Origin of the sequence: Echinicola pacifica DSM 19836 (genome assembly GCF_000373245.1) — a bacterium.
GTDB lineage: Bacteria > Bacteroidota > Bacteroidia > Cytophagales > Cyclobacteriaceae > Echinicola > Echinicola pacifica.
This window is the reverse complement of the sequence record NZ_KB890760.1, coordinates 57,672-115,342: the sequence shown is the minus strand read 5'-3', so window position 1 is coordinate 115,342 and position 57,671 is coordinate 57,672. Positions and strand designations below refer to the sequence as shown.

The following is a 57,671-nucleotide window of genomic DNA, read 5'->3' as shown; positions in this document are numbered from 1 at the left end:
ACTGATCTCTAAACTGCGTACCGCCCAAATAATGATATACCTTGGCACCATTACTCTCCAGGAGCAGTTTGGCAAACTTAAGGCCTACAGGATCGTCGTCCACCAGTAATACATTCAGCCCATCAAGGCTGTAATAATTATCCACTGGCTGATTTTCCAATACGGCCGGCGCGACTAGATCAACTGGTATTTTAATTTTAAAAGTGGTTCCATGTCCTAAGGTGCTAAGCAGTTCTATTTTTCCTTTCTGCAAGTCCAGCATCCTTTTTACAATTGCCAGACCTAGGCCAGTGCCCCCGTATTTCCGGTTGATGGAATCATCTCCCTGGTTAAACTCCTTAAAAATATTTTCCTTAAACTCCTCCGTCATACCAATCCCGGTATCCTCCACAGAGACATTAAGGTAGTTCTTTTGGTAATTAATATTCACTCGAACGAAGCCCTCTTCAGTAAATTTGAGCGCATTACTGACTAGGTTATTTAGAATTTGTCGTATTCTAAGCTCATCCCCAGACAGCCATTTATCTTTAGGAAGATCAATATCCCAGATGAAATTAAGTTGTTTTTCTTTCGCTTTCAGCTCAAAGGAATTTTTGATCGCCATAAACAACTTCTCTGGATCAAAGGGTTCTTTTTCTATGGTGATTTTACCTGCTTCCAGCTTGCTTAGATCGAGAATATCATTTACAATTCCCGAAAGGGTATCCGCTGCAAAACCCACCATATTGACATAGTCCGTCTGGTCTTTGGACATTGAGGTCTTGCGAATGGCATCATTATATCCTTGGATGGCATGAAGAGGATTACGAATCTCATGGCTCATATTTGCCAAGAAGTTCTGCTTGGCCCTGGCCAGTTTATCAGACTTCTCCTTTGCTTTCTCCAACTCGTAGCGGTAATTTTCATCCTTATTGATCTCGACCAGAATGGAGTAGATGAAGGCAGAAGAACCAATAATTCCAATAAAAATCAAGACTCCAAGGAGTACAGACACATCAAAAGCAAGGTCGTATAAGGAGTCGTTTTTCTGCTTCACTTCCGCCAAGGCATCATATTGAAGGCTGGAAATAACCGTCTGCGTATCCTCGATCAAAGCCCTGTTTTTGGCATTCAGTTCCTTTTCGAGTTCGGCAAGGCTGGACCTTAGGTGTTGCTCCTGGTAGTTGATATCAATCAAAAATTGCTTCACCGTGTATAGGATAGAATCCGAAGCGTTGATCGGAGTGGTACTAAGAGTGTCAGAGGATTGCTTTGGGCGAAATTGCTTAAACATATCCTTTAGGTTCTCCATCTCGGCGGAAGTCATCAAGCTACCGTTTCTATATTCTTCCCCTTGGCCACCCTTCCTATTGGCCCCATCCTCTTCACCACGATTGGTTCTTCGTATTTTATGATCAAACCGTATTCTCCCAAGGTTTTGGAGGCGGTTGATTTCTTCCTGCCGCTTTATTTTTGTCTCGAGGTTCTTCAGTGCTTCACGGCTAAAGTTCCTATTGAGCAAGTTTTGCTTCACCTCCCGCAGACCATTATAAACGACTACTAACTCATTGATATTATAATTGATCTGCTTGAGATGGTTTTGCTCCACTGTATCATTGGCGTATTGCTCGAGGTAATTCAACCTTTTTTCGATATGATCCAGGTAATTCTCTGTGACGGTGGTATCATTCCTAGTTTCAAAATTGCCCTTGACCTTATCCAATTGATAAACATCCGCTAGCAGGGCATTTAGCTGGTGCATCCGATCACTGGGCTCAGAAAGTGTCTCCACTGTATTGAGCAGTTTATTGATACTGAAATACGTAATTCCGCTGACGCTGAGCACCAAAAAAATGGCCAATAAAAAGCCAATAATTACCTTTTTCCGAGCCTTATGTGTATTTTCCTTCTTTTTCACAATGATCTGAATTTCCACAAACTTTTTTACAAAAACAATACCAGCCAAATTACACCCTCGATCAACACCCTCCTCCTAACCTAAACTGGCACCTTTAAGCCAAAACTACTAGCCTCGCAGCGGGTACAAAACCCTTCTTACCCGAGTTCAATAGTAGAGACCCTATTATATATCTAAAACGCCTCAGGCAATACATAATCTCCTGGGTCGCTAAATCATAGCTTTAACTCTACAACTAGGCAGAATATTGCCTCAAGGCAATAGAACTGATAAATGAAGAGGCTTATTCCAGGAATCACTTTGCGACAGCAAAATAAAACCTAAAATAAGCCCATTATAACTACAAGCCCGAGGCTACTAAAACGCCACAATTGGATTGGTTCCAGTCAGATTCTTAGCAAATCCTTTTACTGAATAATTCGGAATTAATCCTCTGTCAATACCTTATGGGTAATCATCTCAAAAACCACATAGAGGGCATACATGGTGACAGGAAGGGTCACAAAAATCCCAAGAATCAGAAGTGCGCCCAGGAGGTTTATGCCAATAAGAATAAGGATCAATACGAAGAACTTCCACCATCTCACGGTCACCAGTCGGCGGCTATACTCCATAGAGTCCCAAAAATCCAATCCTGCAAAGATATGCATCATCAGCCCCATCGAATACCCTACCATCAGGTACACTCCAGGAATCACCAATAATAGTAAGCCAAAGGCCACCAAAATCTGACTGATAAGCCATATTAGGATGACGGGAATATAGTATTGAAACCCTTTAAAGAAATCCTGATAATTTACATCTTCATCCTGTTTTATTTTGTTAGCAGCTATTAAAAAGCCCGCAAACAATGGCCCTGCTAGAAAAATACTAAATAATAAAGCATATTCTTTTAGGTACACCAAAAACAATAATTCTAATGATATAATAAACCCGGTATATCCTACCGAATAGAGGGGCTGTCTCTTAAACAAGTCCCAAGCAGTGAGCAAAACTTCCTTGACATTAAAATCATAGCTTTGCTCCATCAGCTTTGTCAGCCGTATTCTGTTCATATATGGTCTTAAAAAGAGGCAAACATTTCGCAATGCTTGCCTCAATGAGTACTAAGTGTTATAAATATTATGAATTGGTAATTGCTTCTAAAATATCGTGCTTGGTGATGATATGAATCTGATGAAGGTCATCACGGACCAACACCGCCTTTTCCTTATCCACCATGGAAGAGAGCACGTCTAGGGTGCTATCCAGGGCCACAAATTTCATGGAATCCTCCATCACCTCTTCTACTTTAGCATCCTTAAGCTCTGGATTAGAGATGATTTTGCTGAGTAATTTGGTATCGGTTATGCTTCCTACCACCTGTCCCTCTTCGACCACAGGAATCTGAGAGACGGATTTTTCATTCATCTGTTCAATGGCGGACTTGACGGATTGACCTTTTTGGGCCACCACCAGCTGGTAGCCGCCCTGACGAGCGCTTATAATGTCTCTGGCGGTGCCAAAGGAAGAGTCCTCCAGGAAGCCATGGTTCTTCATCCAGTCATCATTATATACCTTACCTAAATAGCGGGTACCATGATCCGGAAGTAAAATCACCATCACATCACCTTCTCGGAGATGCTGGCGAGCATATTCCAGAGCCCCATGCACTGCCGATCCGCAGGACCAACCGACAAACAAACCCTCCTCGCGGGAAAGTCTGCGGGTCATTACTGCCGAATCCTTATCGGTGACTTTGATGAATTCATCAATTACAGAAAAATCGACATTGGCAGGCAGGATATCCTCACCAATCCCCTCAGTGAGGTAAGGATAAACCTCATCCTCATCAAATTCGCCCGTCTCTTTATACTTTTTAAATACGGATCCATAGGTATCGATCCCTACCGATACCACCTCCGAATTTTGCTCTTTAAGGTATTTTGCGGTGCCACTCATGGTCCCGCCAGTCCCTACGCCAGCTGCAAAATGGGTGATTTTGCCCTCGGTATCCTTCCAGATCTCGGGACCTGTCGTTTCATAATGCGCCTTCCAGTTAGATTGATTATCATATTGGTTGGGATAAAACGAATTTGGAATATCTTCATTAAGCTTTCTGGCAACTGAATAATACGATCGGGGATCGTCCGGGCTCACATTGGTGGGACACACGATCACCTCTGCCCCCACGGCTTTGAGCACGTCAATTTTCTCCTTGGACTGCTTATCAGCCATGGTAAAAATGCATTTATAGCCCTTTGCGATGGCCGCTAGGGCGAGTCCCATCCCGGTATTACCGCTGGTACCTTCTATAATCGTCCCTCCAGGCTTCAGTAAGCCCTCCTTTTCAGCATCCTCTACCATCTTAATGGCCATCCTGTCTTTGACAGAATTTCCAGGATTGAAATATTCTACCTTGACCAAAATATCCCCCTTGATTCCCTTATTTAGCTTGTTTAGGCGGACAAGAGGAGTGTTTCCAATGGTTTCTATTATAGAGTTATAGATCATAATTTTTGGCTCAATTTTCGAAAAAGCAATTTACAATTATTTTTTACAAACAGTTGTTTAACTTAAAATGGTTCCCCACATGAATATGATAAGTGGTATCCAAACACCAAAAAGTCACCTCTTTCAATAGATAATTGGAGGTGACTTTTTAAATTTCAATAGCTATACTGGTGATTATTTGACTGCTGCAAGGAGGTATAAAACGGCCATTCTAACTGCCACCCCATTTTCCACTTGATTTAGTATAATGGAATGCTCACTATCAGCGACATCCGAATTCAGTTCCACGCCCCTATTGATCGGGCCGGGGTGCATGATCACGATCTCCTTATCGAGCTGATCCAGCAGTTTCTTATCCACGCCATAATACAGGCTATATTCTCTCAGTGAGGGGAAATACTTTATCTGTTGTCGCTCCAGCTGGATTCGTAGTACGTTGGCCACATCACACCATTGCAGGGCTTTTTTGACATCATATTCTACTTTCACCCCGAGGCTAGAGATATACTTGGGCAGTAAGGTAGCGGGACCGCATACCATCACTTCTGCGCCGAGCTTCTGCAGGCAAAAGATATTAGAAAGGGCCACGCGACTATGAAGGATATCACCAATAATGGCTACTTTCTTCCCTGCCACATCACCGAGTTTTTCGCGAATCGAGAAGGCATCCAATAAGGCTTGGGTAGGATGCTCGTGGGTGCCGTCTCCCGCATTTACGATATTGGCATTTATATTTTTTGCAAGGAAATTAGGTGCTCCAGGACTGCTATGCCGCATCACCACCATATCCACTTTCATGGACAGAATATTGTTTACGGTGTCCACCAGCGTTTCCCCTTTCTTGACAGAGCTATTGCTGGAGGAGAAATTGATGACATCTGCCGAAAGTCGTTTTTCTGCCAACTCAAATGATAAGCGTGTCCGAGTGGAGTTTTCGAAAAAGATATTGGCAATCGTGATGTCCCTTAGCGAAGGCACCTTCTTGATCGGCCGATTGATAACCTCTTTAAAGTTGTCCGCTGTTTCGAAAATTAGCTGAATATCCTGCTCAGTGAGCCCTTTGATACCCAATAAATGTTTGGTACTTAGCTGTTGCATCCTTAGCTTTTAACTTCTTTTTCTTCCGTGATCCAAATTGCGTTTTCGTCAAACCCCTTGGCAGCCCACTCCACACTTACATATTGGCTCTCTAAGGTATTGACCTGACGGCCAAAATAATCCGGTTTGATCGGGTAATCTCTTGTATATTTACGGTCAATCAAGACCATCAATTCCACTTTTTTGGGTCTTCCAAAAGCAATCATTGCATCCATGGCCGCCCTTACCGAGCGCCCTTTGAAGAGCACATCATCCACCAGTACCACCTTTTGATTCTCTATCAAAAAGTTGATCTTGGTTTCATTTGCTTTTAGCGGATTGTTCCTTCGTCTAAAATCATCCCTGTGAAAAGTGGCATCCAGGTATCCTGAAGGCACCTTCACCCCACTGATCTGCTCCAGTCTCTCCACCAACATATCCAGAACCATAATACCACGAGGCTGCAAGCCCAGCAATACCGTATTCTCGAAATTGTCATGATTCTCTATCAACTGATAACAAAACCGATCCAAAATTATGGAAATTTGCTTTTTATCTAGAACAAGTCGTTTTTGCATAATTGTAATTTGTGCACAAATATAGAAATAAATTGTTTGTGGGAAGTTCCGTCCGCAGGTTTATCTGCTTTCTTATCCGAAGACTGGCTGCTACTCTTTCTTTTCATCTTCTTCTTCCTCCTTAGGAATCAAAGAAGCATCCGCCCTTATTTTGGTTAGAAAGTAAACCTCGCGGATTTCCTCCCTATTATCCTTATTGATATAGCGAACTTTCTGCTTGCCAGAAAGCAAAAAATAATCTCTATACCACCAACTTAATGTCAAGCTTTCTTCCTGTGTTTCCTTAATTCGCTCCTCACCATTCGGCAGGTTAATGGGCACATCCATATTAATAAAATCAACTTCGCCCCCCTGCAAATGGCTCATCTTTAGGTGAGAGTCCTCCAGGTATAAATAATACAGATGATTCCCATCGAAACTAACCTCCCCAAATTTGCCCGGACTGCCTAATGTCACATCGTCCAGGCTGATGGAATTGTCCCAGATCATATTGCCCTCAGCGTCCAACATCAAAAACTGCGCTGCCATATACTTGTATTCATAGGAACTGCTCGCCCTTCCTCCAGGGAAATACCAGGGATACCCGCCCGGCATCACCCGATTACGCATGCTCATTGGAGCATATCGATAGAAATCATTGGCATATAGCAAATCTCTCGGCGAGTACCTCCCCGAGCTGGTCAGATAATAATCATTATATACCAAAAAATAATCCGGACCAGCCAGCACCTCTCGAGTCGTTAGCGTATTGGTTATTACCAGGTCCTTATCCTTTTCTATTGCCTTTTCAAGTGACTTTTCCTTCTTGGCTCTTTGCTTTTCCGGTAGGAAATTATAAAAATTATCAAAATCAGCCAAGGTATAAAAGCGATTGGAATACTCCCCAAACTCATTGATTCTAGTAAAATAAATCCCTCGATCGGGATCCCTCTTTCTCAAGCCATAAGGCCCTATCAGCACCTGATTATAATTGTCTGCAGGGCTGATCACTCCGTCTGTAATCTCCAGCTCAGGCCTATCTTCAGGAGCCACTTTCACCTCCCGGAGCATATTGCCATCGGTATCAAAGGTCATCACGGAGAGACTTCTTTCTTTAAACCTGTTCTTCTTGGTCACCAGCACCTCGAAAACCTCCAATTCTGGCTTTTTGCTGAGCTGCAAAATATTCACCTCATTAGCATATACACCCTGGACGGTAAATACCTCTTTCGTCTCTGTATCAAAAACCTGTATTGCTGGCCGGTAATCCATCATCCCCATCAATATAGCCTTCTTGTCCATGATCAGAAATTCCTGAAGCTCCATATCCAGGACGTTTTCGATCACCACCTCTCTCACCTCATGAGTCAGCAGATTGACCTCATAGATGATCCGATCATTGGCATAGGATTCACCCTTCTGAAAGAGTGTATATAAATAGCTATCCTCCAAATCAAATCCTGTCAGCTGAAAATAATCCTTGACCGGCACCTCATACATGGATTCCGCCTGAAGGTCCAGGTCCGTGACAAAGTATTGTAATTTCTGCTCCAAGCTAAAGCCCTTCCCCGCCTTGGTCCGGAAGGAAATAGTGCCATCCTGCTGAGGCAGGACAATGAAATCATGATCGTCCCATTCTGAAAGCACCTCCACCCGCTGCATAAACTCCACCTGAGCAAACGCTCCATGAGCTATCATCAACACAAAAAATCCAAAGCACAAAATTTTAATATTCAATAATTTCATATCAGCTGCTTGATTATATCTTAAGATAGCTCATAGGATTTTATTTTAAAACAATAATTGCGGACATTTGTCCATAAGACAATCCCAAACCGACATTCAGCTTTGGACAATAAAAAAATCACCAAAATACTCAAGCTCACTTCTCAGCTAATGGAGCTGCATGAAGTCAACGCTTTCAAAATTAGAAGCTATACTTCTGCCATCTACTCTATCGATCAATCGAGCGTCCCTCTTGAAAACCTAAGCAAGGAAGAATTGCAAAATATCGGAGGAATCGGCAAAAGCATTGCCGAAGTAATCTGCCAGCTAAACGAATCCGGCACTCATGCCTATCTGGAAGAGCTCCTCACCGAAACTCCCCAGGGACTATTAGAGGTCTTGCAGATAAAAGGGCTCGGCCCAAAAAAAATAAAAGTACTGTGGAAGGAGCTTAATATCACCTCCACACACGAGCTTCTCGAAGCCTGCCAGTCTGGCGAAGTGGCAAAACTTAAAGGTTTTGGTCAGAAAACACAGGAGAGCATCATCCAGGCCATGGAGTATATCGCTTCCAACCAAGGGAAGTGGCACTATGCGCAAGCAGAGCCAGCAGTGAACGCACTTATGGATGTCCTGAATGACCGCTTTGGGAAAGCCAATATTGCCCTTACCGGTGACTATGCGAGATCCCTAGAAATCATAGATTTGATAGAAGTGATCTTCAGCACCGACCAGCCTTCCACAGCTATACAGTCCCTTAAGAACATGGACCTGATCTCCTGGGATCAGAAAACCTCCAGTCCTTTCACCTGGCGGGGTACTCTATCCGACTTGGAGCTGAAACTGGTTATTTATACTTGTCCTCCGGACAAATTTATTTTAGAACAACTACTACGAACGGCCACACGAGCGCATTTGCTCAGCCCAATCGAAAACCATCAAAGCTTAGGTGAATTCTTCCTTTCCGAGAAGTTCGCTTCTCAGGAAGAAGCATACGCCAAGGCAGGCCTGCAATACATCGCCCCAGAATTACGAGAGGGTCAATTTGAGATTGAGCTGGCCAAAGAAAACAAACTTCCAACGCTAGTCGAGGAAGCGGATCTGAAAGGTATCCTTCACAATCACTCCACCTATAGTGATGGCAAGCATAGCCTCCGTGAGATGGCGGAGTTCTGCAAGGAGCAAGGCTACGAATACCTCGGCATATCCGATCACAGTCAAACCGCTACTTATGCTGGCGGGCTCGACATCGACAAGGTGAAGGCGCAGCAAGCTGAAATCAGACAATTGAATGAGGAGCTTGCTCCATTTAAGATTTTCAGCGGAATAGAAAGTGACATCCTAAATGATGGCAGCCTCGATTATCCTGAGGAGGTACTCGCAAGCTTTGACTTTATCGTTTCGTCCATTCATAGCAGCCTCAGCATGGACCAAAAGAAAGCGACAGCTAGACTTATCAAAGCCATCCAGAACCCCTATACAACTATTTTGGGTCATCCAACGGGACGGCTACTGCTTCGCAGGGAAGGGTATCCGATCAATCACCAAGCGGTGATCGATGCCTGTGCAGAAAATAATGTGGTCATAGAAATCAATGCCAACCCATGGAGACTCGATCTCGACTGGCGATGGGTGCATTACGCCTTGGAAAAAGGTGTCAAGCTATCCATCAACCCTGATGCTCATGAGAAAGATGGGTATTTCCATATGAAGTATGGGCTATTGGTAGGAAGAAAAGGAGGCCTAAATAAAGAAATGACCTTCAATGTCCTCAGTCGATCAGAAATTGAAGCTTATTTTACTAGCAGGAAAGAACAAATCAAAAAGTAAGGATTTTATGAGCTGGATGGACAAAAATCCTAATGACTTATTGCAAAAGGCCTTTTTCACGGGCCTCATCGGGATAGTACTTTGCCTAATACCCATTATTTCGCTACTGCTTCCGAGCATCCCAAGAGAAAAAGTATTCTTTCTCAAGGGCTTTGGAATCTTAGCACAGCTAACCGCTCTGAGCATGGTGGTGCTGGTATTGAGGGTGCGCAAACTCGACAAAACCATAAAAGATAAAGCAAAGCGCATGCTGATCGTACTGAGCGTAGCCCTTCTTTATTTCTTCCTTACCTAAAAATAAAGAGGCTGTATCTCCTAAATCCCCCTGCCACCAGTTGTTATTCTAAACCCATACCAACTTGTCCTCCACCTACCCAAGTCACCAAATAATATTGAGACATTGGTAATGGAGGAGCAGAAGAAATCCCTGGCGATACAGCCCCTTTTCTTAATAGTGACGAATTTTCATCGTTTCATCTTCCCTGATGGCTAGGCCATCAGACTTTCTTAACATTAATGGCATTAAGTCCATTTTTGCCTTCCTTTACTTCAAAGGAAACCTTGTCGTTTTGCATGACCTTATCGACCAGGCCTGTAGCATGCATAAATATATCATCCTGAGATTCATCATCGACGATAAAACCGAAGCCCTTTGCTTCATTGTAAAATTTGACTATTCCGGTAAGCATAATAATTATTGTTAGTGGTAAAATGAACCAACAAACTATAAAATATCACCTAAAAAACAAACTTATTCTTTGTATCTTTTGATTATGAAAAAATTAATACTTATTCGTCATGCAAAATCCTCTTGGGAAGACCCATTATTGGATGATCATGAGCGCCCGCTAAATGACCGAGGCCACAGGGACGCACCCCAAATGGCTCATCGATTGAAGGAAAGAGAGGTAATTGCCGACTTAATAATATCATCCACTGCCGTCCGCGCAAAGGCCACCGCATACATCACGGCCGAGAGACTTGATTTCCCCAAAGAAGAGATTCTAATTCGAAAGGATCTATATCATACCAGTGAAAATGAAATGCTAAAGGTGCTTACAAGGCTCCCGGACACACTTAATACTGTCCTGCTCATTGGCCATAATCCCGGGCTCAATGACCTTATCATTCGCTTAGGTGGGAAAATTAAAGACCTCCCTACCGCTGGGCAGTTTGCCTTTTCCTTTGACACCAGCAAGTGGTCGGAAATAGACGCCGAAAATTCCAAAGTATGGTTTGTCGATCACCCCAAAAAAGTAAATCACTAAAGGGAGAAATCCCTAATATCCTGCAAGACCCCATCAAACTGCTCAGGATGCTGAATGAGATGCATAATCTTCTCTGCGGCCTCAGCAGGAGAACTCAATTCCTGGTTCTCTTTGAAGCCTTTAAACTTCCGTAAACTACTGAAGTTTTCAGGTTTCGCTTGGCGGATATCCTCCTGCATGGGTGTGTCCACGATCCCTGGAGACACCGCGTAATAGGTAATCCCCAATTCCTTATGCTCACTTTCATATTGAGCGGTGAGTGTTAGTCGGTTGAGAGCGGCTTTTGTGCTGCTATATTCTGCCCATCCATCTACTGACTTGTCTGCTGCACCAGAGGAAATATTGACGACTAGCTTTTGGGTATCAGCAGCATCATATTTTCGTACAAACTCATTCATCAGTAGAGCGGGTGCGATCACATTGACTGTAAATATGCTTTGCAAACCGGCGGATGTTAAGCTTCCTATCGGTGCTATCTCACCGATCCATCCGGCATTATTTATCAGCACCACCTTATCCACCTTGGCCCTGGGGAAAATTTCCTCCATGGCCTTCTCTAAGGCCGGTAAATGCTCCAAATCAAGCTGAACATGTCTAAACGAAGGCCCTTCCTCTAGCGCTGAACGAGAAATCCCAATCACCTGCGTCTCAGGGGTTCGTATATACTTCTCCATCAGCGCCCTTCCCAGGCCTTTGCTGCATCCGGTAATGATGATAAGTTGCTTCATAAAATAGTTTGGATAGTCCTAAGTGGGATCCTATTGGTGTCACGCAAATTAGGAATCAATTGTAAATACTAAAAAGTTTTTCTTGAAGATTTGGCGGAGCGTTCCTTTAGCGCCGTCTTTTCTTAATGGGTGTTTTGCCAGGGGGAATAAAAAAGGAGGCTTAGCGCCTCCTTTTTTATTAAAGAATATATTGGGAAAGATCCCTGTTTTGGATCAGTGAACTTAGGCGTTCAAGGACCATCTCTTTCGTAATCATAATCTTGGCATTGGCCTGAATAGTATCAGGCACGTCAAAGAGGAAATCGTTGAGCAGATGACTCATTACAGTGTGGAGTCTTCTAGCCCCGATATTTTCGACCTCTTCATTGATCTTAAAGGCAATTCTGGCGATCTCCTCTATGGAGTCGTCTGTATATTCCAGGTACACCTCTTCAGCTTCAAAAAGGGCCTGATATTGTTTAGTGAGGGCATTTTTAGGTTCCCGAAGGATGCGCACAAAATCCTCCTGGGTCAGGCTATCCAGCTCGACTCTAATCGGAAAACGACCCTGCAATTCAGGAATAAGATCTGAAGGCTTGCTCACATGGAAGGCACCCGCTGCGATAAATAGCACGTGATCAGTATGGACCATGCCATACTTGGTGTTCACGGCACTTCCCTCCACGATAGGTAATAGATCCCGCTGCACCCCTTCACGGCTTACATCAGGACCGCTGCCATTCTTGCCGCTTTTGGCGATTTTGTCCACCTCATCTATAAAGATAATTCCATTATTCTCGGCCAGAAAAATCGCCTCTTCCTTCACCTCATCAAAATCCACCAACTTGGAAGTTTCTTCTTCCATGAGTATTTTTCGTGCTTCCTCGATGGTCACCTTTCTTTTTTTACTCTTCTTAGGCATCATTCCGCTGAGCATATCCTGCAATCCTGCGATGCTGGCATCATCCATCATTCCATTGCCGATCATTCCTACTCCCATAGAATTGGACTGCTTCACGTTGATTTCCACCTTGCGATCTTCCAGTTCGCCATTACGAAGCTTGTCACGGAATCGCTCCCGGGTCTTTTCATTAAGCTCTTGCTCACTGGCCTTATCCGGATCAAACTCCCCGTTGGAGCTGCTCGTTCTGGCGGTACTGAAGCCTGCTGTCTTAACCGGTGGAATCAAGATATCCAATAGTATATCCTCGACATTTTCGGCGGCTTTTTCCTTTACCTCCTCGTTTTTGGATTCTTTTACGAGGTTTATGGATTGCTCCACCAGATCCCGCACCATGCTCTCCACATCTCTACCCACATATCCTACTTCGGTGAATTTTGATGCTTCCACCTTGGTAAAAGGTGCATGTGCCACCTTGGCCAGACGACGAGCTATCTCCGTCTTCCCCACTCCCGTGGAACCGATCATCAGTATATTATTAGGCACAATATCCTTCTGAAGGTCAGATTTCACCATCATCCTACGAATCCGGTTTCTCAATGCAATGGCCACATTGCGCTTAGCATCCCTCTGACCAATGATATATTTGTCCAGCTCCTGGACGATTTGTCGTGGTGTCAAATGATTAATTTCTTTCATAATTTGATTAAGGTTCCGACAAGTAAAAAACCTGCCATGATTGATACTGCCAGCCTCAGGAGCAAGCTCACTAAAATAACGCCTGCAATAGAAGATGGTTCAAATAAAAATGCCAGGAGGTAGTCAATTATTAGTTTACTATAGAAAAAAAAATTCATCCACAATAAGCCCGTATGGACCTACTGTGGATGAGTTCTTATTTATGCCTCCACTTTAGTTTCCTCTTTATGAAAACTAAAGTTTATCGCATTTTTTACTTTTTCGTCCATAAGTGCGATTTCCAATACCTCAGAAACCATATCCACAAAGTGGAATTTCACTCCTTTTACATAAGCTTCATCGATCTCCTCGATGTCCTTTTGATTTCTTTTGCAGAGGATAATCTCATTAATCCCAGCTCTTTTTGCCGCAAGGATTTTCTCTTTTATTCCACCCACCGGCATTACTTTGCCTCGCAAGGTGATCTCGCCAGTCATCGCCAATTTTGCTCTCACTTTCCGCTGTGTATATACTGAGGCCAGGGCCGTCAGCATGGTAATCCCAGCGGAGGGTCCGTCTTTTGGTACTGCACCTGCGGGAACGTGGATATGCAGGTCATATTGATCAAATATTCTATGATCAATTTCAAGCTCATCCGCCTTGGAGCGCAGATAGGAGATCGCCGTCATGGCAGATTCCTTCATCACATCCCCAAGCTGTCCAGAAAGTGTCAGTTTTCCTTTGCCTTTGCTAAGTGCGGATTCCACAAAGAGGATCTCTCCTCCCACGGAAGTCCATGCCAGGCCGGTCACCACGCCAGCCACACTATTGTCCTGGTACATTTCCTTGTCGAAGATTTCTCCGCCGAGGATCTTACGAACCATCAATGGGGTGATTTTTTTCTGATATTCCTCCTCCATGGCGATTGATTTGGCCACGTTTCGGATGATAGTTCCGATCTGTCTTTCCAAACTTCTCACACCAGACTCCCGGGTGTATCCTTCCACCACTCTTACCAGAGCGGCTTTGTCAAAGGTGATGTCTTTCCCTGTAAGTCCATGTTCTTTACGCTGCTTTGGCACCAGGTGCTTTTTGGCTATTTCCACCTTTTCCTCCAGCGTATATCCGGTCACCTCGATGATCTCCATACGATCCCGCAAGGCTGGCTGGATCGTCTCCAGGGAATTAGCTGTCGCAATGAAAAGGACCTTGGATAGATCATATTCTACTTCCAGGTAATTGTCCACAAAACTGCTGTTTTGTTCTGGATCCAAGACCTCCAAGAAAGCAGAAGAGGGATCTCCTCTAAAGTCCGAATTCAACTTATCAATTTCATCTAAAACATACACCGGATTGGAAGTATGTACTTTTTTCATGTTCTGAATAATCTTACCTGGCATAGCCCCTACATAGGTTTTACGATGTCCACGGATCTCCGCTTCATCATGAAGTCCACCCAGGGACATCCGCACATATTTCCTTCCCAAAGCCTTGGCCACTGACTTCCCAAGGGAGGTCTTACCTACACCTGGAGGGCCATACAGACATAAAATAGGACCCTTAAGGTCGTTTTTCAGCTTCAGTACCGCCAAGTATTCTATGATTCTATCTTTTACTTTTTCCAGACCATGGTGATCCTTGTCCAGGATATCCTTGGCACGTTTCAGGTCAAAATTATCCTTAGTAAACTCTCCCCAAGGCAATTCTACCATCAGCTCCGCATAATTAAGGGCAATAGGGTATTCCGCAGCGGAAGGATTGATCCGAAGGATCTTATCCAGCTCCTTATCGAAATGAGCGGCCACTGATTTAGGCCATTTTTTCTTTCGACCTTTGATGCGAAGCTCTTCCACTTCCTTTTCAGGACCTTCTTCGCCTAGTTCGGTCTGAAGGACTTTCATCTGCTGGCGCAAGAAATAATCTCTTTGCTGCTGATCGATATCGGTATGTACCTTTTTATGAATTTCACTTTTGAGCTCCAGCATTTGGATATCTCTCATCATAAATTCCAATAAGAGAGTGGCTCTTTCCAGTCCGTCATTAATTTCCAAAAGCCGCTGTTTGGCTTCCACAGGAGCATTAATATTAGAGGACAAGAAATGGGTCAAAAATGCTGTGCTATCAATATTGTCCAATGCCACCTGAGCTTCTCGAGGGATTTCAGGATTTAGGGTTAGGATCTTGCCTGCGGCGTCCTTCAGAGATTCTTCTAAGGCTTGTATTTCCTTATTTCCTTCCGGAAAACTCTCCTCCAGATATTCCACTTTAGCTTGGAAATAAGGGTCTTCGGTCACCTGTTCGGTGATTTCGAAACGCTTCTTTCCCTGGATAATGATAGTGGTATTCCCATCAGGCAAAACAATCATCTTTATAATCTTGGCGATGGTACCTACCTGATAGATATCCTCCCAGGAGGGATCGTCATTATTAGGATTGACCTGGGCACATACCCCGATCATCTTATCTCCCTTATGGGCTTTTTTTACGAGTTTTATGGAGCGTTGACGGCCTACGGTAATTGGGATAACCACCCCAGGGAATAATACCGTATTCCGTACAGATAATATGGGAATCTCATTTGAGTAACTTTCCAGCTCAGACTGATCGTCCTCCTCATCATCCGTAATCAACTGAATTAAATCTCCTTCGCCGGCAAAATCTCCTACCATCATGCTATGATAAATAGAATGGTCGCTTTTCTTCATATATATATCTAATGACTGCAATTTTGTCATACTTAAATTACACATCTCCCCAACAATGAATGTATCGTGGGGTTTCGGTTAGTAGATCAAGGGATATGCCAATCCACACTTTGGTACAAATTGGCAGGGATCATACTTTCCCCTTGCAAAAATATCAATAAGCCCAGAGGCCAAAAAAGGGCAAAATTTCTTTTGCCCTTAACAATATCTATAGCAATCTACGGGAATTAACTACCCGTAAATAGTTTTATAATATCATTTCCGATAGCAAATACCATTAATGCTAATAACAATACCATGCCAACTTTCTGTGCATTCTCAAGGAATTTCTCTGAAGGACTGCGGCCAGAAATCATTTCATATAATAAAAACACCACATGCCCACCGTCCAATGCTGGAATCGGCAGTAGGTTCATAAAGGCCAAAATCATTGAAATCAATCCAGTAATACTCCAGAATTTTACCCAATCCCAACTGCTTCCATAAATCTTTGCCATCCCGATCGGGCCACTCACGTTCTTGGTGGACACCTCTCCGGTAAACATCTTACCCAGTGCTTTGGCATTGACAATAACCACACTGAAGGCCTTCTCGGTACCTATTCCTATGGACTGATTTAGAGTATATTTCTTGCGAACAGGCTGAATCATCGGATCCACAGCAATACCAATTGTCCCATCTTTCTGAACTTTAATATTGCTCTGCATTTCTTTTCCATTCCTAAGGTAAGTCAGCGCGACCTCATTTTCTGAATGCGCCGCTAGCTGCCGCTGAAGATCAGTAAAGTAGCGGGTCTTTTCCCCGTTTACCGCTACGATCTTATCGCCCTCCTGAAGGCCTACTTCCGCCGCCGGCGAACCTGCGACTGCTTCCCTAACTGTAAATGGCACACCAATATCTATAAAATTGGACATGGACTCCTGACTGGAGAAGGAATTGATAAATCCTCTGGGAATATCAATCTGAATGGTTTTTCCATCTCTATCGACGGTATAATAGCCATTTTCGCTAAGGAGAACTGAGCCAGTCGATAGATCCGAAAGGCTTTCGTACGAATGCCCATTGACATCCATTACCTTATCGCCATCCTGAAAACCTATCTGCTTGCCAATATCGTAAGCCACGATACCATGCTCAATCACCTGATCTCGGGAATAGAAAGTCTCACCACGATCATAGGTAAGGGCTACAAAAATGATAATACCAGTAATCACATTGACTATAATCCCGCCCAGCATGACGATCAATCGCTGCCAAGCTGGCTTAGCTCTGAATTCCCATGGCTGAGGCTCGGAACTGAGCTGTTCGGTATCCATGGACTCATCCACCATACCTGAGATCTTCACAAAACCCCCAAGCGGAATCGCTCCCAGGGAATACTCGGTTTCTCCATATTTAAAACCTATGATTTTTGGAGGGAAACCTATCGAAAATTTCTCCACTCGCATTCCAAACATCTTAGCAGCTAGCATGTGCCCACCTTCGTGAAGTCCCACGAGAATAGATAAGCCCAGTAAGAGCTGCCCGACCATTATTAAAGTATCCATATTTTACCTTTTATTCTTTATAAGTTCTTCTGCTTTTCGTCTCGCCTGCTGATCGCTGGATATAAAATCCTCCAGCACGGGCTTCGCGACATAATCCACTTTGTGCATGGTCTTCTCTATGATGTCAGACATTTCTAGGAAGCCTACTTTATCCTGAAGAAAAGCCTCCACGACTACCTCATTGGCAGCATTGAGTACACAGGGTAAGTTTCCGCCCTTGTCTATAGCCTCAAAGGCCAACTGCAAGTTACGAAAAGTATCCATGTCTGGTTTCTCAAAATCCAAACTAGGATATTGGCTGAAATCAAATCTTGGAAAATCCGACTTTAGACGATCAGGATATGACAAGGCAAATTGAATAGGGATACGCATATCCGGCAATCCAAGTTGCGCTTTTAGGCTGCCATCCTCAAACTGTACTAACGAATGAACGATGGACTGTGGATGTACCACGACCTCAATCTGGCTAGTATTAACGGCAAACAGCCATTTGGCCTCGATCACTTCCAGGCCTTTATTCATCATAGAGGCTGAATCGATGGTAATCTTAGCCCCCATATCCCAGTTGGGATGTTTGAGCGCCTGGGCTTTGGTCACCTGCAGGAGCTCCTCCCGTTTCTTTCCCCGGAAGGGACCACCTGAGGCGGTAAGGATTAGTTTTTCGATGGGATTATGAAATTCACCTACCAAGCATTGAAAAATCGCTGAATGCTCCGAGTCAACAGGGTAGATATTCACCCCTTTGGCGCGAGCCATCTGTGTAATGAGCTCCCCGGCCACCACCATCGTCTCCTTATTGGCCAGTGCTATTTGCTTACCCGCCTGAATCGCACTGATGGTCGGCAAGAGACCTGAGTATCCCACCAAGGCTGTCAAAACTACGTCAATGGTCTCCATCTCCACCACCTGAGCTAGGGCAGACTCCCCTGCATAGACCTTTACAAAATGAGGATCAAGGGCTTCTTTTACGGCTGGATAATGAGCTTCATTTCCGATAACCACCGCATTGGGCAGAAACTCCAGTGCCTGCTGGATCAGTAAATTTACATTATTTTGGGCTGTCAGGACCTCCACCTCAAAGGAATCAGGATGGGCTTTTATCACCTCCAATGCCTGTGTACCTATGCTGCCTGTAGATCCTAAAATGGCTACCCGTTTTTTATTTGACATTCATCTGTGTATTTCGCCTCATGGATGCAGTCTGCATCCCTATGTTTTTTTGCCTAAGCTGACACTATAGGCTGACAAATTTACAAGCTTCAAAGACTTTTCCTTAGATTTTTTGTCACTTTTTCACTTTTCAGGGTTTTGGCATTTTATTGGCCTATTATTATTCAGCGAATATAGGCAATAATCTCCTTGAGAAAACACAAAACACAGACCTCAAAACCCCTGCTGAAGCCTCAAAACCCATTTTCAAGGAAAGTAATGTATCTTCATCAGCGGTGATACTATTAAAGTTTGTTAAATCAATTATCCTTTCACGTCAAATACACGTAATTTGATCAAAAAAACATACTTATGCAGAATAGCTTAAAAACATTCTTTATAGCCTTCTTCGCCGGAGTGCTTGGCGCATGGGCTTATCAGCAAGTAGGGGTGCAGCAGCCCATATCCATGAGCTTGCCACCTTCATCCGGCGGGGAATTTGTCTCCAGCACCATAAATCATTTCGATGAAAAGGCATCCTCCTCAAGGAATACCAGCGCTGAGCTGCCAGTATCCTTCGTGGAAGCCTCGGAAAGGAGCACCGAATCAGTGGTATTTATTAAGAATTTTTCGGGAACTGACTATAGAAGATATAGTATGTTTGACTACTTCTTTGGTCCGCAAGGAGGCAGCAGCCAGCAGGTGAGCACCGGATCAGGGGTGATCTTCTCAGCAGATGGCTATATCATCACGAATAACCATGTGGTGGAAAATGCTGAAACATTGGAAGTCGTACATCATAAGAAAACCTATAAGGCTAAGCTCATCGGCACCGATCCCAATACGGATATTGCGGTATTGAAAATCGATGCAGATCATCTTCCCGCCATCCCTCAAGGAAGCAGCAAGGACCTCCGCATCGGCGAATGGGTCTTGGCAGTGGGAAATCCATTTAACCTCACCTCCACTGTCACCGCAGGGATAGTTTCTGCCAAAGAGAGGCAGATCAATATCCTGGGTGGGGACTTTCCTTTGGAGTCATTTATCCAGACGGATGCCGCCATTAATCCTGGCAACTCCGGGGGAGCCTTGGTCAATACTCAGGGAGAACTCGTAGGGATCAATACGGCGATTCTTTCTCGAACGGGCTCATATACCGGCTATGGATTTGCGGTACCCGTGGATATTGCTGCAAAAATCGCCAATGACCTCATTAAATTCGGGGAAGTGCAAAAGGCCATTCCAGGGGTGGAAACAATAGAAATCACCCCCGAAATTGCTGAAGAAATGAGACTGGAGTCCCTAGATGGCGTGGTGGTAAAACATACCATAAGAAATGGAGCCGCAGAGAAAGCGGGGATCAAGATCAATGATATCATCATCGCTGTGGACAATACCCGAATTACAGGGAAAGGAAGTTTTGAAGAGGCCCTTTCCTATTATTACCCTGGGGATCAGGTAAATGTGACCTACCTCCGGGACAACAAACAGCTCAGCACTGCCCTCACCTTGCAAAACCTCCAAGGCAGCACGGGAGTAATAGAACGTGAATTTTATTCTTCGGCGCTATTAGGCGCAAAACTCGAGGCTGTAAATACCGTGGACAAGGATCGACTTGATATAGAATATGGCGTAAAAATCACCTCCTTATCACGCGGCTACCTGAGTGAGCTGGGGCTGGGAAATGGATTTATCCTGACCAAAGTGAACGGTGAAGCAGCTGAAGATCCCGAAGAAATCGGTCAATTCCTCGAAGAGTATAGCGGCAGGCTGGTTCTGGAAGGGCTTACCCCTAGAGGCAGAGTTTTTAGGCAATCCTATAGCGTACGATAGACCGCTGAATATTTATAAAAAAACTAAAAAGCACTGGATTATTTCAGTGCTTTTTTTGTAGATTTAGATAGGGTGTCTGGTAAAAAGCGCCCCTTTGACCGTAATTAATTCATAGCACCCAAAATAATTTTATACTATGAAAACTCAAACCATTACTTGTGACCAAAGGTTTGCTGACTTCGAACAATCCCTCGGGGAGTTAAATGAGATCATCGACACCATAAAGATGAAAGGCCTAAAACCCGAACTGGAGCGACATCTGCATCGCTCATTTGAGGTAACCCATGAACAGGCGCTCAATACCATGGCTAGTTATTTTCACCAGCAAGGACGACCTACCTATAGTGGGTCCAGGGACATTACCCTCGATGCTTTCGATGAGGACCTCATCGATGATGGTAAAGGATGGCTAGATATGATCATCTGCCGCATCAAAGCTACCGATGTATATACCGAAAATGTGGATGCCAGCATTACCGACAATATTATAAAAAAGTACTGCGCCCTATTCGAAAATTTTCAGAAAAAAATGAAAGAGGCATTAGAAGAATAAATATCAGCTCCAGCATGGCTAAACTCTCAAACCATGCTGGAACTTAAACTTTCATCCCCTAGGCCTCCCCTCTTGGCTCCCTAAGAGTATATATTAATAGGCCCTAATGGTGCAACTCTTTTGTCATCGGAGCTATCTTATATTAAGACTACTTTTTTTGCCCCGGGCAAACTCTTCAACTGCCTAATCATATCTCTCCTAATTTTATATTATACTTTTAATTTCTGCCCCTGGCCCAATTAAATTCCTACGCGTATATTCAATCGATCAATCCAAACTAGTGGGCACAGGATAAGGAGAATACATACCTCTTTCCTTGACGGATCGTGGAACCCGATTGGGTAGGCCGAAAAAATAATATTTGGTAAGAATAACCTTATAGGTTAATTTTAACTTTTAGTGAGCATTGAATGCTCACTGCTCTAAAAGACGCCTATTTCATGAATATTAAGCTATTTTTCATCCTTCTGCTCATCAGTTTTGTGACTGCCTGCGGAGGATCCAAGGATCAAAAGGATCAAAATTTAACAGCAGAGCTACAGGAGATCCCTTTGGATTACGCCCAGGGTTTCAAGTTATTTCAGGGGCCAGGATATAAGCTTATCGAGGTGCATCAGGCTTTTCCGGGAAGCGACCGGCCCTTCAGGTATTTGGTCCGGGAGGAACAAAGCTCCGAGGAGCCAGACAGTAGCCAGTTTGACGCCATTCTACCCCATGCGGCAGATCGGATCGTCCTTACTTCCACCACGCAGGTGCCACATTTAGATTTACTGGGGATTTCCGAGACCCTGGTTGGATTTCCAAATCTTGATTTTATTTCCACTCCCAGCCTTCGTGAGAAGATTGATGCTGGAAAAGTGATTGATTTGGGATCTGGGGCTTCTTATAATCTAGAGAAAATAATGGATTTGCAGCCCGGGCTAGTGATAATAAGCACACTTGGGGACAATATGAAGGAGGTCAAATTACTTAATCAAGTTGGCATACCTGCCGTCATCAATGGAGACTACCTGGAACAACATCCTCTGGGCCGTGCCGAATGGATCAAATTTACGGGGGCTCTTACCGGCCGGTTAGCGGAAGCTCAGGAAAGCTATCAAAGGGTAAAAGACAACTATGATGAATTAAAAACTATGGGCCAAGGCATCCCTACGGCTTCAAAGCCTAGTATTCTTAGTGGGAATATGTATAAGGATAGTTGGTATGCACCTGCGGGGAATAACTGGGGGGCGATATTTATAGCGGATGCTGGCGGAAAATACATCTTCCAAGATAAGGAATCCGATGGCAGCCTTCAGCTCAGCTATGAGGTGGTGCTGGATCAAGGTGTGGAAGCAGATATATGGCTGAGTACCGGAGAATATTCCGATCTGGCGACGATGGGCGCTGCCGATCCCCGGTACAGACAATTTGAAGCTTATAAAAATGCGCAAGTTTATACCTTTGCGAATACTAAGGGCCCCACAGGAGGATTAGAATACTTTGAAATGGGCTATTCAAGGCCCGACATTATACTAAAAGATCTACTAAAAATTTTTCATCCTGAGCTGGTCCCCAATTATACTCCTTATTTTTACAAAAAAATCAACTAAAGATTCATGCTAAAGGCTAGGGGTAATTTATGGCAAAAAGCAGGCATAAGCATCATAATCTTATTATGCATGTTCCTGATCAATATTGCTATAGGCTCAGTGTACATCCCCATCGATTCGATATTCCATCATCTCATGGGCAATGAGCTGGAAAAAAGCACCTGGGTTACGATTCTGGACACCTACCGGATACCCAAAGCCCTGACCGCTATCATCGCCGGCGTGGGCTTATCCCTCAGTGGGCTACAGATGCAGTCATTTTTCCGAAATCCTCTGGCTGGCCCTTACGTATTGGGGATTAGTTCCGGGGCAGGATTAGGGGTGGCTCTGTTAATTTTAGGCTCCAGCGCCTTTGGCTGGACATTGATGGATGGAGGGACTGACCTGATCAATGGAGGGGTATGGTCGATGGTGCTCGCCGGTAGCTTAGGCGCCATCCTCGTGATGAGCATGATAAGTCTAGCTGCCTGGAAAGTCAAAAGCAGCACCACCCTGCTAATTATAGGTCTTATGTTTGGAAGTGCCTCAGGAGCTTTCGTAAATATCCTATCCTATTTTGGAGAGGCCGAGGAGCTCAAGCTATATACCGTATGGACCATGGGAAGCTTAGGCGGGATTTCCGGCTGGCCCTTATTTATTTTTGCCCTGATCACTTTTATAGGATTACTTCCCGCCATAGCGCAGTCCAAGGCATACAATGCTATGCTATTGGGTGAAAATTACGCCAAAAGCATGGGGATAAATATCAATAGACTACGCTGGTCCATGATCATCAGCACAGGCTTAATGGCCGGAAGTGCCACCGCCTTTTGTGGACCTATTGCCTTTATCGGCATCTCTGTTCCTCACCTGGTAAGAATCATCTTCCGCACCGCGGATCACCGTACTTTGCTACCAGTAAGTGCGCTTCTGGGCGCTTCGTTTCTGCTCCTATGTGATGCTATCTGTCAGCTCCCAGGCTCCGCCGAGACCATCCCTATCAATATTGTAAGCTCCTTATTGGGTGCACCGCTGGTCATTTGGCTGATATTGCGGAAAAACTTCAATGCTGAATTTTAATGGAAAAGCCTCTATATACCATAAGCGCTCAGGACCTTTGCATTGGCTATACCCGCAAAAAGCAAGAAATAAAGGTCCACGATGGATTAAACTTCCAGCTCCTTCCGGGCCAGCTGTATTGCCTTCTCGGGCCAAATGGTGTAGGCAAATCCACTTTGATAAAAACGCTGCTCGGGCATATCCCAGCACTGAGCGGAAGCATCTATATCAATGGTAAGGACCTCAAAAAACTCTCTGCAGAGCAGATGGCTAAGACGGCAAGTGTTGTGCTGACCGACCGCGTAAGTTCAGGAAACTTACACGTCGCCGACCTGGTGGCTCTGGGTAGAGTACCTTTCACCAACTGGGCGGGACGTCTGGCAGAGGCGGATCTTCATATTATCGCAAAAGCGATGGAGGCCACCAAAATAAATTATTTCAAGGACAAGCCCCTTAGTGAGATCAGCGATGGCCAGCGTCAAAAAGCAATGATCGCCAGAGCTTTGGCACAGGATGGGCAATTAATCATCCTGGATGAGCCCACCGCTCATCTGGATCTGATCAACCGGCATGAGATCATGCAGCTTTTGAGGACCATCTGTAAGACTGAGAACAAAAGTATTCTTGTGATCACCCATGACTTAGAAGTCGCCATAGAAACTGCCGATGAACTGTGGCTTATGCAATGCGGCGAACCGCTGATCCAAGGATCTCCTGAGGACTTGATCGTTAGCGGGAAAATCCAGCATTTATTGACCAGCCCGGGATTGTACTTTGATATTCATCACGGAAGAGTGCGCTCCACCTACCCTGATACGGTGACTACAATCCATGGGCCTGCTGCACTTTGCCAGTGGTTTCTTGCCGCATTATACAAAGCAGGCCTGCAGCATCTGGGTTCAGACTATGAAATCCATCTGTTCGAAGAACCCTTCAAAGTCATGGTCAAAACCCCCACAGGAGGATTTGAGGGAGAGACTATCCGGGCGGCGGTGGACTTTTTGCTGATGGCCGAGGATGAAAGGCTGAAATAGTTTTATCAAAACATCTTACAAATCACTCATTTACAAAGCCCTAATCTTTGACAGTCTAATAGGTCAGACAAAAAACTCATTAACCCTATCTTTTTTATAGGGTTTTGTTTTTCCTAAAAAAATTTTCAATTATATTTGTCACACTAATAATTGCGATGACAAAGGAACAATTCAGTCAATACTCTTTTTTATTGGACAGGACGGCCAGACGAGTGAAGCAATATGCTCAGCAGCATTTCAAGAGCGGGGCATTTGATGTGACAGTCGATCAGTGGTTGGTTTTGCGACGATTGGGAGAGCATGACGTATTAAGTCAAAGTGAACTAGCGGGCTTAGTCTTCAAGGATCAGCCTACGCTAACCCGGATTTTGGATATTTTGTGCAAGAAAGGATATGTGGAACGCACACCTCACCCTGCAGACAGACGAAGTATCCAAGTAAACCTGACGAATCAAGGTCATGAAAAGATCAAGGAGCTCAAGCCCAAAGTGGCCACCATACGAGAAAAAGCATGGGAGAACTTAGACCAGAAGGACTTTGAGGAGTTTAAGCGCATTTTAAACACCATTTACGGTAATTTAGAACAGTTTTAAATAATGCATGGAATTCCCTGATTTCCTGATTATATTTGCACGGAAATTCAAGGAATTCAAATTGCTAAAAACGAAGTAAATACATATTTATACCATGATAACAACTGACATTTGCATCATCGGAGCGGGACCAGTAGGATTGTTCACAGTATTTGAGGCAGGCCTATTAAAAATGCGTTGTCACCTTATAGACGCATTGCCACAGGTGGGCGGACAGCTGTCCGAAATTTACCCTCAAAAGCCAATTTATGATATCCCTGGATATCCTGAAGTGAAAGCTCAGGAGTTGGTGGATAACTTAATGAAACAAATTGAGCCGTTTAACCCTACTTTCAGTTTGGGCGAGCGAGTGGATTTTTTGGCTAAGCAGGACGATGGATCCTTTGTATTGACCACTAGTGACAAGACGAAGGTACATGCTCAAGTGATTGTCATTGCTGGTGGACTTGGTTGTTTTGAGCCTAGAAAGCCTGTATTGGAGAATCTTGAGAATTTTGAAGGCAAAGGGATTACCTATATGGTAAAAGATCCGGAGCAGTTCCGAGACAAGAAAGTAATCCTTGCTGGTGGCGGTGACTCAGCGCTTGATTGGACTATTTATCTTTCTCAAATAGCCGAAAAAGTCACTTTAGTACATAGAAATGAGACTTTCCGCGGTGCGCCTGACTCAGCTGCCAAGGTATTTGACCTTGCCAATAACGGTAAGATCGACCTTATCTTAAGCTCAAACCTCACCAAACTTTCTGGAAATGGCCATTTGCAGTCCGTATCCATGAAGAATAAGGCGAAGGAAGAGTCCACTATCGAAACGGATTACCTTATCCCTCTGTTTGGGCTAAGCCCAAAACTAGGCCCTATAGCCGATTGGGGATTAAATATAGACAAAAACGCCATCGAGGTGGATACCACTGATTACTCCACCAATGTGGAGAGAATCTATGCGGTAGGAGATATTAACACGTATGAGAATAAACTAAAACTTATCCTTTGTGGCTTCCATGAATCCGCAATAATGTGCCATAGCGCATTCAAATATGTGTATCCAGACCAAAAACTAAGCTTTAAATATACCACCGTTAATGGTGTAAATTCATTTTAATTGTAAATTTGCAGCATGGTAACATTTGAAGTAGAAGATCACGACGGCAACAGACAGCCGATTGAAGCTCCCGATGATATGGGACTTAGCTTAATGGAAGTTCTCAAAGCCTCTGAATATCCCGTTTTGGCCACTTGTGGGGGTATGGCTCTATGCGCCACCTGCCATGTGGAAGTACTTGACGGCAAAGAAGGCCTGGGAGAAGCTACCGATGTAGAACTGGATCAACTCGAGGCCTTGCCGGAGATGTTTGACACCAGTAGGCTGGCCTGCCAAATCAGGATCAGTGACCAATTGGAAGGTGCCATTTTCAAACTTAGAGGAGAAGATCAGTAAACATTTTCCTCAATAAAAAGTAAAAGGCGAACCGTTGAAGTCAACGGTTCGCCTTTTACTTTTTAAGCCTTCTTCCTCACCTATATACTTTAATAAATATCAGCATCGCTGCTTCCTGTCCCACCAAACTTCTATGAGGATTCTTATTTCCAATCGAGGTTTTGAAGATAATATTATTTTAACCTTCACCAAACTCCTCCCCCCACGGTGCTCTTTGTGCTTTATTTAAAAGCCGTTACCACATAAGACTATTTTTTTGATAGCAGCCTTTATTCATAACCATCCGTTATCGTCCAGTAATCACCTTTGTATTCGTGACGAAAATCTGAAAACCTCTATCACTTCTCCTTTATTAAAAATATCGTATTCATGGAAAGGTTAGACCACCAGCCAGCACCATTATATCTCGCCTGCCCATTTCCCTGACTGCTTTGATTGGCTGGTTTAGCCCAATATGACATCTGCCTTATGGAAGTACTTGATGGCAAAGAAGCTTTGGGAGAAGCTACCGTTGTAAAACTAGATCAGCTCAAGGTTTTGCCCGAGATGTTTGACCAGTAGGCTGGCTTGCCAAATTAGGATCAGCGAGCCACTGGAAGGTGGCATTTTCAAAACTCCTTGGAGAACAAGAATAAAAAGCCACCCTTTACCTAAAAGATGGCTTTCCTTTTGTTAAACCAAAATTAAGACCTTAATGCATATTTACCTATTGAGGTAACCCTATCTATCTAAAACCCAATAGTTCCCTACGCAGTAAAAGGACTATTATTTTTACCGAAACGAAACACTGATATCAGCCTATCCAGAAGTGATTTTCAGGCTGCAAAATATTTTTTTTAGATGACTAACCCGATCCTTTATCCCTATCATTTCCTTGGTACCCAATAGGCAAGTCCATTTTTGATAGGGCTGAAAAAATAAGTTAAATCCTGAGTTGTTACTCAATGATGAGACCTACTATTATGGATCTTTTTAATCATTTATAGGAAGAATTATTAATCAAATAAACAACCAATATTGGCAAAAAACCAGCTTATTATTTACCCAAAACTAAAAACATCGTTAATTACCACAAAAAGTTTAAAAACCCATCTAATAACTACCTAAACCTCGTAAAAGCGACCTCAAAAGCCAAATAGTATGATAAAAATCATGTTATGAAAGGGGCGAGCAGCAAGTTGCTTTATCCGCCGTAAATCTAGTCGTGAGTCATCCCCTTCAATATAGATGCAGCGGCTTTGGTAAGGCGGGTTCCCGGGCCATAAATAGCCGCCACACCTAAATTCTTCAAGGTTTCATGGTCTTTAATGGGAATAATCCCTCCCAGCACCACCATAATATCAGTCCTACCGAGGGCTTTCAGGCTTTTCATCATCACTGGCACCAGCGTCTTATGGGCACCAGTCATAGTGGACAGCCCTATGATATCCACTTTAGCTTTCACGGCATTGGCCGCCACCTCCTCCGGTGATAAAAACATCGGTGACTGCACCACATCAAAACCTAGATCCGCAAAGCCACTGGAGATCACTTGCAAACCACGGTCATGGCCATCCTGGCCCACTTTTGCCATCAATACTCTTGGGCTCCTCCCCTCCTGTCTTCGGAACTTCTCCACTAGGGCGGCAGCATCCTGGTACCGCTCACTATCTCCAATAGCCCCACTATATACCCCGCGCACCAAGGCACTAGTTTGCTCATATCTCCCAAATACGGCTTCCATCGCATTACTAAGTTCCCCCAGCGTGGCTCCAGATCGAGCTGCATTAATTGCCACTTGAAGCAGGTTTTGTTGAGGATCGGCAGCTGCGGCTTCTAGGGCCTCCAAGGCAGCCTTTACCGCGACCTGATCCCTTTCGGCTCGGTGCTTTCTGAGCTTCAATACCTGCTGCTGAAGTACCTGTTTATTGTCCACCTCTAAGGTCTCGTGCTCCATTTCATTCTCCAGCCGGAAGGTGTTCACCCCTACACGGACTTCGCGATCAGAGTCCAATGCTGCCTGCCGTAGGGTGGCTGCCTCCTCGATTTTTGCCTTTGGAATACCTTCAATAATCGCCTTGGCCATACCTCCCTTCTTCTCTATCTCCTGGATATGTCCCCATGCGGCTTCCACTAATCGCTCCGTTTCTTGCTCAACATGATCGCTCCCTCCCAAAGGATCGATGAGATCACAGAGTCCAAACTCATCCCTTAGGATCTGCTGGGTCCGTCTTGCAATCCCCGCAGAATAGGCTGTGGGCAATGCTAAGGCCTCGTCAAAAGAATTGGTATGCAGAGACTGAGTATGCCCAAGAATTGCAGACAAGGCTTCTATGGTCGTTCGGGCAATATTATTTAAGGGGTCCTGAGCGGCCAGGGACCAGCCTGACGTCTGACTGTGGGCACGGAGCATCATTGATCGAGGATCCTTTGGGTCAAATTCCTTCAACAGCTTAGCCCATAGTAATCGGCCTGCCCGCATCTTGGCCACTTCAGTATAATGATCCATGCCAATACCCCAGAAAAAAGATAGTCGAGGTGCAAAATCATCAATATCCAAGCCTGCCCGAATTCCACACCGCACATATTCCAATCCATCCGCAAGGGTATAGGCCAGCTCCAGTTCGGGGGTGGCCCCTGCTTCTAACATATGATATCCCGAGATAGAAATAGAGTTAAAGCGTGGCATCTGTCTGGCGGTATAGGAAAAAATATCCGCTATAATCCTCATGGAAGGCTCTGGAGGGTAGATATAGGTATTTCTCACCAAAAACTCTTTCAGAATATCATTCTGAATGGTCCCTTTAAGCTGCTCAGGAGCAAGACCTTGCCGCTCGGCAGCGAGAATAAAAAAGGCAAGAATGGGGATTACCGCACCATTCATGGTCATGGACACGGACATCTCAGCTAAGGGGATTCCCTCAAAAAGTCGCTCCATATCCTGCACGGTATCGATGGCGACTCCGGCCATCCCTACATCTCCCGTCACCCGAGGATGGTCCGAGTCATAGCCTCGATGGGTGGCAAGATCAAAGGCAATAGATAGCCCTTTTTGGCCTGCGGCAAGATTATTTTTATAGAAGGCATTCGATGCTTCCGCTGTCGAGAAGCCTGCATATTGCCGAATAGTCCATGGCCTCGTCAGGTACATGGCCCCATGAGTCCCCCTTAGAAAAGGTGGAACACCCGCAATAAAAGGAAGATGAGCAAGCTTCTTCGGATCTTGGTCCTTTTTAGTGTGCAGGGAAGCGAGAGTTATTTTGGATAAATCTGGGCGCATGGAAAATTGTGGTTCTATAGAGTAATGGTATAAATCACTTACTATTGTACGCAGAGTGCGCAAATCACTTTTATCGGTTACCCTCTCTCAGGAGAACCAATACTTTATTGGCCCATTCGGACTCTTTATGTGTCATATAAAAATTTCCCCATAAGGGGTCCTCCATCCTCAATAGGCCTGTTTCATGGCGGATAATATGGGCACTATTTACCAGCAGCCGGCACTGCTCCTCCAGATCATCTCCTAAGCTGACTGCTCCCAAACATAGGGCATCACATCCTCCCTGTGTAGCCATCATGCCCTTCATCGTCTGCCGCACCAGATACTCTCCCAATTCTGACGCTGACAAGGGCTTATCTTCAGACTTACAAAAAATAAAAATATCGGAGGCTGAGACCGTGGAATCTATGTCCCGAGCTAATAGCAGCACCATTTTTTTTAGCAGTCTGATTCGTATTATTTCTTTAAAATAATCATTGCCAATCCCCACATAAAAGGCTGTGGCGGAAAGTACAGTCCTTACCTCCTCTCCCTGCTCCGTCAATACGTCAAGCACCTCTATAAATTCCGATAATACCCTGTATAACTGATGAATCATCTGCTCCTCGGAATCGCCACCTTCCCCACATTCAAAGCTTAAGCCGCGAAAACCGAGAAATTTCTTAGTCTTAGCATATACCTCTGGTATCAATGGATTAATAGCCAAATCCCCAAAGGATGGCTTCCTATCAGCTATTGGGGCGAACATATTCCAGCGCAAACCTCCAGAAGTCTCTAAAGGCAAACTATCCAATCCCTGAGAAAGAAAATCGCTTAGTCCTTCAGGACGAGTAAAATGAAAGTACAATTCACTATTGGACCGATAGGTCGCTGAGAGCAGCTCCAGCCTCAGCGGCGACAGCCCCTCTTCGATGATGAAACCATCCATCCCCCAGCGCGCGCGCTGTGCCAGTAAGTCCGGCGCATCATGGGCGGACAGGATCGGACTTATTATACTAAATTGATTTTGATTATGAATACTTCTATCGAGCAAAGTCGGGCGATCGGAGAGCCCATAAAAAGGAGGATTGACCTCATAGTTATGAATCAATTTATCAAGATTCTCTCCTGAGAATTTCTTAGTCAATTCATTCAAGACATTCTGCTTCCACACTGCGGGATCCGGGTAGGAGAATCCATAAAAATGGCTGTCGATCATCATTGGGCTTATCTTAGGCTACGGGTGGAGAAAACCTACGCCACCATCTCCGATAAAAATAGAAGATTTAGAGAGAATTCCTATATAAATCTCCCAAATGATTCTTTAAAATACTCTTGATTTTTCAGCGGTCTATTACTTTAAATTTTCGTATATTCCAGATTCATAGCCAGTCATTTCTCAGGAGCAAATCACCTACTTAAAAGCAAGGTTTTGTAAAGGGCCCATCCAATCATCAACAGAATGCGTGGGGATTTCTACTTCTTTCTGGCGAATATCCAGTATTTTAAAATTAATTATCAACCAAATAGCCTAAATCATATCCTCTATGGCCTTATCAGAAAACTCAAGCTAAGTCAAGTGTAAATTGATTTTTAATTTAGATATATTTTCCCCAAATTTGTTGCCCTTCTTAGGTGAAGCGGATCAGCTAATAATCTTTCTAGTAACTTATTTTAAATGAATTCAGAGGCCAAAGCAGTATGGGATGAGTGTTTGCGTATCATAGAAGAGCACGTAAACGAACAGAGCTTTTCCACTTGGTTTAAACCCATAAACCCAGTGAGATTGGATGGTTCTGTACTTACCATTCAGGTCCCCAGTCAATTTTTTTACGAATGGCTAGAAGACAATTATGTGCAGGTACTGAAGCTTGCTATCAAGAATATTCTTGGGCCCAATGGCAAATTAGAATATGCAGTGGTGGTGGACAGAGGGAACTCCCAAAACCAACCTTATGTCGTTAGCTATCCTCAGGGAAACATCAATCCGGGAAAGAAAAAGCCTCAAAAGGCCGAGCAGCGTGAAGATAGGAGCCCTTTTGAGATGAAGTCTTTGGCTTCAGAGGCCACACTTCAGTCTAATCTCAACCCCAATTATTCTTTCAACACCTATATAGAAGGGGATTGCAACCGTCTGGCACGTTCTGCCGGCTACGCTGTGGCTACTAAGCCAGGTGTGACTTCATTCAATCCACTGATGATCTATGGCGGTGTAGGGCTGGGCAAAACCCACCTGATCCAAGCCATCGGCAATGAAATTAAAAACGGCCCAGAGGAGAAATTTGTACTTTATGTATCCTCCGAGAAGTTTGTGAACCAGTTTATGGACTCCATCAAAGATGGGAACGTAAAGAGCTTCACCAATTTCTATATGCAGGTGGACGTATTGATTATTGATGATATTCAATTTCTGGCGGGTAAGGACCGGACTCAGGAGATGTTTTTCCACATCTTCAACCACCTTCATCAGAGCAAGAAACAAATTATCATGACTTCTGACTGCCCTCCCAGAGATCTGAAAGGCCTCGAAGAGCGACTTTTGTCCCGATTCAAGTGGGGACTTACAGCAGATGTTCATATGCCAGACTTTGAGACCAGGGTGGCCATCATCAAGCGCAAGATGCAAAGTGAAGGGATTTATATCCCCGATGATGTCATCGAATACCTCGCTTATACAGTGGACACGAATATCCGGGAATTGGAAGGTGTACTCATTTCATTGATCGCCCATGCCTCGCTTAGCCGTGTGGAGATTGATCTTGGCCTAGCCAAAACGATAATGAAAAACATCGTAAAGGACATCGAAACTGAGGTAGGAATCGACTTTATCCAGAAGACCATTTCTGATTATTACGGCATTAAGCTTGAAGATCTCAAAGCCAAAACTCGTAAAAAGGAAATTGTTGTCGCAAGACAGGTGGCCATGTACTTTTCCAAAGAATTCACTAACCACTCACTAAAATCCATCGGTTATCACTTTGGCGGCAGGGATCACAGCACTGTAATCCATGCGGTACAAACTATCAATGACCTGATCGAAACAGACACTGCTTTCAGGAATGCCATTAATGAGCTTCGTAAGAAATTCAAAATGCGCTCTTATTAAGAATCCCTATCCGTAGCTTGCTTAAGGCATCCATACTATTCCCGCTAGGGAGTCCAATGGAATGCGGATTTCTGTCAAGCCAAAGGAATAGGGTGCAATTTCATAAGGGTTATAGATTAAGACCAAGTCCTCTCCTTCATACCCCATTGCCGAGGGTAGAAAAAACTCACCATTATCCAGAAAGAATCGGCCATCACCGGCCAGATTTCCTGCCGCCGGCACCTCATATTTCTCCTTAAACAATTTCAAGACCCTTTCCTGCAGTTCCGCCTGCTTCAGCACCACCTCCTTCGCCTTCAATAAACGCTGCTGCTCCAAATCAAAATTTAAAAACATCACTGTCGATATAGGATGAGCCCCACCGGTATAACTGCTATTTTCAACCATTAAAGAGATGCCCTTTGGAGTTTTTGTACTCACCTTAGCGTTGGTCTGATGCATCCAGGCCGACTGAAACTCCGAATCCTGATTATATTTAGTTGCTTCATCAAGAAATCTCGCCACTGCCCCTTTGAGGCTGGAATCCTGCGGCGCTGACTGCTGTGGATCAAAATACATCAGCAGCTGCTGCTCCACATGCCCATTGAGCCAGTCCACCTTAGCTTGCTCCGCTCCCTGAAATACAGGGTAATGAAGTGATACCTCAGCGCATAGCTCAGTGTTGGACAGGCAGGAACTATCCCGAAGCACCTGCTCCTCGTATCCTAAAAGTTCCTGCTCATTATTTTCACTATTGCTATTGCTATTGCTCTCGTTTTCGCCCCCACAAGATCCCAGACCTATAAGTACCGCAAGTAAAAAAGTGATCTTCATTCTATTCCTCATCGTAAACTATCTCTATGCTTTATGAAAATTGATATGGCCCGATCCTGCAAAAAACGCACCAGTATAAGGAACCACCGCTACTATAATTACCCATTGATAAGACCCATGTGGCATTCCCAAACCTCAGAATAATAAATATAACCCAAGCGCTGATAGGCCAGATAGAACTATTTGTCCAACTGGCGGAAAGCTTCCTCACCCATTGCCTTTTTCTCAAAAATAGCCACACAATAGGGCGCTAAGGAAGCATCGTAATATGGCTCGTCTGGAAATACCTTGGTCGGTGTATTATTTTTATCCAGGAAAAAGAACACCTTGGTATTGCCATATTTGGTATGAGGCATCAGCTCACCGTAGCGCTTCATCTCGTCCCAATCTGCCTCAGCCATCCATACCGCATAAATCCGCTGCACAGGTCCGGTATTATTCTCATTCCTATAACTGGCTTTTTCTTCAAACTCAACCTTGATATCCCCCAATCCAGGCTGAGAACCAGCATCAATCACCATCCAAATCGCTAAACCAATGACGATCGTCACTATCACATAAAATAAAGTAGAAGTTTTCATAAACTTATTCAATTTCATAAAAGCTGAATTATGGGGATCATCCCGCAGCCATAACCTTTAGATACGTATTTTCTGATGATTTATCCAGCTTAAACCATTAATTTAGGGTAAAATTTTGATGATGGAATTCGAATACATAAAGGCACTTCATATCATATTTGTCGTCACCTGGTTTGCGGGCTTATTTTATATCGTCAGGCTCTTCGTTTACCAAACAGAATGCCTCGAAAAACCTCCTGAAGCGCAGAAATACCTAAGGCCTCAGCTGGACCTGATGGCCAAGCGGCTATGGTTAGGAATTACCTGGCCTTCGGCAATATTAACCTTGATTTTCGGAACATGGACCTTGACTTATCGTTCTGGGTATATATACCAAGACTTCATGCAGTTTAAGCTGATGTTCGTGCTTTTGCTCTATGTCTATCATTTCATATGCCATAGGATTTATAAGAACTTACAAATCGGAAAAGCCTCCTGGACTTCCACCCAGTTACGACTGTGGAATGAGGGAGCTACGCTGCTGTTATTTGCCATAGTATTCCTGATAGTCCTTAAGAATATGGCCGATATGGCATGGGGAATGGCAGGATTGGTAGGCTTAAGTCTATTATTGATGATTGGTATCAAGGTATATAAGCGGTACAGAAACAATAATTAAACGAATACAATTAGTAAAGAGAATGGTTAGACATAATTTAACAATTGCAGTAGTAATACTCACGATATTTTCCGTATGGAACTGTACCTCTCCAAATAAGGGTCAAGAGCAACTTCCTTATTTAGGATTTAAAAGCACCGAAGAAAAAACGATAGAGGGTCAAAAGGTAATGGACACTGTTTACCATAAGATCGCGCCATTTTCTTTTCAGGATCAGGATGGCAATACCATCACCAATGCCGACATGCAAGGCAAAGTGTATGTGGCAGACTTTTTCTTCACTTCATGCCCTACCATCTGCCCAATCATGAAGGGCCAGATGCTGCGCTTATACGAGGAATTTGGAGAAAATCCAGAGTTCCAGATTCTCAGCCACTCTATCGATCCCACCCATGATACTGTGGCCCTGCTGAAAGACTACTCTGAAAAACTTGGTATCGAAGATGCCTCCACATGGCACTTCCTCACTGGTGATCAGGAAAAAATATTCGAAATCGGGCAAACCAGCTATCTCGCCACCGCCATGGAAGATAAAAATGAACCTGGTGGATTCCTCCATAGCGGCGCCTTTATATTGATCGATAAAGAAGGTCATATTCGTGGTGTCTATGATGGCACCAAAGAAGATCAAGTGGACGTATTGCTAAATGACATCCCAAAACTATTGGATGATGAATAATAACTACTGCTGCATTCCTTTACTATTTGCAGTTCTACTATCCTTATTTGCGGGCTGCCAGTCCGAACAAAAGCAAGACGACGGCTTGATCTCCCTCAATGAAATCAAAGACCTCAAAACTCGCCAATATGCCGTGGAAGGTCAGGTGCTATATGAAAACAATTGCGCCAACTGTCATCAGAAAAACGGCACGGGCCTGGGTAAACTTATCCCCCCACTGGTGAAAGCCGACTTTATGCTAGAAGATACAGGAAGGACCATCCACCTAATGAAGCATGGCATAGCCGGTGAAATCACCGTAAATGGGATAGTATATAACCAGCCTATGCCCGGGAATGCTCGATTAACCAATTTGGAACTTGCAGAAATAGCCACGTATATCTATTCGGTATTCGGAGGAGAAGAGCAGCGAATAGAAGTGGATCAAGTCCGCTCCCACCTCAATGATTAAAATATACTCCTTGTGAAAGCCAGTTGGGAGAAAAAAAGTGAAATGGTGTCTGGATTTATTTCACTATTCACTCTATTTTTAGCTTGCTGAACGCTTTACAAATAAGCCGGAGGTAGTTTTACATTAACGTCTAATCAGAAGTTTCTATCAAAGTCCCTACTATCCCCCACTTTGCCCAGGATCATTGTTTGAGGCAGAGCCTCAAATCAATTAATACGATATGACCTGATAGCCCTAAACCAAAAAGAAGGCCTGCTCTGAGCGAAGGCCTTCTTTCAAATGACTAAATGTGCAAATTTTGATGCTCAGAAAAACCTGAGTGTTTTGCGTTTATCTTTCTATTAATTAATCCCCAGATCCTGTTTGTTGTTTTTTGGCGTCACTTAGCGCTTGGGTGATATCTTCATTAACTTTGCTCACTTTTATTTTTTGTTCCTCCAGGTAAGCAATAACCTCCTCATCCTTCATTCCCTCAAAATCCACCTTATATTGTCTCATCCATACAAACATACTTTCGTATGCCTTGTCTAGCCGATCCGCTATTTCATTAAGCTCGAGGATCTTCTTTTCATTTCCCACGGAATCTTGCAAAAACAGGGCACTTGATTTTTCCAATAGCTTTCTTTGATCCTCTTTTATTTCCCCCATCAAAGGCATCACCTCGTCATGAATGGAAAGAATTTCATTCTTTAAATTCTCAACTTTCTCCTCCTGCTTATTACAGGAAAGGAGACACATTAGCAAAAGGGAAAATAAACCTATTTTATTCAACATATCCATACTTTTAGTACATTCAACCTATTATTTAGGCCTTACATTTACATCTTTACACAAAGATCATAACAAAGTTATATTTATACCAAGAACACCGCCTTTTTTTTCCAAAAAATAATTATTGGCGTCATAGAAATAAATATTCGGCAAAAATTATCTTAAGTTTTTATCTTTTTCCCAATCAGCAGAAGTTAGATTAGTAACTAAAAATGAACTTATTCGCCTCTGAAATTTTTGTACTATTTAGCCCTACAGAAATATACGAGGCAAGGATTAAAAATGGATTGCTCTCCAAAAAAACATGTGTTTCATTCCACATCCTTGGGAAAGAAATCTATTTTTACTATTCAAAACTGATGAATCAAAAAACAACCTAAATATGCTATCAGAAAAAATTTGCAAGCCTTATTGTTTTGCCAAAGATGAGATTATACCTAGTGAAGAAGCCAGCCTTCACCCTCTAGACATCGGCTTGATCCGGGGTTATGCAATATTTGATTTTTTCCGTACGGTAAATCACCGCCCTTTATTTCTAAAGGACTACCTGGATCGCTTCATTCAGTCTGCCAGGAAAGCTCATTTGGATCTCAAGCACGATCATACTTCTTTACAAAAGATCATCACGGACTTGATTGATAAAAATGATCTCGAACAAGGAGGGGTACGAATGGTGCTCTCTGGAGGGATATCGACCAATCATTTTTCGCCTTCGGATAGCAGCCTTTATATCTTCTGCGAGGAATTACTATTGCCCTCAGAAGAGAAATTCGAAAAAGGCGTACATCTGCTCACCGCTGACTATATTAGACCTGTGGCAGAAATAAAAACCACCAATTACGCCTTACCAGTGTATCTCAGCGATCAGTGGAAAGAGCATCAGGTAGAAGATGTCCTGTATCACTTCAATGGCATCATCAGTGAAAGCTCACGCAGTAATATTTTCATGGTGAAAGAGGGCAAAGTTATTACCCCAAAAAGCAATATACTTCTGGGGATTACCAGAAAACGGATTTTAGAATTCGCCCCTGACATTGTCCAAAGGGATATTGCATTGGAGGAAATAAGGGAGGCTGACGAATTGTTTATGACCAGCACGACCAAGAGAATTCTTCCGATCACCAAGGTGGATCACAAAGCCATAGGGAACGGAACTGTTGGAGAAATAACCAAGAATTTAATGACTAAATTCCTTGAAATGGAAGCCAATGAAGTAGGCCAATAATCTGCTTTCAGAAAAAAAATAATACATAAAAAAAGCTAATGTCTCCCTAAGTACTGGGTAAACATTAGCTTTTTTTGTGTCAATAATAGTACTTTGATCACATTACCAACTTAGCTTCGGTAAGGATATACATTAGTTTCTCAGGATCTTTGGCATTAAGTTTAAGCTTTCCCGTCACCTTTACTCGCTTGGAGGTATATTCGATAGGATCCTCCAGCATCACTTCCATCACCGTTTCTGGGCCACCAGAACCGCAAAAGAAACATTCTGCCAGTGGTAGTGAGGAGAGGATAATATGCTCAGGTTTAAACATCCCCTCAAAGGGAATTATATACCCGTCTGCACTTACTTCCTTTCCTTCCATCTTTTGGATATTCTCACTGAATACCGGCAGATACAATTCGCCATATTCATCATTTCCAATTTCGTAGGTCACCTCTGTCAAAGTTTTCCAGACATTTTTCTCTGTCTGGGCAAAGGAAGCGGTCATTGCCCCTAAGAGCATCAGCATCAATAAATTAATTTTTAATCTCATCATTCAGGTTCTAAATTATTATTTCGTCAACTGTTTTGCGATATCCGTATGATAGGCACCCCAGGCAGGAATAGCAGAAGCTAGAATCCCGACCAGCAAGGCATATCCCACGATCCATATCTCCTCCGAGAGGAAGGTCCAAGCCTCTATACTGCCCAAAGCCCCCTGCTCCTGACCCATAACGAGAAAATGAAGAAAAAGGTGCCCTAGGAAAATCCCTGCCAAAGCCCCAACCAAGGTCAATATCAATCCTTCTAAGACAATATGAAAAAAAAGCTGGGCCTTGGAAGCACCAATTGCCCGCATCACGGCCAGATCGTATTTTCGCTCTTTTAGTGAATTATACAAGGCTATAAATATCCCCAATCCGGCAATTCCAATGATAATATAGGCCAATCCTGTCACCAGCTTCACCCCTACTCCCATCAATTCAAAGAGTCGCACGATCTCAAAAGAAGGGGAAGCCGCCTGCAAGGAAGTACGGCTGTTGATGAACCTTGGCAGCTGTACAGCGGCCATTGGGCTACGATACTGGAGCAGGACGGTGGTAATCTCCTTGGTCTCCTCTGCATCTGGGAATCCTCGCTGAACCACCTCCTGGTGGAGTTGGTCATGATTATGCTCCTCGCCTTCCACCTCATGCGTGGACCATACCGACTCTAGGCTAGTCAGGACCAATTTGTCCAAGACATTCCCCGATGCGGCTAAGACACCTGTGACTTTATAAGGATGATGGTCATGCTCGTGGCTACTGCTTCCAATGCCATGTGAACCATAAAATGTATCACCGACATTGAGATTCAGTTCCTTCGCCACCTCTGCGCCCAAAACGACATCAAATGGAAGTTTCCAGCCATCGCCATCTTTAAATTCTCCTTGATATAAATCGAGATAATCATAATTGGTGCCCACGATTCTAAACCCTTGATAGTTGTCACCAAGGCTCATTGGGATGATATTTTTCACTAGGCGATTACGGGCCAAGGCCTTTGCCTCCTTCATATTAATATTGCCGGTGGGAAAATCAATATGATAAACACTGGAAAGAATCAACTGCAAGGGACTGCCCTTTGCCCCGACGACCAGGTCTATCCCCTTAGCATCTCGCGTCATTTGACTTTCGAATTGATTCTGAATCTGAATCAACACCGAGATAATCGCAAGACCGAGACCTAACAGAAGGATATTTAGAAGGGTATTTAGAGGTCTATCCTTCAGGTATTTGAGTGATAAGCTTAGCATTTTCATGAAGCACCTCCCATAGAAATATGATTCAAAATTAAGTCTTTTACACGTTGGTCATGAGTGACAATAATTAAAGCGGCCTTCAACTTTCTGGCTTGATCCTTTAGCAAGCTTATTACTTTGAATGCATTTTCATCATCCAGGCTGGCAGTGGGCTCATCGGCCAGGATCAGCTTTGGTCGGATGACCACGGCACGAGCTATGCTTACACGCTGCGCTTCTCCTTCACTGAGGTGCTGAGGTTGGGAATTTATCTTCTCTCCTATCCCGAGTTCTTCGAGGACTTTGGGGATGAGGCTAGACTCCTTCTGTCCAGAGAAATACTGTGCTAGATCCAGGTTTTCCCTGACCGTTAGCGGACCTAGAATATGTGGTTTTTGGAATACTAACCCAATATGGCTTCCCCTAAATTTATCCCTTTTGGTACCTGTAAGCTGGTACAGATTCTGCCCAGCAATGGTAACCTCTCCTGCCTGAGGAGCCAATAGTCCCGCTAGAATATTGAGAAGGGTGGTCTTTCCACTTCCCGATTTCCCTAAAATTAATAGCTCTTCGCCTGCTGATAATTGGATATCCGGAAAAGTAAAGCTACTGTTAGTATTATATTGAAAGGAAATATTACTTGCTGAAATCATAAATTAATCAATTGGAATGGTGACGGTAAAGGTAGATCCAGCGCCGGCTTTACTTTGCACGGCTATGTCTCCTTTTAGCACTTCCACGCATTTCTTGACAATAGATAAGCCGAGTCCTGATCCTTCGGTAATGCCCACGTTTTTGGCTCTAAAGAAACGGTCAAACAGCTGAGATTGTTCCTTTTCGGGGATCCCAATTCCATCGTCCTTGATGATAGAAATCATAATCCCATCCTTTACCTCCACCGAAAAGTGCACATTCCCCTTTCTCTTACTATATTTCACAGCGTTGCTGAGCAGGTTTTCGTAAATCTGATACAGCATATCGGTATCCGACTTGAGGGTTTTGGGTAAGTTGGTAAAGGAAGTGGTGATTTCTACGCCATTTTCATTATTAGCCTTCACCACGTCCAAAATCTCATTAAAAAAGGCGGCAGTGAAGAAACGGCTTGGTCGATAATCAATTTTATTTGCATCGGCCTTGCCAAAAAACAGCACCGACGTCAGGAGATTATTCAGGTTTCTCACCGAATTTTCAATTTTCCTCGAATGCTTAATCAGCTTGGCTTTTTGAGGCTGGTCTCTTTCTGCATAGATTTGCAGCAATTGGGCAGAGCTCAAGATCGAGGTAAGAGGTGTTTTGAACCCATGGGAAACATTTTGAACGATTTTGGATTTCAGCTCACCGATTTCCCGTTCCTTCTCCAAGGCTTTCTTCAGCTCCTTATTGGCTTCATTTAAGTCCGCAGTTCTCTTTTTTACTTTTTCTTCCAGCTCATTATTGAGCTTTTGAAGTTCTTTTTCTTTCTTATCCTTAAAAATAGCCAGCTCAATCATCATATTCAGTTCACGAATATTGAAGGGCTTGATCACATAAGCGCTAGGATTGGTGCCCGCTATCTTATGGAGGGTTTCCTCATCGGAGCTGGCCGTCAGATATACCACAGGAATATCAAATTTCTCATTGATTATTTCTGTGGTTTTGATCCCATCCAGTTCACCACCAAGGTTGATATCCATCATGACTAGCTCCGCTACCTTCTCATCCATTATCTCCAGCGCTTCCTCACCCGTGGCGGCGACACCAATGATCTCATGATGATTTTTTTCCAAGGCTTTTTTTAAGAGCAAGGCAGATACATTATCATCCTCAACAATTAATATTTTCAGTGCAAGCATCGCTATAATGTTTAGCTTTAAGCATAGGTTTTACTAAAAAAACATCACCCCTATTTCGGATACATTTTCCGTCTAATAAATAGACAGAGACCCAAATCAGTGTACATCCCTTATCTCCCCTTCCCAAAAACCACTATAAATAGAATTACAATATTAAGTTTTTTTTGGGCTGAAGACTGACATTATCCCAAATATTCTCCATTGCTATACATAATAGGTACATTAATTATTCTATCGGCAGCTTTACCACCACCGTGGTACCTATATTTTTCTTGCTTTTGATCTCAATGCTCCCCTTCTGCAGCTCCACCAAGCTCTTGGTAATAGAGAGGCCTAAGCCGGTCCCTTCAAAGCGCCTATCATACCCTCCACTTTCTTGCTCAAAAGGCGCATAGATCTTTGCTATAAACTCTTCACTCATGCCGATTCCTGCATCTTTTACCTGAAGGACCAATGATTTTTTTTCTTTCTTTACCAACACCTTGATCAATCCACCATCGGAATACTTAATTGCATTCCCCACAATATTATTCACAATCATCTCAAAATAACTCTTATCCACCTTTCCTATAAAAGGTTTGGTTTCAAAGCGGCAGGTCAAAAGCAGATTTTTCCGGATAGCCATCGTCTTCAAGGGTATTAGGAGATTGCTCAAGAAGTCATTGATATTTACTTCCTCATAATTGATTTCCATCTTATTGGCTTCAATTCGAGACATATCCAGTATGCTGTTGATGGTCTTCAGCAGGCGATCCCCACTTTCCATGATGATCTCCAGCTGAGACACAAGAATATGATTGTCCTTATTTTGATAAATAATATTTTCTGTACTTCCTAGGATTCCATTTAGAGGCGTCCTGATTTCATGACTCATATTGGAAAGGAAATTTGATTTCATCCTACTGGCTTCTTCCGCACGCTCCTTTGCTTCTCGCAGACCTGCCTCATACTCTTTCTTATCCGTCACATCCCTAAATACCAGAAGGATCACCGTCCTCTCCCGTGAACCCGGATTCGCCCGTGTGACATATAGGTCAATATTTCTCTCCCCACTGTGAAAGGGCACCAGCGCCTCCATGGTGCTGCCCTGCGCTGTGTTCAAGGCTTGGGTAATGCGGTTTTTGTGCTCCTCAAAAAACTCCTCTGAGCGGAAGAAGTCCCGTGCATGACCTCCCTGAACGGGGTAATTTGCCGCCATCCCAGCCAACTTCACCATGGCAGGATTTACCGCTAAGATCTCACCGCTGACATATACCAGCATCAAGCCATCCTGGGAGCCATTCCACACGTTCCTGAACTGATCCTCGGCAGTTTTGATTTCCTGATTCTTGGCATCAATGCTTTTCTCCAACACTCCCCGCTGCTTAAACTGATTGATCAACATGCTCAAGCCAAAACCCAGCATAAGCACAAATAATATAATCAGGCCGATGAACCAAGATTGCAGGTAAACGGGCTTGATAATAGAAAATTTCTCGGAATAGGTCACTCCAGACTCAAACTGACCACCAATACTGGCCTTGAGCATCAGCTGGTAATCGCCCGCCGGAAGGTTATTAAACTGCAGCGTATTGGTACGCGGGTTTTGGAGGTGCTGCCAATCGGAATGGAAACCATCAAGCTTATAGCTGACCGTAAAATGGGTGATCTGCAAAAAACTAATGGCACTAAATTCAAATTCAACATTATTATGCTCATAGGGAATCTCATCCAAGGGAATATCTTCCTCCACTCCCAGGACCTTCACTTTCTTGATCCCCACTCGAGGCTCGGCGAAGCCTACCTGATCTTCCTCAGGAATGAAGATAGACAGCCCATGCTGCGTACCTATTTGGATGCGACCATTATGATCCAGCACGAAAGCTCCCCGATTTATTTCATTGCCCGACAGTCCATTGAAGTCATTAAAATATCGGATGGTGCCATTGCCAATAATCGCTACCCCTTCATCGGTACCTACCCAGATGTTCTCTTGCTGGTCCAGCACCAGGCCATATACTGGCCGGCTAATTTTTTGTCCATTGATCTCAAAATCAAAAAAGTTCTCGCCATCATACACTTTCAGCCCATCCGAGGTACCTAATAAGTACCGGTCATCCAGTTTTTTCCAATCAAAGCCAATAAAGGCTAAGGCTTTTTCATTATCTATCACATTATTCTGCAGGCTTGTCCATCCTGCAGCCATCACTACTAGCTTTCCATCCTGTGTAAAGTCTAGTTTTCTGATTCTATTGGGAGCCACCTTTATATGATTAGCAAAGAGCGAATCGGTAATATCAGATTCAAAATGCTGTTTTCCTCTTTTATATATATCACTTTTGTACACTCTCTCTCCCGCCACGATGTATAGATCATCCCCTTTGGCCATCACATGGACGACAAAGGAGTTGTCTGGGGCCGGGATAATTTCCAACTCCTGCGTCATTAAATTCAATCGGCCTACACCTTTTTGGGCTGCCGAAAACCATACGATCCCGTTGCTGTCCTGATGAAAATTGGTGATTCTATTCCGCGGCTCTCCCTGCTCCCCTTCTCCTTGGTATTGAAAGGTCACTTTGCCACTCTTCCAGAATTGAATCCCATTATTGAAGCCGTATAAGGTCTCATTTTTGCCCACATTCAGAATTGCCGAAACCTCATGATCCAATAAACCGCCCCATTTATTGAAGTTCTGAAACCTCAAAGTGGGTAGATTCACCACCCCACGAACGGTCCCGATCCAGATGATATTTTCTCGGTCGACAAAGGAGGTATTTATATAAAAGGATTTTAGGGCATCAAAGGTAGAGATTTCAAGAATTTCTGAGTTTTTTGGGTTGAATTTGAATAATTGCGAATTGAAGAAATAATAAACCTGACCTTGTTTTACCTGAAGGCCGAATTTCATTCCTCCTAAATAGTCTCCTTTGCTAAATCCTGTGCTGACGATTTTCTGGGGAGCACTGATGGAGGTGCCTGCGGCAAGGAAGTTGTTTCCCAGAAAATAATAGAGGCCATCTTGCTCATTATATTTCACCGCCCATACGGGAGAGGGTAGATTCTCCGCTTTCATTAAGTAGGGCACCATATCACCCTTTAGGTAATGAAGGCTTGATTTCTCAAAAAAGAGAACAAATTCCTCTGGCTGAATCATGGAAACGGACTTTGGTGAGCCGTATTGCTCTGGCACAAAGGAGTGATGATCCCACATCCCGTGTGTCATATTCAGTACAGAAATCACCCCTGGGACGGACAGTACGATGGTTTTATTAGATCCTGAGCCTATGATATCCAGAAAAATCCCTGAGGCACCATAGGCATTTTTCAGAGTGGAAGGCAAGGGAATAAATTGCCATTGGTTATTTTTTAGATAGTAAAGGTTCTCCGGATGCTTTTGCTCGTACACCCAGACTAGCCCATCTTCATCGATTTCAAAACTACCATTATGACCAATTTTGGAAGCGAGAGAGTCTGGAAGGGAGTAGGTATTGATACCATCTGAGTAAAAAACGCCACGAGCGGTGGAAAACCAAACCTGACCGTTCGTATCCTGATCAATGTCATAGACATTCTCTGAGGGCAAATCCAGTCCTTTGATTTGCTTATTCATCTGGAAGGACTGCGCAAAGGAAGCCCCCCCGAGGAAAACCAAGAGTAGTATATTAAGGTAGAATTTGGCCATAGCAGGCTTCTAATTTAGAAAAAGAATCTCATCAGATAAATTAAATTTGACATTGTTTATCAATTCTTTTTGTACTAGGGCTTAATCTTTTATTTTTGTAACCAAACTTTAAAAATCGCATCATGAGTGTTTTAGTAAATAAAGATTCTAAAGTAATCGTCCAGGGCTTCACTGGATCTGAAGGTTCTTTCCATGCGCAGCAGATGATTGAGTACGGTACCAACTTGGTTGGTGGCGTGACTCCAGGCAAAGGCGGCAATTCGCATTTAGGAAAACCAGTTTTCAATTCCGTAAAAGAAGCTGTTGAAGCGACTGGAGCAGACACATCCATAATATTTGTACCACCTGCTTTTGCAGCTGATGCTATTATGGAAGCTGCTGATGCAGGCATCAACGTGATCATTACCATCACCGAAGGCATCCCTGTAAAAGATATGATGGTTGCAAAACCATATATCAAGGAAAGAGGAGCCACCCTTATCGGACCAAACTGCCCTGGAGTAATCACTCCCGGAGAAGCTAAAGTAGGCATCATGCCTGGTTTTGTTTTCAAAACTGGCCGTGTAGGAATCGTTTCTAAATCAGGAACATTGACGTATGAAGCTGCCGATCAGATTGCAAAAGCTGGTCTTGGCGTATCTACAGCTATTGGTATCGGTGGTGACCCGATCATCGGAACCTCTACCAAAGAGGCGGTACAACTTCTAATGGAAGATCCAGAGACGGATGCAATCGTAATGATCGGCGAAATCGGCGGTAACTACGAAGCAGAAGCTGCTCAATGGATCAAAGAAGATGGTAACAAAAAGCCTGTAGTGGGCTTTATCGCTGGTCAGACAGCACCTCCAGGCCGTAGAATGGGCCATGCTGGTGCTATCATTGGCGGAGCAGATGATACCGCAGAAGCCAAAATGCGAATCATGAGAGAAAATGGTATCCATGTAGCAGAATCTCCTGCTGAAATTGGAGAAGTAATGGCCAAAGCGCTTAATATCTAAGCTAAAGGCTCAATAAAAAACAAAAAAAGGCAGTAGAAATACTGCCTTTTTTTATGCTTTGATGCTATTATTTATAAAACCCCAGCTATTTATAATACCCCAACTTGCAATGATAGAAATAAAACCCGCCTTCCTCTCCCCTATCTTTCCGCAGTAGTGGCCCAGTGGCCCAAAATCAATTAAAATGGAGAAAGGAGTATTATTTGTCTTCGATAGATAAAACAATAGTTCAGGAATTTGAAGCTTTAATATTCTATATCACGCATCCAGCCTGTAATGCTGATGCGCTCTTTAAAGGTCATCAACACCTCATGAGGGATCTCCCCACTTAGAAAAATCACCAAGCGCCCTCCCTTCGGAAATACATCGAGAATTTCTTCCGTCCCATCCTCTTGGGGCAAATACATCCTTAGTGCTCCACCATCATCCTCGGACCATTCATCATTGAGGTAGAGGATGCAGGATACCACACGGTAAGAAACCTTCTGGAATTGATCCAGATGTCTGAGGTAAAATGAGCCTGGAGGATACATCGCAAAATGGGCCTCATAAGACCTTAGTCCAAGGTAACATCTTTGGTTGATCGCAGACTTGAGTTCTTCTATTTGGTCCCAATACCTCCTCTGCAAGGGGGTAAGCTGCCAATAATCCATCCAACAAACCTTATCACTCCTGATTTCCGGCTGAATCCTAAAGTCACCACCCTTCCCGACTCCTGCCATTCTGAACTGTCCATGGTGCAAGATATCTTGCTGTTCTTCAAGCAATTCCTTCCGAAACCCCTCTTCCAGAAAGTTATCCACTATACACCAACCCTTTTCATAAAGCTGCTCGGCAATGTTTTCGGCTATGGCTTCCATATCTTATTTTTTATTGGCGTCAAATGTACTCGAATAATTAATAATAAAACCATAATTTTGCATCAAAATTCCGTGGTCGAAATATAGACGGACCGGATTACCCTTCTCCTATGAATAGCAGGCTATTATGGCGGGAAACTAATCTGGCCTAATAATCGCATAATGGAACCAAATGAGTTTAAAAATGATTAATAATTGCTTCTCACTGAACCAATTATTCCTTAAAAAGAAAAAAGATGTTATTAAAATCCGATGATATAAAGCGCCTTGAGATTGATTTTGACTCAGGTATATTACCCCCACCGTTTAGCCACCAGTTCAAACTAAAAATCAGCTTCGAAAAATCCTTCATCAACACCCAGTTTACGATGCGGTACACTGATCGGGACGAGTTGAGTCTGGAGGAGATAGAATCTGAAGGGTTCACAGAAAATGATGATGTGGATTTTGTGGGTGAGATCCCTATGGTCTGGCAAAAGCCTATTATAGACCTTTATGCCCAAACGAAGTGGTCCAATAAAAAGGAGTTGGATGAAAATGGCGGCATAAAAATCATGGCAAAAGATGTGCATGGCAAAATCTCTAGGAGCCTTCCCTTAAACCAGGAAGTATGGCATATGCTCTCTCAGGAGCTTATCCAGGCTATTTTTGAGGTGAGCCAAAAAGAAGCGCCCCTTACTGTTCGCTATTTGGATATCGACAATGATTCGGTAAAATCATGCGCCATCACCATGAAATTCTCCATCCGCAAACCCATTCTCGAAATCAACGATCAGATTACTGAGAGAGATTGGGAAGAATGCCGTGAGCTATTGGGCTATGTGTATTTACCCGATTATGATTATGAGCTAGCCACGGAGACGATGCCTAAGAAAAGGGGAAAATACATTGATTGTGGAGATGGACTTTGGCACAAATTTGGCAAAGGAGTTATCAACCTTGACGAATCTTTCGATGCAGTTTCGAAGATTCAGCAAGGGTTTGATAAATTAAACCAACTCTAAAAATTTTTGTTATGAAAAGCTTAAAATCAGTTTTAGCTATCACTATGAGTGCCTCGATTATGTTTGGATGTGCCAACTGGAGCAATACCGGTAAAGGGGCAGCTGTAGGTGCAGGTGCCGGCGGAGCACTAGGCGGATTAATCGGAAATAATAAAGGGAATACCGCCGCTGGAGCGGTGATCGGTGCCGCTGTCGGTGGGGCCGCAGGTGCTGCCATTGGCAAATACATGGATAAGCAAGCCAAGGAACTTGAGGAAATTGAAAATGCTGAGGTAGAACGTGTAGGTGAAGGCATTCAGGTGACCTTTGACTCAGGTATTCTTTACGGATTTGATTCCTACCAGCTTACTCCTGCTGCCCAGGAAAATGTCATGGAACTGGCAAAAATCCTCAATGAATACCCTGACACCAATATCATGATCAATGGACATACCGATAGCAAAGGAAGCGATGAGTATAACCAAAGCCTATCCGAAAAACGCGCCAATTCGGTGGCTAATTACCTGAAAATGCAAGGAATCGATGGCAGCAGATTGACCACCGCGGGTTATGGCGAATCAATGCCTGTAGGTAGCAATGATACTGACGAAGGCCGCGCGCAAAACAGGCGTGTAGAAGTAGCCATCACCGCCAATGATGATTTGGTAGAGAAAGCTGAAAGTGGTGAACTGGAAAATATGTAAGGCTAGTGTCGAAATAGAAATAAAAAAAGCTGGAGAAATTATTCTCCGGCTTTTTTAATGCCAACTTCCCTGTGCCACAGAAAACAACGCATTAACAAAGGGGAACATTCAACCAGAATGTGAAAACCTAATTAAGCTTCACAGAGGCATCAAAGGGTTATAGAATTTGAGCACTAAGATGGGGCTCCTGGGGCTGGCATAACATTTATGTACAATCACTTGATCTATTCGAGGACCAATTCCCTTCATCCTCTATCCATTTACCGCTTATAGAGCAATATGCGGGGTAGTTCTGTCTGCTTATATCGTAAGCGCTATTTCGAAGGAGGATTACTACCCTTAATACTACTACCTAAACATAAAAAAAAGCTGAGCAGAAGGTCTTTCTGCATCAGCTTTTTTTTATGGTATAAAATTCAAGACCTCAGGTCTAAAGTTTACTTAGCATAGTTGACCGCTCTCATTTCTCTGATCACTGTTACCTTGATTTGGCCAGGATACTGCATTTCCTTTTCTATTTTCTGAGAAATCTCAAATGACAGTCTGCCTGCGGTGGTATCATCCACATTTTCGGCATCCACTAATACTCTGAGTTCACGACCTGCTTGCATGGCAAAACATTTGTTTACACCATCAAAGCTGAGGGCTAGATCTTCAAGGTCTTTCAGCCTTTTGATATAGCTATCCATTATTTCTCTACGAGCGCCAGGACGAGAGCCAGAGATGGCATCAGAGGCCTGGACGATTGGAGAGATCATGGAAGTCATCTCGATCTCATCATGGTGAGCTCCGATAGCATTGCATACTTCAGGATGCTCCTTATATTTCTTAGCGAGCTCCATACCTAAGATAGCATGAGGAAGTTCTGCTTCTTCAGGATACACTTTCCCGATATCATGCAGCAGACCTGCTCTTTTGGCAAGCTTGGCATTGAAGCCCATTTCTGCAGCCATGGTAGCACAAAGCTTGGCTACTTCTCTGGAGTGCTGAAGGAGGTTTTGACCATAAGAAGATCTGAATCTCATTCTTCCGACCATTCGGATTAGCTCTGGATGGAGTCCATGTACGCCGAGATCGATACAGGTTCTCTCGCCGATTTCGACGATTTCCTCTTCGATATTTTTCTCTGTTTTAGCGACCACTTCTTCGATTCTTGCGGGGTGAATACGCCCATCCTGAACCAATCTATGAAGGGACAAACGGGCAATTTCCCTCCTTACAGGGTCAAATCCTGAAATGATGATAGCCTCTGGGGTATCATCTACCACGATTTCCACACCTGTGGCGGCTTCTAGTGCGCGAATATTCCGGCCTTCTCGACCGATGATCTTGCCTTTGATATCATCACTTTCGATATTGAATACCGACACGCAATTTTCGATTGCATGTTCAGTAGCGGTCCGTTGGATGGTATCCAGCACGATTTTCTTGGCTTGCTTGGTTGCGCTGAGTTTCGCCTGATCGAGGATATCCTTGATATGGGAGGAGGCCTTGGTATGGGCTTCATCCTGGAGCATCACAACAAGTTGATCTCTTGCTTCTTCTTTGGTGAGCAAGGCGACTTTTTCCAGATCCGAAATTCGTTGGTTGGTCACTCGATCGAGTTCCTCTTTCTTTACGGACACTGAATGAAGCTGAGCATTAAGATTTTCCTTCTTGCTGTCCAGTTCCGCTTCTTTGCGTTTGATCTGCTCCATTTCTTTGGAAAGGATCTGCTCACGCTGCTTCAGTTTACCTTCATTAGTAATAAGAATATTTTTTTTCTTATTAGTCTCTTCTTCAAAGTCCGCTTTAAGCTTAAGGTATTTCTCTTTAGCCTCAAGAATTTTATCTTTTTTGATAGATTCTGCGGTGATTTCAGCTTCTCTCAGGAGGCCTTTGGCTTTCTCCTGAGCTTCCAGCTCTACTTTTAGGTTGTTCTTCTTCAGGAAGAGTCCAACTACTAAGGCCCCAATTGCCAGGCCGACAATGCCTGCTATTATTATTGTGTATATTACCATAGGTATTTTAGGTTAATAAAAGACCTACCGGTACAAAGAGTCAATTCACGCTTTGCTAATGGAACAAATAGAAATTACAATACGGATTTGAGTTGGTTATTGATATTCATAAGGGTGGCATTGATTTGCTCACTGTCTTCAGAAGTTACTTCGCTTACCTCCATGGCTTCTACCATGCAGTCAAACGCTACCATTGCTAACAGATCCTGCCTGTCATCTAAACCAAATTCCTCTCTATATTTTTTTAATTTATCATTAATCAACTTACCCGCACGTCTGATTTTCGCCTCATCCTCTGCCTTTACTTTCATAGGATATTCTCTATCCCCTATTTTTATTCTTATCGAAAGCGTATCCATCTTTATTCAGACAAGTAGGTTATGATCTTATCGATCTCTTTAATATAATTATCTATTCTATTCCGGAGCTCAGCTGATGCCATATTCTCTACCGGTATGTTGTTTACAATTTTACTAATTTTAATTTGATTTTTAAAATATTCCAAAGATTCCTCTTTTTCCTGCAATTCCTCCAACAAGCTCCCCACTCTCTGGCGGAGAGCATGGTTTTCCTGCTCCAGAAAATCCATTTTCTTTGTGACCTTATTGGCAAGTTGCTGCAGATGTTGGAGTTCTTCGTGAATCATCTCGTTACTTTCTAATCAAAGCGCCAATTTCTTTTTCAAATGATTGCATCAATCGGTTCATCGTCTGATCAATCATTTTGTCGTTCAATGTTTTTGTATTGTCCTGAAGATAGAAACTCAAGGCATAGGCTTTCTTCCCTGCATCGATTTTATCTCCTTGATATACATCAAAAACCCCAATATGATTTAACAACTTCCCTCCAGCCTTGGAAGCCACTTTCTTTACGGCATCGAAGGACACTTCCTTATCGATCACCAACGAAAGATCTCTCCTTACCTCTGGGAATTTGCTGATTTCTTCATATTGTTTCAGGCCTTTTGCCTTTTTGGTCATTATATCCCAGCTTAGCTCAGCGTAAAACACCGCTTGCTTCACCTCTGCCAGCTGCGTCACTGCTGCGGACAGCAGCCCTATGGTACCCACCTCCTTGGCTCCTATCATCAGCCGAAGCGCATAATCGTAAGGTGCCTCATGGATAATCTCCACTGCTGGAGTCTGCAAGTTGAGCTTCTCAAACAAGCGCTCTACAATGGTATAAAGATCCGGAAAACTCACCTCTTTATTCGGCTCAAGCCAACTTTCGGAGGATTTGGCTCCGGTAAGGAACAGTGATAAATGACTTTCCTCCCGGTATCCTGACTCTTCCTTGAAGTAGGTATTCCCAAACTCATAAAACTTCAGGTCCTTCTGACGTCTGTTGATATTATGAGCAAGGACTTCCAAGCCTGTAAATAACAAAGTTTGACGCATTACTCCCAAGTCTTCGCTGAGTTTATTGTAAATTTCTACATTATCCTCTTCTTTCAAGTGAGCCGCTTTGGCAGAATATACTGGCTTGGTAAGGGAATTGGTCATGATCTCATGATACCCCATACCTGTTAGCAATTCTGAAACCCTGTATTGCAGTTTATTTCCATCCTTAGAAGGATGCTCGGCAAGGAATCCCGCCTGATAAGTATCGCTAAGAAGGACATTTTCGAAGCCATATATTCGAAGAATTTCCTCGATGATATCCGCCTCTCTGGTCACATCCACGCGATAAGGCTTCACAATGGCGGTAAAACCTACTTCCGTTTCATTTTTGAGACCTATTTCTAAGTTTTCTAAGATTTCCTTGATGGTCTCTGCTGGAATATGCTTACCGATAAGCCTATCTACATTGGCATACTTTACGGCCACCTCAAAATCCGCAGCAGGATGAGGATACAGGTCAATTGGCTCTGAGCTAATCTCCCCTCCAGCAATCTCCTTAATTAATAGTGCCGCGGCTTTAAGCGCAAATAAAGGCATGTTTGGATCCGTACCTCTTTCAAATCTAAAAGAGGCGTCAGTCTTCAGACCATGCACCAGGCTACCTCTTCGGATCACGTCAGGGCTGAAATAAGCGCTTTCCAAAAAGATGGAAGTCGTCTGATCGCTAACTCCTGAATCCTCCCCTCCAAAGACCCCTGCGATGCAGAGCCCTCCTTTAGGATCACAGATCATCAGCTCTTCACCCGTAAGCTTTCTTTCTTTTTCGTCCAAAGTAATAAAGGCAGTCTCTGAAGGAAGTTTTTTTACAAGAATGGTATCCCCTTCCACCTTGTCCAAGTCAAAAGCATGCAACGGCTGACCTAGATCATGCAGGATAAAATTGGTGATATCCACCACATTATTAATAGGCTCCAGCCCCAAAGCCCGCAGGTAATTTTGCAACCATGCCGGAGATTCCTGAATTTTCAATCCCGAAATAGTAAGTCCCGCATAACGTGGGCAATCCTGAGCGCTTTCGACCTCCACCTTGACTGGCCGACTGGTATTATCCACCTTGAAGGAAGAGATATCTGGCATATGCAGCTCTCTCTTCAGCAGGGCCTTCAGGTCCCTGGCCACCCCTAGATGAGAAGCGGCATCAGCGCGATTTGGCGTTAGGCCTATCTCTAATACATCTCCTTCTTCTATATCAAAATACGCTTTGGCAGAAGTCCCATTTTCAAGGCTGGTATCCAGGACCATGATCCCGTCGTGACTGTGGCCCAGGCCTAATTCATCCCCTGCACAGATCATTCCCTCAGATACTTCTCCTCTAATCTTGGCTTTTTTGATCACAAATGACTCGCCATCTTCCGGATATAAAGTAGCTCCAACGGTGGCCACCACCACTTTTTGGCCTTTGGCCACGTTTGGGGCTCCGCAGACGATGGGAACCACCTCCGTACCAATGTCCACTGTGGTGCATCTCAGTCGGTCGGCATTGGGGTGTGGTTCACAAGTGAGGACCTCACCGATCACCATGCCTGCCAGCCCACCTTGGATAGACTCATATCGCTCCACTCCTTCCACCTCCAGACCCGATTGGGTCAGCAGGTCGGCGATAGTGGTGGTATCTTCGTCAAAATGTATATACTTCTTTAATCTATTTATCGATACTTTCATGTATTCAATCTTATTTGGCTGAATTAAGGAGCAAATTTAAGATAAATGCCCGTGGCAAAAAGTTTATTTGCTGTAATTTTTCTCTCCTGCTTCAATCGCCACTTCGAGTAGGTTTTCTTTTGGAGGAATGGGACAAGCAAAATCGGGATTATAGGCGCAGTAAGGGTTATAGGCTAAGTTAAAATCAAGGGTGATGCTATTGAAGCCATCTTGCCTGATATTCAAATACCTGCCGCCTCCATAGGTGCTTTCGCCGCTGGTTTTATCCGCAAAAGGAAGGAAAAAATTCTTCTTATCTGGCTCCGTTACGGACTGCAATAATAATAAGCGCAGGGCCTTGCCATTAAGCTCAAATTCTGCATAGCTATGCTTAAGGTATTTCTCCTGAGTACCATCGGTCATGGGGATTTCTAATACCTGCCGCTCCTGTAGCGGCACCAATCTGGCCCTTACTTTATACTCTGGCGCCACATCAAAGCAATCCAGGGAATCTAATTCTTTCTTTTGGTCAGGGGTGAGTGGCGATTCATCATTAAATTTCAAGAATTTAAATTGCCGTGTGCGCTCTGCCAAAACCCTGGCTTTATAATCCTCGACATCTGCGCCCCCGGAAAACATATAAAAAATGGCTGTAACGGCAATTAAGCCCCCTATAGTCAGTAATACTCTCTTTTGGTTCATAGTTCATTCAGATCATTGATTCATCTGCGAAGCTAAAATAACCAACATCGGTGAAAATAACATGATCAATGACCGGCATCTCTAATTTCTTTCCTAAATCTACCAGTTTATGGGTGAGGGCTTCGTCCGCCTGGGAGGGCTTAAGGGTGCCGGAAGGATGGTTATGAACGAGGATCATTCCCGAGGCGCCATATTGTAGGGCGCTTTTAAAGATCAATTTCGGATCTACCACCGTTCCACTGGTTCCTCCCTTGCTGATCATCTCCTTTCTCAGGACATAATTGGCTCGATTCATCAGGATAACGTAAAAATACTCCACGGACTCATCTTGCATTTCGGGTCGCATGAGCTCATAGACTTCTTTGGAACTGGAAATTCGTGGCCTGATGGGGGCGTCTGCCACTTTACGCCTTCGCCCCAGCTCTAGGGCGCTTACGATGGTGACCGCCTTGGCTTCTCCTATCCCCTTAAACTGTTGTAGATCCTTTACGCTTAACTTAGCCAATGCACCGAGGTCATTTTCGACGCTGGCAAGGATAAGTTTTGACAAATCTATAGCGCTCATATTCTGAACTCCGGATCCGATCAAAATGGCGATCAATTCGGCATCGGTCAAATTCCCCTTCCCCTTCAGCAGCAACTTCTCTCTGGGCCTGTCTTCCTCCGCTAAAGCGGTAATTTTAATAGAGTTGTAGGTATACATTGATTATTTAAGGTAAATTCTAACTGGAACCCACTCATAATCAATAATCTACCTAAAATCAAAGAATAAAAAAAGTCCTGCCACAGTAGTAGCAGGACTTTTCTGAAATCTTAGGAAGTAATAATTTACCCCAAAGCATTCACAATTTTAGCAAGGCTAGACTTTTTGTTAGCCGCATTGTTTTTGTGAATAATGTTTTTCTTCGCAAGTTTATCGATCATAGAAGATACTTTCTTGAACAACTCCTGAGCTTCTGATTTGTCAGTTGTATGTTTCAATTTCTTGATGAAAGTTCTTGTCGTCTTAGCCTGATATTTGTTTCTCAAACGCTTGGCTTCGTTTGCACGAATTCTCTTAAGAGCTGATTTGTGATTTGCCATATCTTAATTTTGCTTATAATTTCTTTGAATTTGCCCACTGTCCATTAATAGGAGTGCAAAGTTAACTCTTTTATTTATATTCCCAAAAAGAATGTGAAAGTTTAAGCGATAAAGTTTTATCACCCAAAAGTTTATTCCTTTTTTTCTGCCCTGAAGCAAATGCAAATGTAAGCAAAACACCCTAGACTTTTTCATAAATTATTATTATATTTTTAAAATGAAAAGAGCGGGGAGAGTAGTGGGATTGTTTTTGTGCAGTTGGATGGTAGCTTTTCACAGCTTTGCACCTTGGGGCTTTTATGCTCACAAGAAAATTAATCAACTGGCAGTGTTTTCTTTGCCCATAGAAATGCTGCCTTTCTACAAAGAAAACATCCAGTTTATCACCGAAAATGCCGTCAACCCAGATAAGCGCCGATACGCCGTGGAAGGGGAAGCCGAAAAGCACTACCTTGATGCTGATATCTATGGAGACAGCGCCGTATATACCCTACCTAGGTACTGGCAAGACGCCGTCGCCCTGTACGGAGAGGACAGCCTTAGAGCTTATGGCATAGCCCCTTGGAATGTAGAGCGGGTCAAAAGCCAACTTACCTATGCCTTTTTGGACAAAAACCCCTCAGCCATCCTGCGATTATCCGCTGACCTGGGGCATTATATCGGAGATATCAACGTCCCACTCCATACCACCGAAAATTATAATGGCCAACTTACCGACCAGGTAGGCATACATGGATTTTGGGAAAGTCGAATACCTGAATTATTAGCGGAAGACTTTGACTTCTTTGTGGGCAAGGCCGAATATATAAAAAACACCCAGCTGGCAGCATGGGACGCTATCATCGCCTCCCACGAAGCCTTAGACAGTGTACTTATTTTCGAAAAAGAACTCAACCGCCAATTTACCCAGGACAAAAAATATAGCTTTGAACAAAGAGGCAACCTTAATGTGCGGGTCTATTCTAAAGAATATACCATGGCTTATAACCAGATGCTGCATGGTCAGGTGGAGAGGCAAATGAAAAAATCAATCCGAATGGTGGCCAATTTCTGGTTTACCGCCTGGGTGGATGGAGGACAGCCCGACCTAAACGAACTCCTCTTACAGCCACTCCCTATGCTGCTGGATGAGGAAGTACTGGAAGGAACTGCGCCTATCCCCTCTCGCTCTCACGACCACTAGTACCACCGACCACAGCCAGAAGGATCTTCGGTCAACTAAAACCATCTATCCAGCCACAAAAAAAAGGCACTCACCAGTAGAATTACCAGTAAGTGCCCCTTATCGCCTTTATTGAATTAGGCTTATTCTTTTCTTATTAAATACAGGTTCTCCAGCGGAGACCGTCCCCCACCGTCCAAAAACATTAGGCAGACTTCAAATAAGCCCTGATGCTATTGGCAATTTTGGTGAAGGTATCTCGGAATTTATCTTCGTTTTCTTCCAATAAAGTCACCCTAAAGCCCCTCAAATTGGAACAAAAGGAACTCACGGGAACGACACATATACCTTCTGAAGCCAATAGGTTATACACGAAACGCTTATCATGTGGCATATCGCCTTCGCTGAGCCACTGATCCAGGAATCCTTTTACTCGGGTATCCTCCACGGGCAGATGCTGGCGCTCATTCAGCATACTTTCATCAAAGACGATGGTATTATAAAAGGCCCCTTTGGTTTTATTGAATTTAATTCCAGGAACTCCAGCTAATACTTCTTCCATGATCCTGCTGCGCTTTCCTATCCGCTCATTGGCCTCCTTACGGTAGGATTGATAGGCCGGGTGACTCATCACCTTAGGAATCGCCAATTGCGGCAGCATGGTAGAGCACACCTCTATCATCTTCGCATTCTCCAGCGTGGTGCAAAGTTTATTGAATTCCTCAGAGGCTCCCTTATTATAAAACTCC

General features: G+C 43.7%; 51 protein-coding genes (2 of these 51 cut by a window edge). 20 read left to right on the top strand and 31 right to left on the bottom strand.

Translation table 11 applies throughout. The features are described from left to right. The 6 genes from B050_RS0121760 to B050_RS0121735 form a co-directional block, all read right to left on the bottom strand. On the bottom strand, window positions 1-1,897 hold the 5' portion of the coding sequence (locus B050_RS0121760; RefSeq protein WP_044203238.1) for an ATP-binding protein. Its footprint begins 659 nt before the window's first position; only the first 1,897 of its 2,556 coding nucleotides appear in the window; the start codon lies at window positions 1,895-1,897; its stop codon lies off the left edge, out of view. Between the two features lie 425 nt (window positions 1,898-2,322). Then, complete coding sequence (locus B050_RS0121755) at window positions 2,323-2,952, bottom strand: DUF975 family protein (RefSeq protein ID WP_018476078.1); 630 nt, start codon at window positions 2,950-2,952, stop codon at window positions 2,323-2,325. Between the two features lie 67 nt (window positions 2,953-3,019). Continuing rightward, window positions 3,020-4,390 (bottom strand): cystathionine beta-synthase, encoded by a 1,371-nt coding sequence (locus B050_RS0121750; RefSeq protein WP_018476077.1) that lies wholly within the window; start codon window positions 4,388-4,390, stop codon window positions 3,020-3,022. 174 nt (window positions 4,391-4,564) lie between these two features. Further along, window positions 4,565-5,488, bottom strand: a complete 924-nt coding sequence (locus tag B050_RS0121745; protein WP_018476076.1) for an aspartate carbamoyltransferase catalytic subunit — start codon at window positions 5,486-5,488, stop codon at window positions 4,565-4,567. A 2-nt stretch (window positions 5,489-5,490) separates the two neighbouring features. After that, window positions 5,491-6,045: a bifunctional pyr operon transcriptional regulator/uracil phosphoribosyltransferase PyrR gene (gene pyrR, locus B050_RS0121740; protein ID WP_018476075.1), complete on the bottom strand. Its 555-nt coding sequence runs from the start codon at window positions 6,043-6,045 to the stop codon at window positions 5,491-5,493. A 90-nt stretch (window positions 6,046-6,135) separates the two neighbouring features. Next, a complete protein-coding gene (locus B050_RS0121735) occupies window positions 6,136-7,770 on the bottom strand; it encodes a hypothetical protein (protein WP_018476074.1) in 1,635 nt (544 codons plus the stop codon). A 102-nt stretch (window positions 7,771-7,872) separates the two neighbouring features. On the opposite strand from B050_RS0121735, the gene B050_RS0121730 reads away from it, so the two are divergent. Together B050_RS0121730 and B050_RS0121725 are read left to right on the top strand one after the other, a co-directional pair. Further along, window positions 7,873-9,579 carry a PHP domain-containing protein gene (locus B050_RS0121730; RefSeq protein ID WP_018476073.1) on the top strand — a complete coding sequence of 569 codons (1,707 nt, stop codon included), beginning with the start codon at window positions 7,873-7,875 and terminating at the stop codon, window positions 9,577-9,579. 7 nt (window positions 9,580-9,586) lie between these two features. Beyond that, window positions 9,587-9,874 carry a hypothetical protein gene (locus B050_RS0121725; RefSeq protein ID WP_018476072.1) on the top strand — a complete coding sequence of 96 codons (288 nt, stop codon included), beginning with the start codon at window positions 9,587-9,589 and terminating at the stop codon, window positions 9,872-9,874. Window positions 9,875-10,076: 202 nt separating this feature from the next. Here B050_RS0121725 and B050_RS0121720 read toward each other — a convergent pair whose 3' ends face one another. Beyond that, on the bottom strand, window positions 10,077-10,268 hold the full coding sequence (locus tag B050_RS0121720) for a cold-shock protein (protein WP_018476071.1): 192 nt from the start codon (window positions 10,266-10,268) through the stop codon (window positions 10,077-10,079). Between the two features lie 84 nt (window positions 10,269-10,352). On the opposite strand from B050_RS0121720, the gene B050_RS0121715 reads away from it, so the two are divergent. Beyond that, the gene (locus B050_RS0121715) at window positions 10,353-10,847 is read left to right on the top strand and encodes a SixA phosphatase family protein (RefSeq protein ID WP_018476070.1); all 495 of its coding nucleotides are present in this window, start codon (window positions 10,353-10,355) and stop codon (window positions 10,845-10,847) included. Here the strand turns inward: B050_RS0121715 and B050_RS0121710 are convergent. The 5 genes from B050_RS0121710 to B050_RS0121685 all read right to left on the bottom strand — a co-directional run bounded on the left by B050_RS0121710 (window position 10,844) and on the right by B050_RS0121685 (window position 18,555). After that, the gene (locus B050_RS0121710) at window positions 10,844-11,575 is read right to left on the bottom strand and encodes an SDR family NAD(P)-dependent oxidoreductase (protein WP_018476069.1); all 732 of its coding nucleotides are present in this window, start codon (window positions 11,573-11,575) and stop codon (window positions 10,844-10,846) included. The genes B050_RS0121715 and B050_RS0121710 overlap by 4 nt on opposite strands. 178 nt (window positions 11,576-11,753) lie before the next feature. After that, window positions 11,754-13,154 (bottom strand): ATP-dependent protease ATPase subunit HslU, encoded by a 1,401-nt coding sequence (gene hslU / locus B050_RS0121705; RefSeq protein ID WP_018476068.1) that lies wholly within the window; start codon window positions 13,152-13,154, stop codon window positions 11,754-11,756. Window positions 13,155-13,354: 200 nt separating this feature from the next. Further along, entirely contained in the window at window positions 13,355-15,838 is a 2,484-nt protein-coding gene (gene lon, locus B050_RS0121695; protein WP_018476067.1) for an endopeptidase La, read from the bottom strand. 227 nt (window positions 15,839-16,065) lie between these two features. Next, window positions 16,066-17,385: an RIP metalloprotease RseP gene (gene rseP, locus B050_RS0121690; protein WP_018476066.1), complete on the bottom strand. Its 1,320-nt coding sequence runs from the start codon at window positions 17,383-17,385 to the stop codon at window positions 16,066-16,068. Window positions 17,386-17,388: 3 nt separating this feature from the next. Next, on the bottom strand, window positions 17,389-18,555 hold the full coding sequence (locus tag B050_RS0121685) for a 1-deoxy-D-xylulose-5-phosphate reductoisomerase (RefSeq protein WP_018476065.1): 1,167 nt from the start codon (window positions 18,553-18,555) through the stop codon (window positions 17,389-17,391). A 351-nt stretch (window positions 18,556-18,906) separates the two neighbouring features. Here B050_RS0121685 and B050_RS0121680 point away from each other — a divergent pair, with 351 nt between their 5' ends. The 8 genes from B050_RS0121680 to B050_RS0121645 all read left to right on the top strand — a co-directional run bounded on the left by B050_RS0121680 (window position 18,907) and on the right by B050_RS0121645 (window position 26,612). After that, window positions 18,907-20,367: a S1C family serine protease gene (locus tag B050_RS0121680; protein WP_018476064.1), complete on the top strand. Its 1,461-nt coding sequence runs from the start codon at window positions 18,907-18,909 to the stop codon at window positions 20,365-20,367. A gap of 136 nt (window positions 20,368-20,503) precedes the next feature. Beyond that, the gene (locus tag B050_RS0121675) at window positions 20,504-20,920 is read left to right on the top strand and encodes a nucleotidyltransferase substrate binding protein (protein WP_018476063.1); all 417 of its coding nucleotides are present in this window, start codon (window positions 20,504-20,506) and stop codon (window positions 20,918-20,920) included. 440 nt (window positions 20,921-21,360) lie between these two features. Further along, the gene (locus tag B050_RS0121670; protein WP_026236088.1) at window positions 21,361-22,512 is read left to right on the top strand and encodes an ABC transporter substrate-binding protein; all 1,152 of its coding nucleotides are present in this window, start codon (window positions 21,361-21,363) and stop codon (window positions 22,510-22,512) included. A gap of 69 nt (window positions 22,513-22,581) precedes the next feature. Continuing rightward, window positions 22,582-23,571: an iron ABC transporter permease gene (locus B050_RS0121665; protein WP_018476061.1), complete on the top strand. Its 990-nt coding sequence runs from the start codon at window positions 22,582-22,584 to the stop codon at window positions 23,569-23,571. Next, window positions 23,571-24,584 (top strand): ABC transporter ATP-binding protein, encoded by a 1,014-nt coding sequence (locus B050_RS0121660; protein ID WP_018476060.1) that lies wholly within the window; start codon window positions 23,571-23,573, stop codon window positions 24,582-24,584. Before B050_RS0121665 ends, B050_RS0121660 begins: the two co-directional genes overlap by 1 nt. Window positions 24,585-24,739: 155 nt before the next feature. Next, the gene (locus B050_RS0121655; RefSeq protein WP_026236086.1) at window positions 24,740-25,177 is read left to right on the top strand and encodes a MarR family winged helix-turn-helix transcriptional regulator; all 438 of its coding nucleotides are present in this window, start codon (window positions 24,740-24,742) and stop codon (window positions 25,175-25,177) included. Window positions 25,178-25,271: 94 nt separating this feature from the next. Further along, on the top strand, window positions 25,272-26,276 hold the full coding sequence (locus B050_RS0121650; protein ID WP_026236085.1) for an NAD(P)/FAD-dependent oxidoreductase: 1,005 nt from the start codon (window positions 25,272-25,274) through the stop codon (window positions 26,274-26,276). A gap of 15 nt (window positions 26,277-26,291) precedes the next feature. Continuing rightward, entirely contained in the window at window positions 26,292-26,612 is a 321-nt protein-coding gene (locus B050_RS0121645; protein ID WP_018476057.1) for a 2Fe-2S iron-sulfur cluster-binding protein, read from the top strand. A 1,198-nt stretch (window positions 26,613-27,810) separates the two neighbouring features. On the opposite strand, the gene scpA is transcribed toward B050_RS0121645, so the two are convergent. Together scpA and B050_RS0121625 are read right to left on the bottom strand one after the other, a co-directional pair. Next, window positions 27,811-29,871, bottom strand: coding sequence for a methylmalonyl-CoA mutase (scpA, locus tag B050_RS0121630; RefSeq protein ID WP_018476054.1), 2,061 nt, complete (start codon window positions 29,869-29,871; stop codon window positions 27,811-27,813). Between the two features lie 70 nt (window positions 29,872-29,941). Continuing rightward, a complete protein-coding gene (locus tag B050_RS0121625; RefSeq protein WP_018476053.1) occupies window positions 29,942-31,072 on the bottom strand; it encodes a methylmalonyl-CoA mutase family protein in 1,131 nt (376 codons plus the stop codon). A 456-nt stretch (window positions 31,073-31,528) separates the two neighbouring features. On the opposite strand from B050_RS0121625, the gene dnaA reads away from it, so the two are divergent. Then, a complete protein-coding gene (dnaA, locus tag B050_RS0121615; RefSeq protein ID WP_018476051.1) occupies window positions 31,529-32,956 on the top strand; it encodes a chromosomal replication initiator protein DnaA in 1,428 nt (475 codons plus the stop codon). Between the two features lie 21 nt (window positions 32,957-32,977). On the opposite strand, the gene B050_RS0121610 is transcribed toward dnaA, so the two are convergent. Beyond that, window positions 32,978-33,769, bottom strand: a complete 792-nt coding sequence (locus tag B050_RS0121610; protein WP_018476050.1) for a DUF3298 and DUF4163 domain-containing protein — start codon at window positions 33,767-33,769, stop codon at window positions 32,978-32,980. A gap of 179 nt (window positions 33,770-33,948) precedes the next feature. Continuing rightward, window positions 33,949-34,368, bottom strand: coding sequence for a hypothetical protein (locus B050_RS0121605; RefSeq protein WP_018476049.1), 420 nt, complete (start codon window positions 34,366-34,368; stop codon window positions 33,949-33,951). 103 nt (window positions 34,369-34,471) lie between these two features. On the opposite strand from B050_RS0121605, the gene B050_RS0121600 reads away from it, so the two are divergent. Genes B050_RS0121600 through B050_RS0121590 form a run of 3 tightly spaced genes read left to right on the top strand, consistent with a single transcriptional unit; the run spans window position 34,472 to window position 36,138 of the window. Then, the gene (locus tag B050_RS0121600; RefSeq protein ID WP_026236084.1) at window positions 34,472-35,008 is read left to right on the top strand and encodes a CopD family protein; all 537 of its coding nucleotides are present in this window, start codon (window positions 34,472-34,474) and stop codon (window positions 35,006-35,008) included. A 22-nt stretch (window positions 35,009-35,030) separates the two neighbouring features. After that, window positions 35,031-35,687, top strand: a complete 657-nt coding sequence (locus tag B050_RS0121595; protein ID WP_018476047.1) for an SCO family protein — start codon at window positions 35,031-35,033, stop codon at window positions 35,685-35,687. After that, window positions 35,677-36,138, top strand: a complete 462-nt coding sequence (locus tag B050_RS0121590; protein ID WP_157492943.1) for a c-type cytochrome — start codon at window positions 35,677-35,679, stop codon at window positions 36,136-36,138. The genes B050_RS0121595 and B050_RS0121590 overlap by 11 nt, the downstream gene beginning before the upstream one ends. Window positions 36,139-36,483: 345 nt before the next feature. Here the strand turns inward: B050_RS0121590 and B050_RS0121585 are convergent, their stop codons facing one another. Beyond that, window positions 36,484-36,912, bottom strand: coding sequence for a hypothetical protein (locus B050_RS0121585; protein WP_157492942.1), 429 nt, complete (start codon window positions 36,910-36,912; stop codon window positions 36,484-36,486). Window positions 36,913-37,291: 379 nt separating this feature from the next. Between B050_RS0121585 and B050_RS0121580 the strand changes: the two genes are divergently transcribed. Further along, window positions 37,292-38,134, top strand: a complete 843-nt coding sequence (locus tag B050_RS0121580; RefSeq protein ID WP_044203232.1) for an aminotransferase class IV — start codon at window positions 37,292-37,294, stop codon at window positions 38,132-38,134. A 97-nt stretch (window positions 38,135-38,231) separates the two neighbouring features. Here the strand turns inward: B050_RS0121580 and B050_RS0121575 are convergent, their stop codons facing one another. The 5 genes from B050_RS0121575 to B050_RS0121555 form a co-directional block, all read right to left on the bottom strand. Further along, complete coding sequence (locus B050_RS0121575) at window positions 38,232-38,669, bottom strand: hypothetical protein (RefSeq protein ID WP_018476043.1); 438 nt, start codon at window positions 38,667-38,669, stop codon at window positions 38,232-38,234. 18 nt (window positions 38,670-38,687) lie between these two features. Next, a complete protein-coding gene (locus B050_RS0121570) occupies window positions 38,688-39,917 on the bottom strand; it encodes an ABC transporter permease (RefSeq protein ID WP_018476042.1) in 1,230 nt (409 codons plus the stop codon). Then, a complete protein-coding gene (locus B050_RS0121565; protein WP_018476041.1) occupies window positions 39,914-40,549 on the bottom strand; it encodes an ABC transporter ATP-binding protein in 636 nt (211 codons plus the stop codon). The genes B050_RS0121570 and B050_RS0121565 overlap by 4 nt, the downstream gene beginning before the upstream one ends. 3 nt (window positions 40,550-40,552) lie before the next feature. Next, the gene (locus B050_RS0121560; RefSeq protein ID WP_018476040.1) at window positions 40,553-41,728 is read right to left on the bottom strand and encodes a hybrid sensor histidine kinase/response regulator; all 1,176 of its coding nucleotides are present in this window, start codon (window positions 41,726-41,728) and stop codon (window positions 40,553-40,555) included. A 226-nt stretch (window positions 41,729-41,954) separates the two neighbouring features. Continuing rightward, window positions 41,955-45,389, bottom strand: a complete 3,435-nt coding sequence (locus B050_RS0121555; RefSeq protein WP_018476039.1) for a sensor histidine kinase — start codon at window positions 45,387-45,389, stop codon at window positions 41,955-41,957. A 122-nt stretch (window positions 45,390-45,511) separates the two neighbouring features. Here B050_RS0121555 and sucD point away from each other — a divergent pair, with 122 nt between their 5' ends. After that, complete coding sequence (gene sucD, locus B050_RS0121550) at window positions 45,512-46,387, top strand: succinate--CoA ligase subunit alpha (RefSeq protein ID WP_018476038.1); 876 nt, start codon at window positions 45,512-45,514, stop codon at window positions 46,385-46,387. Window positions 46,388-46,632: 245 nt separating this feature from the next. On the opposite strand, the gene B050_RS0121545 is transcribed toward sucD, so the two are convergent. Then, window positions 46,633-47,247, bottom strand: a complete 615-nt coding sequence (locus B050_RS0121545; RefSeq protein WP_018476037.1) for a 2OG-Fe(II) oxygenase — start codon at window positions 47,245-47,247, stop codon at window positions 46,633-46,635. 236 nt (window positions 47,248-47,483) lie between these two features. Between B050_RS0121545 and B050_RS0121540 the strand changes: the two genes are divergently transcribed. Beyond that, on the top strand, window positions 47,484-48,251 hold the full coding sequence (locus B050_RS0121540; RefSeq protein WP_018476036.1) for a hypothetical protein: 768 nt from the start codon (window positions 47,484-47,486) through the stop codon (window positions 48,249-48,251). An 11-nt stretch (window positions 48,252-48,262) separates the two neighbouring features. Next, a complete protein-coding gene (locus B050_RS0121535; protein ID WP_026236082.1) occupies window positions 48,263-48,934 on the top strand; it encodes an OmpA family protein in 672 nt (223 codons plus the stop codon). A gap of 437 nt (window positions 48,935-49,371) precedes the next feature. On the opposite strand, the gene rny is transcribed toward B050_RS0121535, so the two are convergent. The 7 genes from rny to rpsT all read right to left on the bottom strand — a co-directional run bounded on the left by rny (window position 49,372) and on the right by rpsT (window position 55,760). Continuing rightward, the gene (gene rny, locus B050_RS0121530) at window positions 49,372-50,934 is read right to left on the bottom strand and encodes a ribonuclease Y (protein ID WP_018476034.1); all 1,563 of its coding nucleotides are present in this window, start codon (window positions 50,932-50,934) and stop codon (window positions 49,372-49,374) included. Between the two features lie 74 nt (window positions 50,935-51,008). Continuing rightward, on the bottom strand, window positions 51,009-51,293 hold the full coding sequence (locus B050_RS0121525; RefSeq protein WP_018476033.1) for a cell division protein ZapA: 285 nt from the start codon (window positions 51,291-51,293) through the stop codon (window positions 51,009-51,011). A gap of 2 nt (window positions 51,294-51,295) precedes the next feature. Continuing rightward, window positions 51,296-51,580: a hypothetical protein gene (locus B050_RS0121520; RefSeq protein ID WP_018476032.1), complete on the bottom strand. Its 285-nt coding sequence runs from the start codon at window positions 51,578-51,580 to the stop codon at window positions 51,296-51,298. Window positions 51,581-51,584: 4 nt separating this feature from the next. Further along, window positions 51,585-53,996 carry a phenylalanine--tRNA ligase subunit beta gene (gene pheT / locus B050_RS0121515; protein WP_018476031.1) on the bottom strand — a complete coding sequence of 804 codons (2,412 nt, stop codon included), beginning with the start codon at window positions 53,994-53,996 and terminating at the stop codon, window positions 51,585-51,587. Window positions 53,997-54,059: 63 nt separating this feature from the next. Then, window positions 54,060-54,677, bottom strand: a complete 618-nt coding sequence (locus tag B050_RS0121510) for a DUF1684 domain-containing protein (protein WP_018476030.1) — start codon at window positions 54,675-54,677, stop codon at window positions 54,060-54,062. A gap of 7 nt (window positions 54,678-54,684) precedes the next feature. After that, the gene (radC, locus tag B050_RS0121505; protein WP_018476029.1) at window positions 54,685-55,380 is read right to left on the bottom strand and encodes a RadC family protein; all 696 of its coding nucleotides are present in this window, start codon (window positions 55,378-55,380) and stop codon (window positions 54,685-54,687) included. A gap of 125 nt (window positions 55,381-55,505) precedes the next feature. Then, window positions 55,506-55,760: a 30S ribosomal protein S20 gene (rpsT, locus tag B050_RS0121500; protein ID WP_018476028.1), complete on the bottom strand. Its 255-nt coding sequence runs from the start codon at window positions 55,758-55,760 to the stop codon at window positions 55,506-55,508. A gap of 217 nt (window positions 55,761-55,977) precedes the next feature. Here rpsT and B050_RS0121495 point away from each other — a divergent pair, with 217 nt between their 5' ends. Next, on the top strand, window positions 55,978-56,943 hold the full coding sequence (locus tag B050_RS0121495) for a zinc dependent phospholipase C family protein (protein WP_018476027.1): 966 nt from the start codon (window positions 55,978-55,980) through the stop codon (window positions 56,941-56,943). Window positions 56,944-57,127: 184 nt separating this feature from the next. Here the strand turns inward: B050_RS0121495 and B050_RS0121490 are convergent, their stop codons facing one another. After that, window positions 57,128-57,671 carry the final stretch of a pyridoxal phosphate-dependent aminotransferase gene (locus tag B050_RS0121490; RefSeq protein ID WP_026236080.1) on the bottom strand. 764 nt of this gene lie beyond the right edge of the window, so only the last 544 of its 1,308 coding nucleotides appear in the window; its start codon lies off the right edge, out of view; its stop codon occupies window positions 57,128-57,130.

What these genes read in the sequence shown, in the direction of transcription:
- B050_RS0121675 (WP_018476063.1), top strand. Translation starts at nt 20,504, where the DNA reads ATGAAAACTCAAACCATTACTTGTGACCAAAGGTTTGCTGACTTCGAA.
- B050_RS0121520 (WP_018476032.1), bottom strand. Translation starts at nt 51,580, where the DNA reads ATGATTCACGAAGAACTCCAACATCTGCAGCAACTTGCCAATAAGGTC.
- rseP (WP_018476066.1), bottom strand. Translation starts at nt 17,385, where the DNA reads ATGGATACTTTAATAATGGTCGGGCAGCTCTTACTGGGCTTATCTATT.
- pyrR (WP_018476075.1), bottom strand. Translation starts at nt 6,045, where the DNA reads ATGCAAAAACGACTTGTTCTAGATAAAAAGCAAATTTCCATAATTTTG.
- B050_RS0121745 (WP_018476076.1), bottom strand. Translation starts at nt 5,488, where the DNA reads ATGCAACAGCTAAGTACCAAACATTTATTGGGTATCAAAGGGCTCACT.
- B050_RS0121625 (WP_018476053.1), bottom strand. Translation starts at nt 31,072, where the DNA reads ATGATGATCGACAGCCATTTTTATGGATTCTCCTACCCGGATCCCGCA.
- B050_RS0121660 (WP_018476060.1), top strand. Translation starts at nt 23,571, where the DNA reads ATGGAAAAGCCTCTATATACCATAAGCGCTCAGGACCTTTGCATTGGC.
- B050_RS0121535 (WP_026236082.1), top strand. Translation starts at nt 48,263, where the DNA reads ATGAAAAGCTTAAAATCAGTTTTAGCTATCACTATGAGTGCCTCGATT.
- B050_RS0121680 (WP_018476064.1), top strand. Translation starts at nt 18,907, where the DNA reads ATGCAGAATAGCTTAAAAACATTCTTTATAGCCTTCTTCGCCGGAGTG.
- B050_RS0121600 (WP_026236084.1), top strand. Translation starts at nt 34,472, where the DNA reads ATGGAATTCGAATACATAAAGGCACTTCATATCATATTTGTCGTCACC.
- B050_RS0121735 (WP_018476074.1), bottom strand. Translation starts at nt 7,770, where the DNA reads ATGAAATTATTGAATATTAAAATTTTGTGCTTTGGATTTTTTGTGTTG.
- B050_RS0121665 (WP_018476061.1), top strand. Translation starts at nt 22,582, where the DNA reads ATGTTCCTGATCAATATTGCTATAGGCTCAGTGTACATCCCCATCGAT.
- pheT (WP_018476031.1), bottom strand. Translation starts at nt 53,996, where the DNA reads ATGAAAGTATCGATAAATAGATTAAAGAAGTATATACATTTTGACGAA.
- B050_RS0121750 (WP_018476077.1), bottom strand. Translation starts at nt 4,390, where the DNA reads ATGATCTATAACTCTATAATAGAAACCATTGGAAACACTCCTCTTGTC.
- lon (WP_018476067.1), bottom strand. Translation starts at nt 15,838, where the DNA reads ATGAAGAAAAGCGACCATTCTATTTATCATAGCATGATGGTAGGAGAT.
- hslU (WP_018476068.1), bottom strand. Translation starts at nt 13,154, where the DNA reads ATGAAAGAAATTAATCATTTGACACCACGACAAATCGTCCAGGAGCTG.
- B050_RS0121570 (WP_018476042.1), bottom strand. Translation starts at nt 39,917, where the DNA reads ATGAAAATGCTAAGCTTATCACTCAAATACCTGAAGGATAGACCTCTA.
- B050_RS0121495 (WP_018476027.1), top strand. Translation starts at nt 55,978, where the DNA reads ATGAAAAGAGCGGGGAGAGTAGTGGGATTGTTTTTGTGCAGTTGGATG.
- B050_RS0121670 (WP_026236088.1), top strand. Translation starts at nt 21,361, where the DNA reads ATGAATATTAAGCTATTTTTCATCCTTCTGCTCATCAGTTTTGTGACT.
- B050_RS0121605 (WP_018476049.1), bottom strand. Translation starts at nt 34,368, where the DNA reads ATGAAATTGAATAAGTTTATGAAAACTTCTACTTTATTTTATGTGATA.
- dnaA (WP_018476051.1), top strand. Translation starts at nt 31,529, where the DNA reads ATGAATTCAGAGGCCAAAGCAGTATGGGATGAGTGTTTGCGTATCATA.
- B050_RS0121555 (WP_018476039.1), bottom strand. Translation starts at nt 45,389, where the DNA reads ATGGCCAAATTCTACCTTAATATACTACTCTTGGTTTTCCTCGGGGGG.
- B050_RS0121590 (WP_157492943.1), top strand. Translation starts at nt 35,677, where the DNA reads ATGATGAATAATAACTACTGCTGCATTCCTTTACTATTTGCAGTTCTA.
- B050_RS0121510 (WP_018476030.1), bottom strand. Translation starts at nt 54,677, where the DNA reads ATGAACCAAAAGAGAGTATTACTGACTATAGGGGGCTTAATTGCCGTT.
- B050_RS0121580 (WP_044203232.1), top strand. Translation starts at nt 37,292, where the DNA reads ATGCTATCAGAAAAAATTTGCAAGCCTTATTGTTTTGCCAAAGATGAG.
- B050_RS0121585 (WP_157492942.1), bottom strand. Translation starts at nt 36,912, where the DNA reads ATGTTGAATAAAATAGGTTTATTTTCCCTTTTGCTAATGTGTCTCCTT.
- B050_RS0121595 (WP_018476047.1), top strand. Translation starts at nt 35,031, where the DNA reads ATGGTTAGACATAATTTAACAATTGCAGTAGTAATACTCACGATATTT.
- sucD (WP_018476038.1), top strand. Translation starts at nt 45,512, where the DNA reads ATGAGTGTTTTAGTAAATAAAGATTCTAAAGTAATCGTCCAGGGCTTC.
- rny (WP_018476034.1), bottom strand. Translation starts at nt 50,934, where the DNA reads ATGGTAATATACACAATAATAATAGCAGGCATTGTCGGCCTGGCAATT.
- B050_RS0121610 (WP_018476050.1), bottom strand. Translation starts at nt 33,769, where the DNA reads ATGAAGATCACTTTTTTACTTGCGGTACTTATAGGTCTGGGATCTTGT.
- radC (WP_018476029.1), bottom strand. Translation starts at nt 55,380, where the DNA reads ATGTATACCTACAACTCTATTAAAATTACCGCTTTAGCGGAGGAAGAC.
- B050_RS0121560 (WP_018476040.1), bottom strand. Translation starts at nt 41,728, where the DNA reads ATGCTTGCACTGAAAATATTAATTGTTGAGGATGATAATGTATCTGCC.
- rpsT (WP_018476028.1), bottom strand. Translation starts at nt 55,760, where the DNA reads ATGGCAAATCACAAATCAGCTCTTAAGAGAATTCGTGCAAACGAAGCC.
- B050_RS0121565 (WP_018476041.1), bottom strand. Translation starts at nt 40,549, where the DNA reads ATGATTTCAGCAAGTAATATTTCCTTTCAATATAATACTAACAGTAGC.
- B050_RS0121725 (WP_018476072.1), top strand. Translation starts at nt 9,587, where the DNA reads ATGAGCTGGATGGACAAAAATCCTAATGACTTATTGCAAAAGGCCTTT.
- B050_RS0121710 (WP_018476069.1), bottom strand. Translation starts at nt 11,575, where the DNA reads ATGAAGCAACTTATCATCATTACCGGATGCAGCAAAGGCCTGGGAAGG.
- B050_RS0121650 (WP_026236085.1), top strand. Translation starts at nt 25,272, where the DNA reads ATGATAACAACTGACATTTGCATCATCGGAGCGGGACCAGTAGGATTG.
- B050_RS0121525 (WP_018476033.1), bottom strand. Translation starts at nt 51,293, where the DNA reads ATGGATACGCTTTCGATAAGAATAAAAATAGGGGATAGAGAATATCCT.
- B050_RS0121655 (WP_026236086.1), top strand. Translation starts at nt 24,740, where the DNA reads ATGACAAAGGAACAATTCAGTCAATACTCTTTTTTATTGGACAGGACG.
- B050_RS0121645 (WP_018476057.1), top strand. Translation starts at nt 26,292, where the DNA reads ATGGTAACATTTGAAGTAGAAGATCACGACGGCAACAGACAGCCGATT.
- scpA (WP_018476054.1), bottom strand. Translation starts at nt 29,871, where the DNA reads ATGCGCCCAGATTTATCCAAAATAACTCTCGCTTCCCTGCACACTAAA.
- B050_RS0121540 (WP_018476036.1), top strand. Translation starts at nt 47,484, where the DNA reads ATGTTATTAAAATCCGATGATATAAAGCGCCTTGAGATTGATTTTGAC.
- B050_RS0121720 (WP_018476071.1), bottom strand. Translation starts at nt 10,268, where the DNA reads ATGCTTACCGGAATAGTCAAATTTTACAATGAAGCAAAGGGCTTCGGT.
- B050_RS0121545 (WP_018476037.1), bottom strand. Translation starts at nt 47,247, where the DNA reads ATGGAAGCCATAGCCGAAAACATTGCCGAGCAGCTTTATGAAAAGGGT.
- B050_RS0121755 (WP_018476078.1), bottom strand. Translation starts at nt 2,952, where the DNA reads ATGAACAGAATACGGCTGACAAAGCTGATGGAGCAAAGCTATGATTTT.
- B050_RS0121575 (WP_018476043.1), bottom strand. Translation starts at nt 38,669, where the DNA reads ATGAGATTAAAAATTAATTTATTGATGCTGATGCTCTTAGGGGCAATG.
- B050_RS0121715 (WP_018476070.1), top strand. Translation starts at nt 10,353, where the DNA reads ATGAAAAAATTAATACTTATTCGTCATGCAAAATCCTCTTGGGAAGAC.
- B050_RS0121685 (WP_018476065.1), bottom strand. Translation starts at nt 18,555, where the DNA reads ATGTCAAATAAAAAACGGGTAGCCATTTTAGGATCTACAGGCAGCATA.